Raw genomic sequence first — 57,671 nt, 5'->3', positions numbered from 1 at the left:
GTTCCTGAAATCGGCGTGCAGGCCCGCTATTACACTCACGCGGAAATCACGGCAGCACTCGCCGGCATCAAAGGCACTGCGCCGGCGCTAGTGGACGACCGCCCCATCCGAGTATTAATGTTCGCCGGCAACGAAGCTCATGCCTGGCACAACTGGAAAAAAACAACGCCGGTCATCAAAGAGCTGCTGGAAAAAGATCCGCGTATCAAAGTCGACGTGTCGAATGAAATTGAAGATCTCTCGAAAAAAACACTCAGTGATTATCAGGTCATCGTGCAGAACTATACCAACTGGCACGACGGCACCCCTTTGAGTCAAGCGTCCCGTACCGCCTTTATGAATTATCTCCAGAACGGCGGTGGTCTGGTTCTGATTCACTTCGCCAATGGGGCATTTCATTTTTCACTTCCCAAAGCGGGGGAGTCCGACTGGCCCGAATATCGTAAAATTGTGCGCCGCGTCTGGAACCATCACGGCAAAGGGGACGCCAAAAGTGGCCACGATGCTTTCGGAAATTTTGAAGTCCAGGTCACCGATGACACACATCCATTGACTCACAACCTGAAAACGTTTCCCGTCACCGATGAACTCTATTTTCGTCAGGACGGGACAGAGCCCGTGGAACCTTTGATTTCTGCAAACTCGAAAGTGACCCAAAAAAATGAGCCGCTGGCCTGGACGTATCACTACGGGAAAGGGCGAATCTTTCAGACTTTACTGGGGCACAGCGAAAAAACGTACGACACGTTTGAAGCCTGCGAAATCTTACGCCGCGCCACCGCCTGGGCGGCCCAGCGTCCCATTCACGAATTTGAACGCCCTCAACCCGCGCCCGGCAGCAAAAAACAAACGGCCATTCTTGTCCCCGGAAGATGGGGCCAGGCACTGAATACGAATGCAGGCACTGTCTTGATCGCATCCAAACCGGAATCACAGCCGCTCCCGCTCAGTGCCGACTGCTGGGTCAAGCTGAATCAAAAAAACAGCTTTAATGTGTTTCTGGCATCGGAAGAAAAATCGTCACCCGCGCACTGGGAAATGTATTCTTATGCGCGCAGCGGTTACTTCAGCGTTTATCTGCCAGGGCAGGGGGGCGAATATAAAACCAAAATCGATATTTGCGATCAGAAATGGCATTATGTCGGCATGATCCTGGAACCGAATCGCCTGCGTCTGTTTGTCGATGGAAAACAGGAACTCGATTCCGCACTTCCCTCAAGAAAATCAACCGGCGCCCTTTCGGGAACGATCCGCATTGGAGGCTTAGTCGAGAATCGGATCGGCTCCGACGGGCTGATTGACGACGTGCGTCTTTCCAAGGGTCCGCGCGACTTTACCATCGTGCCGACAGACCCCATGAAAACCGATGGCCAGTCCCTGCAACTCTTTCCCTTTGATGAATTGACAAAAACGAACCAGACACAGAACCAGGTCTCCGGCAAACCGGTTCCCGTTGTGACCAAAACCCCTGTCTCTCAGAAACCCGCCGCCGATACTAAAAAAAAAGATCATTGGGGTAAGGAGTCGGTCGGTTTTTCTCAGCCGGTCAGCGCCACCGACGATAATCGCTGGCAACAAACCGATATCGGCAAGTGGCTCGCCTGCACGGTACCGCTTCCCACCGGGCCGGTAAAAAAAGGGCTCTCGATTCGCGTCGGCGAGCATGAAGAAGGCACAATCTGCTACGACACACAGCACTGCAAAGTACGCGGCTTCTGGACGGACGGCTTCCTGAAACCCTCCCCCGAACGCTTCGGTCTGATCAAAGCGCCTTCTCCCATCGGAAACATGCTTTTTTCAACACAGGAAGGCCCCGGCTGGGATCAAAGACAGCCCTGCCAGTTCCTCGGATCGCACGTGCAGCAAAATCGCGTCACTCTGGAATATCGCATCGGTGAGACGACCGTGTATGAATTTCCCTGGTTCCTCAAATCTAAGGACCATGCTTATTTCACGCGTACGTTTGAAATCGGCCCGGGTGATCAGGCGCTGAAATTGCATATTGCCGATGCGAAGCAGGTGCAACCATTGACTGACCATCCCCATGTGTTTACTGCAACCGATAAAAACAAGTCTTTTTTCATCGGCACCACCGGCTGGGATGCGATTCGCACGACCATCGACCACAGCAATAAAAAAAAGCCAACAGCGGCCTTTGTCATCCCCCCTCGAAACGTCACCCGTGTATTTACGATTTATTATCAAACCGGTCCTGCAAAAGATACAAAGCCGGTCGCTCCCGATCAGCCTGCGTTTACCAAATCTCTACAACCGCTGCTGATTCCCGGCCCGCCGCATTGGAAAGAAACGCTCACCACAAAAGGGACACTGGGAAAAGATTCCTCGGCGTATGTCGTTGATACCATCACCATTCCCCACCAAAACCCGTTTAAAGCTCTGTTTTTTATCAGTGGGCATGACTTTCTCGAAAACGGCGATCTGGCTGTCTCCACAGTGCACGGCGATGTCTGGCTGGTCTCCGGAGTCGACGATGACCTGCAGCAACTGAAATGGAAACGGTTTGCCACAGGACTGTTTCAACCATTGGGACTCAAAGTGGTTGACAATCAGATCTATGTCCTGGGGCGAGACCAGATCACGATTCTACACGATCAAAACCAGGATGGAGAAGCCGATTTCTATGAATGCTTCAACAACATGATCCCGACTTCGGTCGGCGGACATGATTACGTGACGTGCCTCGAAACCGATTCCTTTGGCAATTTCTATCTCATGCACGCCCAAAAAGGGGTCGTGCAGATTACTCGCGATGGGAAAAAACTCAACACCATTGCCTCTGGTTTCCGTAACCCAAACGGCATGGGCATGGGCCCGGGAAATATTATCACAGCCTCCCCTCAAGAGGGAACCTGGACTCCCGCTTCTAACATTGCGGAAGTCAAACCGGGCGGATATTACGGCTATGGCGGACCCAAAATCACTACAAACCGTCCGCTGGGCTACGATCCCCCGCTGTGTTGGATTCCTCGACTGCAGGACAATTCCAGCGGCGGACAGGTCTGGGCGACCAGCGAAAACTGGGGGCCGCTCAAAGGGCAGCTCTTACACCTTTCTTACGGCCAGAGCAAGATTCTACTCACACTGCGCGAAGTCCTTCACGGCCAATCACAGGGCGGCACACTCACACTGCCGCTGGAATTTGAATCAGGAATCATGCGGGGACGATTCAGTCCCGCAGATGGTCAGCTTTATGTCAGCGGCCTGAAAGGCTGGGTCACCAACGCGGTCCAGGATGGCTGCCTGCAGCGCGTCCGTTATACGGGTAAACCGATTGACTTACCCATTGCCGTCAAAACCATGCAGAACGGAATCGCGCTTACATTCACCAACCCACTGGAACGAACCGCGGCAGAAAATCCCGATCACTACGCGATTGAACAATGGAATTATCTCTGGTCTGAAAAATACGGTTCGCCAGAATTCAAAGTTTCGTCCCCCCAGACCGAGGGACGCGACGAAGTAGAAGTTCTGTCTGCCACGTTGTTGCCAGATCAGCGGACCGTATTCCTGGAACTTGCCAGTGTCAAACCGGTCATGCAGATGGGCATCACATACCATCTGACTTCCCAGACAGGCATGGAGGTCAAACAGACCTATTACCACACAATCAACTCGGTCTCATCGCAAAAGATGGACTCCGATAGCTTAGCCCGCCATCAGACCAAAGAGTTACTCACAACCGCGCAACAGCAGCATTTGAAGCCGGGTGTCCTCTGGACATTCAGCCAAAACAATCCGTCGAATCCTCCCACCACCGACGCCCGAGCCGGCAGAATGATCGCCCTGTCCGTATCTGATTCTGAGGCACCAACTCCGTTTTTAAAGCCGGGCCCCTTTTCCGCAACCGCAGAAAGCTATCTTCGCGTACCCCTGACAGGACGTTACCAGTTCAGCCTGGAAGGATTCGGAACCGCCCGTGTAAAAATCAATCAGCAACCGATTTTGAATATTGACAGTGATGATTTCTCGAAACAAGCTCCGATGGCCGTCACTTTAAACAAGGGCTTCAATCAGATCCAATTAGCCTACCAGAGCAAAGCAGACGGAAATGCGAAACTGCGTTTGCTCTGGAGCGGTGATAACTTTGCCGCCGAACCCGTTCTTCCCAGCGTCTTAAGTCATATGAGCAATCATTCACAGCTTGTCAGTATGCAGCAACTCCGCCAGGGACGGGAATTAATCGCGCACAATAAGTGTCTTGCCTGTCACTCACTACCCAATGAAATCGCCCCATTTATCGTTTCTGACTCTCAGGGAACAATGCACCGCTTCCCGACAACTGCGATGCCGGATTTGAATCAATCCGCTCCGGACCTCGTGAATATTGGCAACCGGGTCAGCAAGCGCTGGCTGTTTCACTGGTTATTGAATCCACACAGTTTGCGCGAACACTCAAACATGCCGGCTCTGCTCGGCGACCCCAATTCCAAACTGGCTAAACAACAGGCGGCTGATCTGACCGCCTGGTTCGTTTCGCAAGCACGAAAACCAGCGTTCTCAGATTCAGTCAATCCTGAGAGCTCGCTTGCATCAGACATCGACTCCCTGATTGAATCCGGGGCACAAAAGTATGAACTGCTGGGATGCATTAACTGTCATCATCAGTTTGTTTCTCCCGAAGAGGACGAATACCAGCGGCACTCTTTAGCACGCGTCAAGCGCAAATTTAGCCCTTCACAGTTAACCCGGTTTCTACGGTCACCACACCAGCACAATCAGTGGAGTCGGATGCCCGACTTCAAATTAACGCAGCAGGAAGCCCTTGCGCTGTCTCTTTATCTCATCGACAGTTCTAAGGGCAAGATCCAAAACGCCATGTTGCTGCCAGCCGGATCAGCCAGACGGGGACACCAGCTCTATTACGAAACGCTGGGTTGTGTTAACTGTCACGGTACACTGTCAGACACATCACCAGCGACAGTTTCCCCCAGGCGTATTCCTCTTTTAGTAAGCTCACTTTCAAAGGGCTGCCTGTCAGAGCAGCGGAATCCCAACTCTCAAAGCCCTTATTATCCGTTTTCCCATCAACAGCGAACGGCGCTCCAGGCCATTCTGAAAACACATTCTCATTCCCTGACGCGTCACAGCCCTGCGGAGGTTTCTGAACGCTGGATGCGTCAATTAAATTGTGCCGCCTGTCATAGTCGAGATGCCGCAAAAAGCCCGCGCGGGATAATCATGGTCGAAGAAGGGGATTCCGGATTGCTCCCCGATGCGCTCCCCAGTTTGACCTGGGCGGGCGAAAAATTGAAATCGAACTGGTCAAAATCATTTATCGCAGGAGAGGTCTCCTGGAGGCCGCGTCCCTGGCTCAAATCGAGAATGCCGCACTTCCCGGCGCATGCCTCTTTCCTGGCATCAGGAATGGCCGCCGAACATGGAATCGCGGCAACCCCTGTTCGAAAAGTTTCTGAAGAAAAAGACGCTGTTTCGCCACAGATGATTACACTGGGAAATCAGCTCACCAGAAAAAATGCACTCGATTGCCGTCAATGCCACGGCGTCGGCGACGAACTTCCCTTAGGCGATGACAAAACTAAAATTGCCCTGGGAATCAATTTCGTGCATATCAAAGAACGACTGCGCGACGATTACTATCACCGGTTCGTGCTTGATCCGCCAAGATTTGATATCTCAACCAAAATGCCCAAGCTGGCTACCGATGGGAAAACCACAAAAATCTCTGCCATTCTGGAAGGAGATGCCCATCAGCAGTTCCATGCGATCTGGAAGTTTATTCAAAGCCTGAATGAACAACCACGCACCTTCAGTCGAAATTGAAATAACGGAGTTTTCAATTCCTGAAAAATGCCAGGTGTCTTCCAGAAATAAGTTGCTATGATTTCTGATAAATCACGGTCTATTTAGTTTTCCCGGAATTTGTTTATCATGCCGCGCTATATTCGGACAACTCACGGATCACGAAATTCCTCCTTCAAAATGCGTCTGGTCATCGCGGCTGGAATTGCGCTGTTTTCGTTCATTTCCTATCTGATGAAAGCCGACGTCAATGAAATCACGGGCGAGACTCAGCAGGTCGCTCTGACTGAACAGCAGGAAATCGCCTTAGGGCTAAAGGCAATGCCTACGATTCTCAAACGGCATCATGGAGAACATCCGGACCAGCAAGCCCAGGCATACGTTGATCGTGTTGGGAACCGTTTGCTAGAAAGTTTAAATAACGCTTTAAGAAAACAAGGCCGACAGAACCCTTATCGTTTTGATTTTCATCTGCTCAATGACGATCAGGTCGTCAACGCGTTTGCCTTACCGGGGGGGCAGATTTTCATCACCGCTGCACTCTATGATCAACTTGAAACAGAAGGGCAACTGGCGGGAGTACTGGGGCATGAAATCGGCCATGTCCTTTCCCGGCACGGGGCACAACAAATAGCAAAGCGACAGTTAACCCAGGGGTTAGTCGGGGCGGCTGGTGTCGCGGGCGGAGATGTCAGCAGTGCGAAAATGGCGCAAATAATCGGTTCGATGGTGAATATGAAATATGGCAGAAACGATGAACTGGAATCCGATCGTTGGGGAGTCGAAATCATGGTCCTGGCTGGCTACGACCCTTATGCCATGATCGGAGTGATGAAGATCCTCAAACGATCTGCAGGAGCAGGTAGACAGCCGGAACTATTCAGCACTCATCCCGATCCCGGAAACCGGATCGAGCGTATCAAAGAGATGATTCAACGGTCCTATCCTCCCAACACTCTGTCTAATCTGGAACCATAGATTTCAGGGAGTTTTCATCCCATTAAATAAAGCCCATAAATGAAAAACAGCCCCATTTTTATGATTCTCGCCATTTCGATTCAGAAAGAATCGTCCCCCTGAACAAAACATCCGATAGTTTTATGATAGTCAATTGACTTTGTTCAGAGATAAGCTATTATGTGAGTAGAACGTGCTCGTAATACGATTAGTATTGACGCTCTGAGATGGTTTTGATAAACACTAGAAACTAAACAATCTCTAGCAAGCCGTTTTTCAATTGAGGATCTCTCCCGCTTTTTGAGATCGTTTTTCCTGAGACCAGTCATTGAATTTCACTGGGTCACCAAAGTTGGCTTTAAAGTAAGTTGAGTCGTTTCCAGCGGGATGTTAGTTCCTCAACCGCGTTACTCCTGAATTCCGTCAGGGGTCGCTTATTGCTTGAAAGTTTTTCTCTTTCATGCGTGCACTGAAGGGTATTCCAATATCTGAACCAGTTGCGAATAACCAAGCCGGCTCCTGGTTTTTAACTTCGTTTATCAGCAGACTTCTTGCTTGAAAATTTTTATTTTAATGAAAATAACGTGAGTTTGTTTTTGGGCTTAGCTTCTTTTTTATCTCAAACCAATGTTCGGAATTGGATTCAAAAAATTAAGCCTTTGTACTCACGAAAACATTTAAAAGTTCCTTATTAGCAACCATTTATCGGTTGACGGAACTCACTCGAAACGATTGAATTTCTAGTATCAGTTTTTGACCACACAATTTTTGCCTGAAAGGATCTCGGCAAGGCGATCACTCAACAAGAGGCATTCGTCAACAAGCTTTTTGATTTGCATTGTTCTCGATGCCAGGACTCACTCTCTTTAATTTTTCAAAAGCGATAGTCCTATTCCCTGGAATAAGCAGGCCACGAAGGTCGAGTCCAAGATCGGGCGCATTATTCCACTGTGTAAATCTTTCTTCATGAGATTAAGGCTGCCTGCGTGTATTCGCAGGCGTTTGCCAGATTTCCGCTGAATTAAGAATCGGCACGTTCAGATGTATGCCAGCAGCATTCAAGCATCATTGCAGGCTCCGTGTTGACAATGATCCCTGCTTGAATCATTTGGTCGGTCACTTCGTGACTCGTTCATGCCGTAGTTATTTCTCAAATTTTTTCGTTACTATTTTAAATCATCTGGTGCTTCTGTATGGCTGCAAAAAGTTCTGAAACTTCTGACAAACCCAAACCCACACGTCGAAGAACAACCAAACCTCGAAAAAAAGTGGCCCCCCCAACAGAAGATACTTTTGAAAAAAGCGAATCAGATGCGCTGCAAGACGAATACCACCGTAAAGCAGAAGAAAATCTCGAACTATTCGAAAACTCTCATTCATCTCAGAGTGAAGCAGAACCTGAAAGAGAACCTGTAAGTATGTCAGATAATCCTGCTGAATCCGTAGGCGAAAATAACTCAGAACAAACTGATGGCGACCGATCTGAAAAAACAGGTGGCAATCGACGCAGAAGACGTCGCAGAAGAAAATCTGACGGCTCTAATAATGCACAAGGACAAAACCAGGGACGCCAGGGTGGCGGCGGAAATCGAGGCCGCTCAAATAACAGAGGTGGAGGCGGCCGTTCTCGTTCTGGTTCTGGTGGACGCACACAAGCCCGACGGCCGCGTTCGGCTTCAACCGCAGCCAATGAAAATATCTCCGGAACCATTGAAGGCGTCTTGGAACTTCACCCCAAAGCATACGGCTTTATTCGAGATCCCAAATCCAATTACAAAGCACAGGACTCAGACGCGTTTGTTTCCAGCTCCCTGATCGAAAAACACAATCTCCGCGAAGGTATTTTAATTCGAGGAGAAGTCGGCCCCGGAACCAGAGGACAGGGACCACGACTCAAGAGCATTGAAACCATTGATGGTCGTACCGTCGAAGAATACATGGAAATTAAATCCTTCGACGAACTGACTCCCATCAATCCCTTCGAACAGATCAAACTCGAAACAGGTCCCATGCCCATCACAATGCGCATCATGGATCTGCTCACTCCGATCGGGAAAGGGCAAAGAGCACTTGTTGTCGCGCCTCCTCGAACCGGAAAAACCATGCTCTTACAGGATATTGCGGAAGCAGTCAGTAAGAACCATCCCGAAGTTCGCCTGATGGTGTTGTTGATCGATGAACGCCCCGAAGAAGTCACGGAAATGGAACGCTCAATCAAAGGCGAAGTCATCTCCTCATCAATGGACCGGGACGTCGAAAGTCATGTTCGCACCAGCCAGCTCATTTTTGAACGTGGCAAACGTCTGGCCGAAGCGGGAGAAGATGCCTTCATCCTCTTGGACAGTATCACGCGAACCGCACGTGCCTTCAATAAATGGGTTGGCAACACCGGACGCACCATGAGTGGCGGTCTGGATGTCAAAGCGATGGATATTCCCAAAAAGATGTTTGGAACCGCGCGTCGCTTTGATGAAGGGGGCTCCCTGACCGTACTGGGAACAGCACTGATTGACACTGGCAGCCGCATGGACGAAGTCATTTTCCAGGAATTCAAAGGGACCGGTAATATGGAAATGGTTCTCAGTCGGGAACTATCCGACCGACGCATCTTTCCTGCGATTGATATCACGCTTTCCGGAACCCGTCGTGAAGAAAAGATTCTGGATCCCGAAGTTCTCGAAGGTGTCACTATGCTCCGCAGAAGTCTGATTTCGCTCAGCCCTGTTGAAGCAATGGAACAACTCAGCAGTACACTCAAGAAATTTCCAACGAACAAAGAATTTCTGGAAAAAATCCGGGCGATTCTTTAGTCCCATGTAAGCTGCTTCACATAACTGGTTCGAAAAGAAGATAGACTTTAGGTTGCCAATGACTCTCGCTTTAAAATAGCGCATTCAAACTGTTGCTCCCTTCGAGAAAAGGATTTCTTAAGTGACCAGCGCTGACCCAGAGACAGAACTGCCTGAGCAAACGGAATCACAAAACGCGGAACACACTTCTGCCAAAGCAAGCCACGTCTCGCGAACAGGTACCTGGATCCGATTGGCGGTTTTCGTACTCCTGGCGGGTATCATCAGTCTGGCTTATTATAATTTCCGAGATGTGCTGACTCTCAAATACCTAGCAACTCAGGAAACAAACTGGAGAGATTTCGCAAGTCAACATCCGGTGGCCATCTACCTGATTGCCTTCCTGATCTACACCAGCATCACGGGGCTGTCGCTCCCGGGCGCCGTACCGCTGACTTTAACCTATGGCTGGTTTTTTGGTTTCTGGAAAGCCTTGCTGCTCGTCAGTTTTTCTTCGACGGCAGGTGCCACTCTCGCTTTTTTAACCAGTCGGTATCTGTTTCGATCGGCGATTCAATCCCGCTATGGAGAACGCTTCGCGGTCATCAATCAGCAGTTTGAAAAAGAGGGCGCGTTTTATCTGTTCATCTTGCGACTTGTGCCCGCATTTCCTTTTTTTCTGATCAACGTCTTAATGGGACTGACCACCATCCGGGCCTGGACCTTCTGGTGGGTCAGCCAGATCGGCATGCTTGCCGGAACCGCTGTTTTTGTCTATGCCGGCACGAGTGTCCCGACATTACAAGAGTTATCAGAGCAGGGCGCCAAAGGGATATTAACCCCGCAATTGATCATCGCCTTTATTCTCCTGGGCACTTTTCCGCTGCTGATAAAAAAAATCGTCAATCGTATTCAAAGCCGTTCCTGATCGACCATCGACTCCCATCGTGAGAAACTGTTATGTCCAATTCCATCCAGGTTGCTCCATCAGATGAATTTAACCAGCGGTTAGTCGAACACGTCCACCCGCCCGACTGGGTCAATCCCCAACCGGCAGGACGCTACAATCTGGTTGTGATCGGTGCGGGGACAGCGGGCCTTGTGACGGCAGCCGGTGCTGCAGGACTGGGCGCCAAAGTTGCATTAATTGAACGACACCTGATGGGGGGAGACTGCCTGAATACAGGTTGTGTCCCTTCCAAAGCCCTCATTCGCTCGGCCAAGGCAGCGCACGCGGTTGTGAAAGCAAAGCAGTTCGGCATCGAAGTCAATCCAGCAGACGTCTCAACTCATTTCGATCAAGCCATGGAACGCATGCGCAAACTTCGTTCTGAAATCAGCGTGCATGACTCCGCACAACGGTTCAAAGATCTGGGTGTGGATGTATTTATTGGCGACGGAAAATTTCTCAACGAAAATACCATCGAAGTCAACGATCAAAAACTCCATTTCAAAAGAGCCGTCATCACGACAGGTGCCCGCGCTGCAGTCCCCAACATTGAAGGAATTAAAGAAGCAGGCTATCTCACCAATGAAACGGTTTTCTCACTGACAGAGCGTCCCAGACGTCTGGCTGTGATCGGCGCCGGACCCATCGGTTGTGAACTCGCCCAGACTTTCGCTCGCTTAGGTACGGAAGTGACCTTGCTGCAATCGCACGCCCAGATCTTACCGCGTGAGGACCGTGATGCAGCGACGATTATTCACCGACAACTGGAAGCTGATGGGGTGAAACTGATTCTGAACGCCAAAACCACCCGCGTCAGCAGAACGGATCAAACCAGGCAACTCAGCATTCAATCGGGAAACGAACACATTCAACTGGATGTTGATGAAATTCTCGTCGCTGCCGGGCGCGCCCCCAATGTCGAGGGACTGAATCTGGAAAACGCCGGCGTGTCCTACGATGAACGGCACGGAGTTTCCGTTAACGATTACCTGCAGACATCCAACCCGGCGATCTATAGTGCGGGAGATATCTGCTCTCGTTTTCAGTTCACACACAGTGCCGATTTCCAGGCACGCATTGTAATCGGAAATGCACTCTTCAAAGGCTGGAGTAAAACCAGTCAGCTCTTAATTCCCTGGTGTACTTACACCGATCCGGAAATTGCCCACGTCGGTCTGTATGAGCATGAAGCACACGAACAGAACATCGCCATTCAAACTTTCATCCAGGAATTCAGCGGCGTGGACCGGGCGATTCTGGATGGCGAAACCGACGGCTTTGTCAAAATCCATACGAAGCAGGGCACAGATCGAATTTTAGGTGCCACCATCGTGGCTGCTCACGCGGGCGATCTCATCTCTGAAATTTCTGTGGCGATGAAGTCCGGGATGGGGCTCAAAAAACTGGCCAGTGTCATTCATCCCTATCCCACACAGGCGGACGCCATCCGGAAAATTGGCGATCAGTTCAACCGCACGCGTCTCAGTCCGTTCATCAAACGTCTGTTCTCAAAGTGGCTCGAGTGGACTCGCTAACAGCCGTCGACGTTTCTGAAATTTGCCAGATCACATTCTTCAAACCGAATTCGCCTGGTCGCTTGTATTTCTGCCGACCACGGTTTCTGATAAACTACTGGCAGTTCTTTTGATGTAAAACCGTCACATAAATTCAGAATTGCAGAACTCAAATGACATCAGGCTTGAACAACTACTTTGGCGACCTGCACAATCACAATCAGGTGGGCTATGCGCAGGGATCTCTGGACCGCTCCTTCGAGATCGCCCGCAATCACCTCGACTTTTATGCCTTCACGCCTCACTCCTATTGGCCTGATGTGGAAGACTACGACGGAAAAATCACGCATAAATGGAAAAACGGATTCCATATCGCACGGTCTCGCTGGCCGGAAGTCGTCGAACTGGCCAAACAGTTTGAGCAACCGGGAGAGTTCGTCACCATTCTGGGATACGAACGCCATGGCACACAGGAAGGGGACTACCACATTCTCTTCCCGGACTTGAAGGGAGACTATGAACTCATCGAAGATCTGTCTGAACTTCAGGCATTCGCCCGACAACGAGGCTGCCTGCTGATTCCCCATCATCCCGCCAATCGCCTCGGGCACCGTGGTTTTGATGCCAGCAAAATGGATCCCGCTGTTTCCCCCGTTCTGGAAATACACTCGGAATGGGGTTGCGCCGAACATGATCGTGCACCGTTTCCCTACAAACGCCACACGGAAGGGGGACGTTGGACCAAACATACGCTGCAATCGTACTTAAACCAGGGCTACCGACTCGGAGTCGTCGCCAGTACCGACGATCACCTGGGACATCCCGGCGGCTACCGCGAAGGACTCGCCGCCATCAAAGCTGCCGAGCTGACCCGCGAAGCCCTGTTTGATGCGATCCGCAACCGGCGGACCTACGCCGTGACCGGAGATCGGATTGAACTCGACTTTTTCCTGAACGACCAGATGATGGGACAGGAATTAGAGTTCACTTCAGAGCGTCGGCTCAAAGTCCATGTCCGGGGCTGGGATGAAATTGATCGCGTCGAAGTCCTGAAGAATGGACGTGTGATTCACCGGGATTTCCCCGTCGATCGAGAACCGGATCAGAGTGCCTGGGACAAACCGGTTGTCCTGCGATTCGAATACGGCTGGGGTCCCTGGCCGGCTTTAGGCTGGGGTGGAACAGCTGACTGGAATTTTACCGTCGATATCGCAGGGGGACAGCTCCAGCAAATGCACCCCTGTTTTACCACAGGTCCGCTCGACGAGTTTCGCCGCGATCGCATTCTGGAGCAAACGCCGAACCAGCTCAAGGTTCAATCCTTCACCGCCCTCAAACAGCAGGTGGATGACTGGTCCCAGAAAGCAATCGTGATGCGGATTCAGGGAGACGCCAATACAAAGGTCTCGATTTCCTGCAATCAGCCCAGCGAATGTCAGCTTACCCAGACATTTGCTGAGCTTGCCACCAGTAATGAAATGCTGTTTACCCGACCGTTTCCCTGGGAATCGGCTATGTTGCATCGACTCGTGTTCCAGGACAACTGGGAAACCGAATTTGAATTTGAAGATCACAGCGACGGAAACAAGGACGACTGGTACTATGTCCGTGTGATTCAAGCCAACGGGGAAATGGCCTGGTCCAGCCCTATCTGGGTCAATAAAAAGTGATTCGAGCCCTTTGCAACCCATAATCCTTCGCCTGTCTCGCCAGAGTCTCATTTTAAACGATCCGAATTGAACGAAGCAGCGATCAGAGAATTGATTCCTGGACCGGATTTGCTTTAAAATACAGCTTAAAGTCTAAACTATTTTTCTTTCAGTCTCATTGAAAGCATCCCACAACAATGGTTGATTCCACCAACCAGACGATCACTCAAGAAGCCCCCCCGTTAGATGAACTGAAATCGGGGAGCCCGCCTTTTACATCATTGGTGCAACAGTTAACACAAGTTGTTGGCCAAGCCAACATCCTGTATAACGCCGACGAATTACTGGTCTACGAATGCGATGGTTACATCGTTGATAAATCCGCTCCCGATATCGTGATTTTCCCGACATCGACCGAGCAGGTCTCGAAAATCGTCAAGCTCTGCAATCAGTTCAATGTTCCGTTTCTGGCCCGTGGTGCAGGTACCAGTCTTTCCGGCGGTTGCCTTCCCATTGGCGGCGGGGTCATGATTGTTCTGACCAAGATGAAACAGATTTTGGAAATCAACCTGCGAGACCGCTATGCCATCGTGGAACCAGGCATGGTAAATCTGCATCTGACGAATGCCCTCAAAGGGACCGGATATCACTATGCTCCCGATCCTTCCAGCCAGGGCTCCTGTACCATTGGGGGAAATATTGCGACGAATTCGGGTGGCCCCCATACCCTGAAATATGGAGTGACAACCAACCATGTCCTCGGACTGGAAGCAGTCTTGCCCGATGGTTCGATCATCGAACTGGGTGGCCCCACGGCAGAAACGCCCGGTTATGATCTGCATGGTCTGTACGTCGGCAACGAAGGCACATTCGGAATTTGTACCAAAGCCATCGTCAGGATCACCCGCGATCCGGAATCGCACCGCACCATGCTGGCGGTATTTCAAACGATCGCCGATGCCACTCGCGCCATCTCTGCCATCATCGCTGCAGGTATCATTCCGTCTGCACTGGAAATGATGGATCATGGAATTATCCAGGCCGTCGAAGAAGCATTTCACTTCGGCTTCCCCCTGGATGCTGGTGCCGTCTTGCTGATTGAAGTCGATGGACTGGAAATCGCCCTCGACGAAGAGGTCCGTCAGATCCTGGAGATCTGTGAAAGCTGTAATGTCCGGGAAATTCAAAGAGCCGATACCCCGGAAGAACGACAACTCATCTGGAAAAGCCGCAAACAGGCGTTTGGCGCCATCGGCCGACTCAGCCCGAGCTATTGCACTCAGGACGGCGTAGTCCCGCGAACGCGTCTCCCGGAAATCCTCGAATTCATCGAAGCCACCAGTAAAAAGTACAACATGCGGATCGTGAATGTATTCCATGCCGGCGATGGCAACGTGCATCCGATCCTGTTGTTCGATGAGCGCGATCAGGAACAAATCCAGAAAGTTCTGGAAGCCAGTGAAGAGATCCTCGAAAAGTGCCTGGAGTTGGGAGGCAGTGTAACAGGGGAACATGGAATTGGTGTAGAAAAAATCAACTTTATGAGTCGGATCTTCAATGAAACGGATCTGGACACAATGGAAACGGTGCGCGATATTTTTAATCCCCGTCAAATCTGCAGCCGGGACAAAGTTCTGCCTCAGCATCAATCTGATGAGAAAGCAGGGGTGGTCCAGTCGCATCCCGCACGTCGTGCACCACATTGATGTTTGAAAATCTCCGTCTCGTTCATCCGCTTCCCAATCGTTTTTTATTAAGGCCACTGAAAGAAGACCTATGTCGCCTACGCATTCCGGTTCTCAGGAAGAATTCGTTCCCGCATCGCAGACTGAGCTGAGCCGCTTCATGACTGACAATACGGCGGCAGCTCAAAAGCAGATTTTCCCTGTGGGCGGTCGAACGTCTTTGTCGGTCTGTTGCCCTGCGAGTCAATCCGGCACCCTGATTTGTACGTCCCAGTTGAATCGGGTGATCGACTATCCCGTCCGCGATATGACGATCACCGTCGAAGCGGGCATGCGGCTCGATCAACTCAATGAAATCGTGTCTGCGGAAGGACAGCGTCTGCCGATCGATGTGCCCCAGTCGAACCGTGCCACCGTGGGAGGTGTGATCGCCACCAATACCTGTGGCCCCAGACGGTTTTCCTATGGCACCATTCGCGACTACGTCATTGGAATTTCCGCCATTGATGGCAAGGGAAACCTGTTCAAATCCGGGGGACGCGTGGTCAAAAATGTCGCCGGTTATGATCTGAGCAAAATGCTGGTCGGCTCGCTGGGAACCCTGGCCGTCATCAGTCAGGTCTCACTGAATCTGCGTCCCAAACCGGAAACGATGAGCATGGTCTGGTTCGCGTTTGACTCCTTTCAAAATGCAGATCGTGCCCTGGAAGCAATTGTCACCTCCGGGACCCGGCCAACCGCCGTTGAATACTGTAACAGCAAAGCGGCGCGGCAAATCGCGGCGGAATCGCGTTCGGAACTTCCCTCAGAACATCAGGTTGTCTGCGTCTGTTTCGAAGGTCCCGCCAATGTCGTTAACTGGCAAGCAGACCAAATCCGGGAAGAATGGAAAACATTCTCACCTCTGAGTTCCCAAATCGTGGGAGCAGAAAAAGCCACTAAACTGTATAACGCATTCACAGAATACCAGACATCCTCAGATGATCCTGTCACACTGAAAGCCGTTTTGCTCCCGTCGCAAATGATGAAATTTGTGGAAGCGGCATCACAACTGAATATTGCCGTTCAGGCACATGCCGCAGATGGAATTGTCTTCGGTCACTTACCCGATTCCGCGAGTTCTCTGGAAGATGTCCAACAAATACTGCAGCAATTACAGAAAGCGATTTCTCCCCAGACCGGACATTTAACCATTTATCAATGTGAATCAGAGTGGGCTGAGTCACTCCCGCTGTTTTGTTCTGCTCCATCCGGGTGGGCTTTAATGCAACAACTTAAAAATGCATTAGATCCCGACCAACTTTTGAATGCACAACGATTTTCAGAACTGGTAGAAGCATAACCCGATAGCATTGTCATCGTCATTTAATCGAACGCATCATCTCATACGAGTGAATATATGAAACCCGGTAGTTCCCCCTCCAATTCGTCTGTCTTCTCCAAAGATCCAGAACAGGTCCCCGGTTCGCAGATCCCCTATGAGAACTTTCTGGACTGCATCCACTGCGGTCTCTGTACCGCCGCCTGTCCGACGTATCTGGAAACGGGTAACGAAAATGACAGCCCCCGTGGACGCATCTATCTGATGCGGGCCATCGTGGATCAGCGTATCGAGCTCTCCGACGCCGTCCGGGGGCACCTTGATCTCTGTCTGGACTGTCGCAGTTGCGAGTCGGCCTGCCCATCGGGTGTCGATTACGGGCGTTTAATCGAGCCCTTTCGTGTCGATGTCCACAAAATGGAATCCGCAGACGGAGCTGGGCCCCAGAACGACTGGTTCCACCGCTGGATCCTCTATCGCCTCTTTCCCTATCCAAACCGCATTCGCTGGACGCTCTTGCCGGCACGTCTCATGCAGTTTTTAAAGCTCGACAAAGTGATCAATGCCTTAGGGCTGCCTTACCTGCTGCCTGCCAAATTAAGACGCATGAATGATTTGCTGCCGCGCCTTCAGCCTGCGGAACCGGCGTTGCCCGAAATCCTACCCGCCAAAGGAACGCAACGGGCCCGCGTCGCACTCTTCACCGGCTGTGTTTCTGAAGCCATGTACAGCCATGTGAATCATGCGACGGCCCGTGTGTTACAAGCCAACGGCTGTGAAGTAATTGTCCCGCGCACTCAAGGCTGTTGTGGCGCCATTCATTATCACAGCGGCGCTGATGAGCAGGCCATCGCGTTCGCGCTACAGAATCTGACAGCCTTTGACCTGGATAACATCGATGCGATTATTGTCAATGTCGCGGGCTGTGGTGCCATGCTCAAAGATTACGGCCACATCGCAGAAGAAACCCAAGGGGTCCCGGCAGAACAGGTCGAAAAGCTGAAACAACTGGCGACGAAATTTCGCGATGTCTCTGAATTCCTGTTTGAACTGGGCCCGATTGCGCCGGAAGGCGAAATTCCGATCCGGGCGACCTACCACGATGCCTGTCATCTGGTGCATGCACAAAGAATCCAGAACCAGCCCCGCAAGCTGCTCGAACTGGTTCCGGGACTGGAACTGATTCCACTGAATGAGTCCACCATCTGCTGTGGTGCAGCGGGCAGCTATAATCTGACCCAGCCCGAGATGGCAGATCAGCTGGGCCAACGGAAATTGAAAAATATTCTCGACACCGGAGCCGATGTCGTCATCAGTGGTAATGTCGGCTGTACTTTACAGATCGATTCAAAATTACGTCAGGCACACAAGCCGCTCTGGGTGGCGCATCCGATGGAAATTCTGGATCTCAGCTATCGAAATCAAAAACCGACACTGTAAACACGCTAAGTTGATCCGCGCTCCCCAAAGTACTATTCTTCACCTGAAGCGTTTCTTCTCTCCAACAGTTTTTAAAGAATGGCACTATGTCAGATAAACCCCACATCCAGGCTGTGGCCTTTGATCTGGACGGACTCATGTTTAATACTGAGCACGTTTTTTTTCTTTCAGGCGATGCATTGCTGCAGCGTCGGGGTAAAGAAATGACTGAAGAGATCCTGAAAGGCATGATGGGCCGCCGTGCGCTGGAAGGATTTGCACACCTTTCCAGTCATCTGCACGAACCGGAAGATCCGCATGAGCTTTGGGTGGAAAGCCAGGAAATCTTTCACTCATTGCTGCATCAGCACTTAAAGCCGATGCACGGGTTGTTTGAACTCCTGGATTATCTGGACGAACTGGAGATCCCCAAATGTGTTGCGACCTCTTCACCGCGACCTTATCTGGAAATGTTACTGAAAGAATTTGACCTGGCGCATCGTTTTCCGATCACTTTAACGGCGGAAGATGTAACGCACGGCAAACCCCATCCCGAAATTTATCTGACTGCCGCTGAGAGACTCAAAGTCGATCCGAAACAGATGCTGGTTCTGGAAGACAGCGAAGCGGGCACCAAGTCCGGAGCCGCCTCAGGTGCTTATGTCGTTTCCATTCCTCATGAATACAGCGACTACGGCGATTTCAGCGCCGCGAATCTGGTTGCGAACACACTGGCCGATCCGGTGCTGCTCGCACTATTCACAGACGGCCATGCATAATCGCCGGCAAAGACTCACTCTGCCTGCTTCGCGTATCACGATTCCGATTCAATCGCGTCGCTCCAATCGCTGCGCTTAAAATAGCGGGGCGCTCAGATGCCATTTCAAACTGCCTTGTCCGATTCCAATCAGCGAATCAAACTGAATGCAGGCCGCATTTCCGGGTTTAAATGTAATCGAGCCGCCGCCGATCAGGTCGGCAGTACAGCGTGCCACATCCGGCATATGTGCAACAATCGCAATACGTTCACAGGCCGTTGATCGAACATGAGAGATGAGTGCATCCAGATTCAGTCCAAATCCCAGCCAATTCTGGGGACAGCACAGGTCTTCGCTCAATTCCACAACATCCCGTAAAATCTGAGCTGTCTGCGTCGTTCGAACCAGTGGACTATGCAAGATGAGATCGGGCGCACTTTGATGCTTACCGATCCATTTCGCCACTTTGCGAAACTGGTGACTGCCGTGCTCGGTCAAAGGGCGAGCAGAATCACCGCCGGAAACCACACCTGCATTTTCCGCTTTTCCATGCCTGATTACGATTAGCTCCATCTAATTCCTCTTTTCGACTGATGTGTCAGGGTGACCAATAAAAAACTCGAATTGTGATATATGAGGCTTATGGAACCACAAGCTTTGTTTTCGTCGCTGAGGCAGGCTTTAAATGGGTATCCATCCAGCCATACATCAATTCTCGTGATTCATGTGCGACCGAATGCCCTTTGCCATGTACGAAGAAAGCAAAGTTCTGGGGAGCCTTCTCCAGTTCATACACATCCATGACCTTCAGCAACATCAGTATCCGCTGTCGTTGCGTCAGAGGATCTCCATCATTGAGTCCCGATAAGTCAAGAAAGGCACGCGGTGCAACCAGTGCCATGATTTCATGAAAATCGATGGGAGGCAACTCTCCCTTTAATAATCCCGGGCGAATATGCTTAAAATAAACATACCAATGGTCGCGAGACCAGGCTTCGACTTTCGAATTCTGCCGGAAAAACGACGCACTGCAGTTTCCCGCAGCGGCTTTGACCCGTTCATCGTAGGCGGCCAGAAACAGGGAGCCGTGACCTCCCAGAGAATGTCCGAGGACTCCAATTCGTTCCGGGTTCACCTCTCTCAATGTTTCAAGTACATCAATGGCAATCGAATGCTCATAGGTAAATTTTCCGACTGCAGTCCACTCCGGATGTTTTTTGTAGAACTCCTCGGTGTCATAAGGGCCCGCATCCGGTATCCGATGACCTGCGACAAAATGGTCGGGCGCAATCACGACATATCCCCGGCGACATAAATGATCCAGATACGCTTTATCCGGATTATCAACTAACCCCGCCGCACGCTGCTTGCCTTTGGCATAGGTTCCATGCAAAGCGACGACGGCTGGCGCAGGTCCTTTGAGAGTCAGGGGAACGCCTAGAAACGCATGTGCCCGTTCTCCCTCTTCGACCTGATAACTAATCAATTGTCTTCGATAGACACCGTCGACAATCACCGTGTCATGAAACTGGATTTCCAACGCCGGCTTTTTGGGTTTAAACTGATCACGAATCAGTTCCAGATAACGTTGCCGGAGGATTTTTTTACGTGCAACCCACTCTTCAGGCGTTTCGACTCCTTCAAGTAGATCGTCCCAACTGGAACTGATTTTGACAGGCTCAGAACGTTTTCTGACAGCGGGCTCGTCTGCCTCAATCCTACTTTGAAATGAAATGCTGCAGAACAAACACATAAGTAGACATAGATATAACAATCGCATAGCATACCAATCAAATAAATAGAAATACGAATGCATTATCATCAATCTCTGATATCATTCACAACAACTTAATTCTACTTTCTGAGGTTTTTCCTGCTGACGAAAACAAGAGTTCATTATGAAGAAACAACTACTACTATTCTTTCAGTTCTTTCCAACACTCTTGTTCGTTTCAAACGGTCAGTTGGCAGTTGTGTACTCTGATCAATCTCAGCAGACTGAAAACAGCCAGCGAGACACGCTTCAGCCGGCAATCCAGTCAACGGTCAAAGCGGAAACGATTCGCGAGTTGATTACTCCTGATGCGATGTCACACGAACAAGGCTCCTGTTATGTTGCGCGACTGGTCATTCCGCGGAACGCAGACCGCAAATCGAAATCAAACTGCGTTTTGCTGGAAGACGGCAAACCACTTTCACATCCCCACGCGCGCCACCAACTGATCCGCGAACAGGGCAGGGGACACTATAGCCACTGGACCCCGACTACGCTTTATTTTTCATCCAGTGATGCTTCCAACCCCAAAACAAACGGCAAAAAATATGAACTGGTTAATCAGGAATCCTATACGGAGCAACAAAGTTCCTTTGTCTTGTCTGCAGCGCAGTCTTCAATCCAATTTCCAACAGTCCCCGATCGACAGATTCAGCCCCTTAAACTGATCTGGCAAAACCTTGATCCCCAAAACAAAATTGCGCTCCACTGGAAACGAAAAGGCACTCCTGACCTGACCAGCCAGAAAGCGATGCTGGCCAGTATTTTAACACCGGGAATGAAAGAAGAAGAAAAAGCCCTCGCCATCTGGAAGTTTCTGGTTGACTGGCGGTATCACTTTACCCCGGCAGAGCAGGGGGATGAACTACATGACCCGGTCAAGTTCCTCAATGTCTATGGTTACGGATTCTGTGATGACTGCGCCACCAACTTCGTAGTGCTCGCCCGGAAAGCAGGGTTGCGGAGTCGTGTCTGGGGACTATCGGGGCACGTCGTGGCCGAAGCGTTTTATGATGGGAAATGGCACATGTTTGATCCCGATCATCAAGTCGTTTATCGCAATTCAAGGGGAATCATCGCAGGCGTAGAAGAGCTGGCGCAACACCCGGAACTGATTACCAAAACGCCCCGGGATCCGATTGGCAGCCCCTCCCAATTGATTGCCGACCTCTACACTTCAACAAACAATAACCGGGCGTCAGAACGACAACCGAAAATCAAAGACTCCACTCTGACTCCCATGCTGGAACCGCTGGACCGAGTGGAGTTTCGCTTCACCGCTCCAGAGTATGTGCATCAGAAAAATGCGACAGATCAATCCCGACCTCCCATCGTGGGCAACGGAACGTTAAATCGAACGGTCCGCCAGCTGCAGACGCTTAAACAAACAGCCCCGAACCAGCGACAATGGCATCTCAGTTGGCCTTATGTTCTGCTCAAAGGCAAATTTGAGTTGGAACTGAAGTCGAACGCTCCCACTCCCTCTGTTTTTGTGTCCCCTGATGCAAAGTCATGGCACAAACTGGAGGGCGTTCTAACAAACCAGACACTCGCCATTTCACTCGATCAATGGATTCAAAGCCAACCCACGGCCGTTTATGACTGCTTTATTCGAATCGAAAATTCCAACGGCGGCGACCCGGCAGAGTCCATCAGTCAATTGAATTCAGAATGGATCTTCCAGTTTGCTCCGCGGGCTCTGGCGCATCTGCAAAAGACCAACAATCAGTTCGAGATGAAATTGACTCCGCCTCCCCAAAAGAAAGGGAAAGGGCTTGAAGTGCAACTGGTCTGGAAAGAGACGGAATAGAAAAGGAAGCTTAATTCCGATACGCTTTGTGACAGCGCTTACACTGTGACTTGAACTGTTTCAATCGGGCACTCACCTGTTTCTGATTTCCCTGCTTGAGTTCCGCTTCCAGTTGCTTGATTTCCATTTCTGATTCACGCATCCATTTCTTAAACGTGTCATCGTAATCATCAGAATGTTTTCGCAAGGACTCGTGAAACTCTTCGCGCAACAGCACAGAGATCCGCATTGCGTTCTTCTCATCTCGAGGCGTACCCTCCGCCTTTTTAAGCAATTCCTCGTAATAATGGCTGATCTGAGCCATCGCAGTCACCATTGGTTCGACAGGGGCTGACTCAACCAACTCGGGCAACGGAGTCCCCTCAGCGGGAACTTGAAACTGCCTGATATCTTTCCAGAGACCTGAATAATCCTTACTGGTCCCGGCCTGACCCAAAAACAGCAAGGCACGTTGTTTATCGAGACTCCCCCGACACAGGCCGACCATCGCTGCGGCCGCTGGTCCCCGATGCCGACCATGATGACAATGAATATAAACGGGGCCTTTTACTTCTTTCGCCGCACGCAGAAACGACAGACTTGCGTCTTCAGAAATTCCATCATAGCCGATCGGGATATGGATGTATTTCATCCCGGCTGCTTTCGCCAGCTTCAAATTCGGCTGGGTGCCATCCACACTGATGATGGTTTTGATCCCCATTTTCTTCAGAGCGTCAAAACTCTGTTTCCCTTCAGGACCACTGCCCGAATAAACCTGATCGTCTATTTGAAACACATTGTGCAAACCCGGGCGGCTCAGTGAATGAAATCGCGCATGATTGTTGACTTTTTCAGAGGTATCCACTGTCCGAGCATCAATATTCTGAGACTGACAACAGGCAGGCTCGATGGATGTACCCCAAACACATAAACCAATGAAGATCAGAATTCTAAACGACATATCTTAAACTTCTCTCGTTTTCAATTTTCACATATAGAGACTCTCATTATTCAGAATAACAAACAATCGATTTTTGTTCATATATTTTATAAAAAAAGTGGAATAGAAAAATAAGATCGTTTCTTCACATCGAAACACATCGGAAAACCGTATCTTCTATTTGCCCATGAATCTTTCTCTGCACCACAGCCAGCCTGTCGATGCTGAGCGGGTTGAATAATACGGAAAACGCAATACAATTTCACCGACCTCGATCTAACACTTTGAATGGGGAAAAGGTCGCCTTAATCCGTTTGACTGAAATAGTGTCTTTTCCTGTTCTGGAAAAATCATGGCTTACAACGAACATCTGGCAGAACGCGTCCACCAGTTATTGAAACGCCGCAAGGGGTTTTCACAGCGAAAAATGTTCGGCGGCATCTGCTTTATGCTGCACGGGAACATGTGCTGTGGCGTGACGCAGAATGAGCTGATGCTGCGACTGGGAGAGAAAAACGCCCGCAAGGCATTAGAAGAACCGTTCACACGTGAAATGGATTTCACCGGCAAGCCACTCAAAAGCATGATCTATGTAGACCAACCCGGATTTGAGGATGAAGCAGATCTGAAAGACTGGGTCAATCGGGCGGTGAAGTTTGCCCAATCACTTCCACCCAAAGCGTAAACGTGCCTGGTCGTTTGACGGCATCATTTGAGCAAGTGCAACGCGATCAATTTCGGAGACGCTTAGGGAACTGGTTCATAGATGGGGCCATACCAGTAACCACTACTGAAGGGACTCAATGTGAAATAAGTCATCTCTTGCATGATTTGTGCGTTCGTTGGGATCATGCTGGGATTGAAATCGATCGTGGGCCGCCCGGGTGTAATCCCCATGGCTTTTCGTGCGCTAATTCGATTCATTCTTTGTTTGGCTCGCAAAAATGCCCGTTGCTGGATCAGCCTTTGACTGACGGACATTCGCTGATACGCGGGACCTGAATCCTTAGAAGCGCTTCGCGTGATATTCAACGTGCTCTTTCCGCTGGTCGTTCCCTTCGAATCAGAACTGATCTGAAGAGGCTTTTGTTCCTGGCCAAAAGCAGCAGACAGGAAGACTTGAGATACAATCAGCAGAGCAAAAACAGAAGAGCGCATAGAGAGTCTCTCTTCACAGGGGGATTTTTTAAAGTCAATGACAATTCACAGCGACAAAGCACTGCCTCACTCTTATTCCAGAAATCGGTTAAACTGGTTTCTGGTTCGTTGTCGTGAATGGGAATCGAATCACCCCCATCATATTCAGAACAGAGACTGCTAAGATGTCATCAAAAGCGCTCTGGTTACTGGAGGTTCATCGACTTTAAAAAACGATGATCTGAACGATTTTCTTCAAAACCGCTGATCAGCCCCGATATTGCTCAAGAAAATACGGACTAGGGGAACTTTACGATTTCGACCCATGAGGGCGACTTTCCGACTTCGTATGTCGCAAGCCGTTTCAGTTTACCAGTTTGGGGCGAAATCCGGTAAGCCGCCAGTTTGCCGTTTCTTTGCCCCGCCGCATAGAGATAAGTCCCGGTAGGATCAATATTAAACGAACGGGGAGTATCTTCGGTTGGCTCCTGTTCCAGCGCAGTTAACCGTCCTGTTTTCTGATCCACACTAAAGCAGGCAATGCTGTTATGGCCGCGATTTGAGGCATACAAATTCTTACCGGAGGGGGAAAGTTCGATGTCCGCACACGTATTCTTTCCCTCAAACCCTGCTGGCAGTGTTGAGATCGTCTGGAACGGAGTCAACGTCCCCGATTTTGGATCCAGCTTGCAGGCGGTGACGGAGCTCCCTTTTTCATTATCAAAATAAATGAAGCGATTGTCCTTCGCAATTGCCAAATGTCGCGGCTCTAAACCGGCTGCCGCTTCAAAGATTGGCTTCTCGTTTGCCTTCAATTGCCCGTTTTGTACATCCCACAAAAACTGATAAACGGCATTCGGCCCCGTATGAGGGACAAAGACGAATTGGTTTGTCTGATCGGGTAAAATCGCGTGTGCATTCTTGTCGGTGGGAATTGTCTGCACAATCTCGGCAGAGATTTCTCCCTGTTTTCCAAGGCGATGAACGGCAACTTTCCCTTCACCATAGTAAGCAGAGAAAAGATACTTCCCGTTCTTATCAGTGGCGATATAGGCCGCATTCCCGCCGGCGGGAACCGCGGAAATCTGCTTCAGTTTTCCGTTTTCGGGATCAATGGCAAAGCTCATGAATTGCTTGGCGGAGCGAACGGAAGCAAACAGGTATTTCTTTTCGGGATCGACTTCCAGACAGCCCGGAGCACCGGCCAGTGGCACATCCTCGACATGGGTTAACGCCCCATCCTGTTCGTTGAGCCGATAAATGGCGATTTTCTTTTCTCCCCCCAGAGAGAGATACATAAAACTCGCCGCACGACAGGGGATTTCAGACACGAAAAACAACCCCACAACCAGCAGACAAAAACGAAGTGAAATCCCCATAGCAGCCCCTCTCAGAATGAACCGGTCCAAATGCGTAAATCGTACTCTCTATAAGTAGAGCCGGTTCAGGAGCTAATTTCAAGCAGTAGAGGATTGCAAAGCCCTTCCCAGAGCTTCCAGTTCCCGGGGGCCTCCAAAGACAATACAGATATAAACCCGATCATCTTCGATCCACTTGACGGTCGCGTAGTTCCCCTTTTTGAGTTGTGCATATTCAACGCTTCCCGTGTCAAAACGGGTCTGCGAAGGCAGTGGTTCAACCCGATATGCCGGTATCTGCACCAGCGCTACAAAAACAGGCGAGGTATTCCCCATGCGCAATCTGAAAAAACCGACGGCAGCATCATGGGTAGAGGATTGACTGGGAGAAAGGCCAAAAAACTTATCACCAATTAAGCTCAAACGATCTTTGGCATGCCAGGCCCCCTGAAGAGGCAATTTTGCTGAAAAGTTGTCATCAAAATCAGGCAGCAGCCGACTATCCAGATTGAATTCAGGATTTTGTTCCGGACTGAATTCTGACAGGGCAATGACTGGTTGCTGCGCAGCCCAGAAATAGGTCAACAATGCTGCAAACAGCAAACAGGCTGAGAGTCCTGCAATCGTGCCTGGTCTTTTGTGAAAACGCGTTCGGCTTGATTCTTGTGAATGATCTCGTACGGAAATATCGTCAGCATCATGCTGTTGCAGCGAATCAAGTACCGACTCTTTCAATCCATCGGGAACTTCAACATCAAACAGCACATTCTTGAGCTGTTGATGAAATGCCATTTCATCGGAGAACGATCCTGGATCAGTATGATCTGAATCAGAAAAACCGGATGATGAAGATGGTTCAGCAGGACTCATTATAAATTCACTTAACTGTTTCAGGATTCGACCTGAGCATTAGGTAGGAATTGTTGTTTCTTTTGTTGACAGCTCTGAAAACCGCTCCTGCAAAAACGACTTGGCTCTTGCCAGACGACTCATCACAGTACCCAGCGGAATAGATAGTTCGGTGGAAATTTCCTTGTAGGACCGCTCTTCAAAATAAAACATTAACAATGGAATTCGAAAGTCTTCGGGTAATTCATTCAAAGCATGCTGCAACTCTTGAGATGTCAGTTCAGGTAGGACTGATTCCTCAGCGGCCAAATCGAATGACTGCCCCAGAGAGACAGGCTTGTTCTTCTGAGATACTTTTTTCAAAAACAGATTGCGTAATATTGTACAAAGCCATGAACGCGCAAGACGCGGATCACGTAGTTGCGACAGTTTTTTCTGAGCGATCAAATATGTCTGTTGCGTCAGATCTTCAGCATCAGTCCGATCGCCTGACAAACGGTAGGCATAGCGAAACAACAGCTGATAATGCTGCTCAACTAACAAGGTAAGTTCTTCAGAATTGTGTTGATTCTGTGATGACATAACCTGATTCTCTATGTAGGAAGATGCTGAAACACATCTTGTTATTCCCCAATAAAGCTAATTTATTGAAATTTTTATTAGCTTTCTGCTTCAGCAATACCTCACGCCATATACATTCGCTACCATCCTCTTGTTTCAAAAGCAACTTCAGGACCCAATGATTTTCTTTTGAATGGTTAATGCCTCCAGACGCTTCATGTCCGGATCGGGCAGTTCTTCAAACGCCTTCACTCCGGGGATTCCCCCGCCGACATCCACCAGATCCAGGGGAACCTGCGCCATATCCTCGTGATAATATTTCTCGCTCGGAAAAATGTCAGCCGGATAAGTGAAATTATCGAGCATCGCAAGCGCGGTACAATGAGAGGCACCGGTGGCACTTTCCAACATGCCGCCCACCCAGCAGGGAATTCCTGCGTCCTGGCACAGATCATGAATTTTCACCGCATTCGTAAGGCCTCCAACCCGGCCCGGCTTCACATTCACATAACGGGCACTTTTCAATTTCAGTGCCTGCTGAACGCGATACGGATGTGTAATACTTTCATCCAGACAAACCGGCGTTCGAATCAATTCCTGCAACTTCGCATGGTCGGTCAGATCATCGTGCTGGAGCGGCTGTTCGATCATGGCCAGATCAAATTCATCAATCGCCTGAAACAGGGGGACATCTTGAATGCGGTAGCCACTATTACAATCGATGTGAAATGTCTCTTTGGGAAACGAGGAACGAATCGCTTTCAGCATGGGAATGTCCCACCCCGGACGAAACTTGAGTTTGATGCGGGGAAAATTTTCCGCGACGGCCGATCCCACCGCTTCGATGAGCTCATCCACATGATCCATGACCCCGAAATCCGCGCCGACCGGCACTTCATTTCTCGTTGCCCCCAGCGCAATATGCAAAGGCGTGTTGCTAATTCTGCTGTGTAAGCTCCACCAGGCATTATCCAGCGCGGCTTTGGCAAAGGGATTTCCTTTATAGACTGACAGGCTCTCCTGTAACGCATCACCACTCTCGATATCCTGCCCCAGTAATGCGGGTGCCAGCCATTCAGAAACCGTTTGGAAAACACCGCCGGCCCATTCAGGACTATAGCAGGGTGCTGCCAGCGGAGTACTTTCCCCCCAGCCTTCGACCGAGACACTCGTCATGCGGCACAAGACGGAATGAATGGCAGCATCTTCTCCATATGCGGTTCGCCAGGGATAGATCAGGGGCATTGCTACATGAAACAATTCAATCCGTTCAATTTTCATCCGTTGTCTCAAATCCTGGTTAAATGTAGTTAAGGGATTAATGACTCATTCGGGAAGACAGCCAGCCTATGCGTCTTCCAGTAGATCCCAGAATTCACTCTCTGCAGCATCTAATTGACTCGTAGGCTTCGCTTGAGGCCTGGCCTTTTTTTGCCCCTGACGCTTCCCCTGATTCGAAGCCGACCGCCGCGATGTTGACTGCCGTTTGCGGGCTGACTCTGCGGAAGCCTGGGGGCCTTTCTTCTGGACCGGCTTACGTTTGCCACTCTTCTTTTGAGGGGCCGATTTTCGGGTCGACAATGCCCCTTTTGTATGCTGTTCCGGAGTCGAACAATCAGCCCCCGCTGGCCCGAGTTGAGGCTCACCACATTGATTACACAATGCAATCGGGCGTTCAGAGCTATCCAGACCACGTGCCACCGGGTTGGGTTGTGCAGAAAAAGACTGCTTTGCAGGAGGAGCCTTCTTTTGCTCAGGCGGATTGGCAGGTTCTGCCTGATCCAGAATTTCTTTCAACATGATCGGATCGGAATGCCCGGCGGGCTCCTGAGGTTCCGTTTTCACTTCTGCCTCTTCCAGAGTCCCCTGAACCAGATTCTGTTCGCGTGTGATCTCGATCCGTGCTTCTTTGCCACTCGTACAATCCCGCGCGGAAACATGCACGCGGGCTTCCGAATCGTACTCCATTAAGACTTCGATTTTGGAATCGACGGGCAAATCAGCCGGCAATCCCTCAATGACACAATTTCCCAGAACCACAAAGGGTTCGTCCTTAGAAGCACCACTTTCAATCAATTTGAGATGCACACGACGCTGGTTGGGTGAAACCGTACCATAGGTGTGTTTGATTGAGGCCGGTAACTGGGTATTCGCAGGTAGAAGATAATGCGGCATGCGTTGCTGCCCGGTCTGATCTCTCACGAGAAATCCAAGTGAACGGGCATTGACGCTGTGTTGTTTGATTTTTGCAAGACGGCTGGCTGCTTCCGTCGTCAGAATCGACTCGGCATACTCTCGATTGCTTAACAGCATCCCGGCATAATAAGCGGCACCATGGGCAATCGACTGGTCCGGAGGGAGTGACAGGTTGCGCGTCGTACCACTTGACTGTTTTAACGCATCACGCACCATCGGCATCCGTGAGGAACCACCGGTCGTCAATACCACATCCACATGGGCCCAGCCCATCTTATTGTCGCTCAACAATGCTTTCGTGATTTTGGTCGTCTGTTCAACCAGATCCTTAGTTAGTTGCTCAAACTGAGACTGTGTAATCTGATAGGTCTTTCGCGTAGAACCGACCTGACAGGCAAGGGTCGTCTTAGGTCGAACGGTCAGACTTCGTTTCGCCTGTTCTACTTCATTTGCCAGATACTGAAGACTCTCAGGATCATTACACGGGTTAGTACCGAACTCGGTGAAAAACTGCTCGGCAATGGCGGCCTGCAATTTACTGTTCCAGTCAATGCCGCCCAGTTTCAAATCACCGCCACTGGCAATCACATTGACTTCATCTTTCTGATATTTGACCAGAGACAGATCGAAGGTACCGCCCCCCAGATCATAGACCAGAATCCGCTGTTCCTCAGCCAGTTCAGCAAACCACATTCCCTCGGTTCCCAAGACGTAGCAGAGCGACGCAGCCACGGGTTCATTAATCAGGTCAACCTGTTTTAATCCGGCCTGTTTCCCGGCAGCGATCGTTTCCTGTCGCTGAACATCACTGAATTGAGCAGGAACGGTAATGACCGCGGATTCAATGGGGCCGATGCGTTCTTCGGCGGCAGAAAGCAGCTTTTTCAAAATAAACGCCGAGATATCTTTCGGCGAGAAATAGCGTCCGTCAATCTCCCAGCGAAAGTCCTGTTTACCCAGGAAACGCTTCGCATGTTGAATGACATTGCGGGGATTCACAATCGCATGACGTAAGGCTTCTGTTCCCACAATCACCTCGGCGCCATCAAACATGGCGACTGAAGGTGTGGACAGCTCTCCTTCCTGATTAGGAATCGTAACCGGTTCTCCATGCTCGTTCAGATGAGCGATACAGGAATAAGTCGTTCCCAAATCGATTCCAACGGCCTGTATTTTCTGCATAAAGCATTGACTCTCAAAAGATAAGGATTATCACATACTTGATGATGAAGTATGACAGGAAAGGGTACTGTTACTATGTTATCATGGCGCAAGGCAACACTCCAGCACTTGATTCCTGTTTTTCATGCTAAAGGCGCCGGATAAATCACCCTTCATTTGAAAGACCCGTTTTGTGAAAATTTCGCGTAACAGCCTGAACTGGTGGATTCCGCTCTTTCTGCTCCTGATGACAGGCGGGAATGAAAGCCGTCTCGCACGAGCCGCCAACCAAAACTCTGATCACCAGTTAGCTGTTCTGGATCGAGATCCCCCTAAGTATCTGACTGATCGAAACTTTCGCCGCGTTCTCGTTCAGCCTTTTTCGGCTTCCTGGTCGAATGTGGGGATTCGCGCGATTCTGCAACGCATTCAAAGTACGCAAAATATATCGATTATTCTCGATCGGAGAATTGATCCCTCTCTGAAACTGACCATCGACACCCAAAATCTGTCTCTCGAAGCAGGGCTGGAAAAGATCGCTTCAGAAGCGCATGCCCAAATAGGGATTGTGGGCAGCAATATTTACATCGGTCCCGCTCAGGCTGTCGCTAACCTGATGACCTTGCTGGAATTGAAACAGGAAGAATTGCAGAATCTGTCAGCCTCACGGGCCAGTTTGAAATCGCGTGTTCTATTTCTCTCTCGGAAGAAGACGTTTCATTACCAGGATCTGGAGACACCCGCTGAGATTTTGAAACAAATCACAGACGCCTATCAGCTCACGCTGACAGATCCAAAACAAATTCCTCACGATCTCTGGGCAAATGGCAGCCTGACCGCAGTCAATGCCAACCAGGCACTCTCTCTGGTTTTGATCCAATTAGGTTTTACATTTCAGTGGGAGCAACAGGGCAGGCAAATCCAACTGGAACCAGTCCCAGAGATCGTCACCATCAAAAAAACGTATCAGCCACGCAAGGGTTCTGTTTCCGCATTGATCACACAGCTGAAACAGGCGTTTCCAGATCTGACCGTGGTTCCCTCCGGGAAATCGATCACCATTCAGGCCTCAATCGAAGTGCATGAAAAAATTGAGCAACTATTGAATCCAACAAAGACACTTCGAAGTCCAAAACCAGTCAATGCTGATGCCGTTCCCATTCAAAGACGGAAATTTACACTCCGGGTGAAACAGGTTCCCTTACTTGCCATCATGAACAAACTGGAACAGTCGGGGATCGAATTCGACTATAATGCAAGTCAGTTAAAATCCGCAGGCATTGATCTCAATAAATTGATCGATGTCACCGTCAAAGATGCGAAACCGCCGGAGTTTTTTGACGCTCTGTTCAGCCCTCTGAATCTGGACTATCAAATTCAAGGAACCAAAGTCATTTTGACACCCAAATGAAATCATTTTGTTCCGAAAGTTCATAAAAACGGATTCCCAAACTTTCCCGGAACTTTCTGTTTTGGTGATACGGCGATACTTTGAATTAGAACCCTAAATCGGGTAATATCCCGACTGTGTGAGTTAAAACAAGTCTTTGTGAGTCTATTAACTTTATCACCCACACTGGACAGAGGCTATTTTCTGCCCGCTCAGGCAAAGAATATGATATTCATAAACTATTTGTGAATAACACTTTATCAAAGAAGCCTTCTGAGAATCGTCCTAGATCTTGTGGGAAGCGTTCGTAAACGCCCTAATTGATTCGTGAGGAACCGGTCATCCTTCTGCCGACAGAATTTAGGAATAAATTCGGGAATCGATGACGAAAGCCTGAATGACGGTTGAGATCAAGTCAGTTTCGGGGGCGCAAAGTAACAGTCGGAAATGTTGTTGCCATCATGACGGCAATCACATCTCAAATATACAACAGTTGAGTGAGGAGAAAACGTGGCAAGTCCAAAGAACATGATTGTGGCCCAATCGGGTGGTCCTTCACCTGTCATCAATAACAGCCTGCGGGGACTGGTGGAAACCGCCAGAGATCTGCCAGAGATTGGAACCATCTATGCTGGCTGGCATGGAATTGAAGGGGTCCTCAAAGAAGAACTACTGAATCTCAGTGGACAGTCACCCGAAGAAATTGCGTTACTCCGCGTCACTCCGGCCGCTGGTTCAGTCGGAACCTGTCGCTATAAACTGAAAGAGCATCAAAACGAAGACTTTGACCGCATTGTGGAAGTCTTCAAAGCCCATAATATTGGCTACTTTTGCTACATCGGCGGCAACGACTCGATGGACACTGCCAACAAAGTGGCCCAGATGGCGACAGAACGCGGCGTTGATATTGTTGGTATCGGCGTTCCCAAAACCATCGACAACGATGTGGGAGACAGTGAATTCAAACTGATTGACCATACGCCCGGTTACGGTAGTACTGCCCGCTACTGGATGAGCATGGTTCAGATGGCAAATGAAGAGAACCGCGGAAGCTGTCCGGCTGACCCCGTTCTGGTTCTACAGGCCATGGGACGGAAAATCGGCTTCATTCCCGCTGCCGCTCGTCTGGCAGATCCACAACGAAAAATCCCAATGCAGATTTATCTGGCAGAGAACCCGATCAGCATTGATCAGATTCATGCCCAGGTCAACGAACAGCTGAAAAAAGATGGTCGTCTGATTGTTGTGGTCAGCGAAGGACTGTCTCTGGGAGACATCGGCGAAACCAAGGACTCATTCGGCCATACCCAGTTCAGTTCCAGTCAGCTGACGGTGGCTCAGTTGCTGGTCAACGAGCTGAATCAGAGAGGCCTGGCAGTCAAGGGGGCCGCTCGGGCCAACATTCCTGGAACCGACCAGCGTCATAATATCGCGTATGCTTCGACCGTTGACCTTGATGAAGCCTATGGGGCAGGCCAGAAAGCCGCATTGCTGGCAGCCGCCGGTGAGTCCGGATTCATGTCCACAATTCTCCGGGCAGAAGGCCCGGGATACAATGTCCGTTACGACAAAGTTCCATTGCCGGAAGTCGCAAACAGCGAGCGTACCTTCCCGAAAAACTGGATCAGCGCGGATGGAATGGACGTCACGGACGATTTTATCAAGTACTGTAAACCTCTGGTTGGCAATGACTGGCCCAGCATCCCCATGATCAACGGCCGTATTCGATTTGCCCAATTACAACCACTGTTTTCTGATCAGAAACTGCCGAAGTATGTTCCTCAGGCAGACAGATAACACAAACCACCAGAACACATAAAAATATTTCATAAAGAGAAACGGGAGAAGATTGTGTCGGATAATCCATTGGATACCAACTTCCAGAAGAAAAACGAGTTTTTGATCGGCATCGACTCAGACGGCTGTGCCTTTGACTCAATGGAAATTAAACACAAAGAGTGTTTTATTCCTAATTTCATCAACTACTTTGGTCTGCAACCCATCTCAAAATACGCACGGGAAGCGGCTGAATTTACCAACCTGTATTCGAAGTGGCGCGGGGCAAATCGCTTCATTTCTTATACACTGGCACTCGATCTGCTTGAAGAACGCCCGGAAGTACAATCACGTAAAGTAAGCGTTCCTAAGCTGCAAGGCGTCAGAGACTGGATTGAACGCGAAACCAAGCTGGGCAACCCGACATTGACCGCGGAAGTCGAAAAAACCAAGGATGCCGATCTGGAACTGGCATTGAAATGGTCACTGGCAGTCAATGAAATGATCGCTGACATGGTCCATGACGTTCCCCCTTATCCGAACGTCAGAGAGAGCCTGATGAAGCTCGATCCGGTCGCCGACATGATTGTCTGTTCCGCGACACCCAATGAAGCATTGAATAAAGAATGGGAAGAACACGACATCGCACAATTTGTCGATGCAATCTGCGGTCAGGAAGCGGGCAGCAAAAAGGAAACCCTGGGACAAGCCAAAGCTTGTGGCTACGAAGCAGACAAAGTGCTTATGATCGGCGATGCGCCCGGCGATATGAAAGCGGCGGAAGCGGTCGGCGCACTCTTCTATCCCATCAATCCCGGTGCGGAAGAAGCCAGTTGGGAACGCTTCATCGGCGAAGCTTGTGACAAGTTCCTCAAAGGCGAGTACGCTGGTGAATATCAGGCAAAAGTCATTGCGGAATTTGACAGTTATCTTCCAGAGCTACCGCCCTGGAAACGATAATCCCGTGAACTGAGTTCGTCTCAGCACGATCGAAATAAATCGCCCTCAACCTTATTTTAAATCACATCAGAAGTAAACGAGAATTGATCAATGTCAAAAAACGATATCGGCCTGGTAGGCCTGGCTGTCATGGGACAAAACCTGGTACTGAATATGGCCAATCATGGCTATGCAGTGGGTGTTTTCAACCGCACCACCAGCACCACAGACGAATTCGTCAGCAGCAAAACGGACGAGCAGAAGATCACAGGCTACCACAGCCTCAAAGATCTTGTGGACAGTCTGGCCGCTCCTCGTAAAGTCATGCTGATGGTCAAAGCGGGACCTGCCGTCGACGCCATCATTGATGATCTCAAAGGTTTACTCAGCCCTGGTGATATCATCATCGACGGCGGTAACACCCATTTCGACGACACCAATCGTCGGACTAAAGAAGTCGAAGAGGCCGGTCTGCTCTTCATTGGAACCGGTGTTTCCGGTGGTGAAGAGGGCGCCCTCAAAGGCCCCAGCATCATGCCCGGCGGATCTCCAGCTGGTTGGCCGCATGTCAAATCGATCCTGCAGGACATCTCTGCAAAGGTCGGCGATAATCACGACATTCCCTGCTGCGAATGGGTCGGCGAAGCCGGAGCAGGGCACTATGTCAAAATGGTGCATAACGGCATCGAATACGGGGACATGCAGCTGATCTGTGAATCGTACTACATCCTCAAACATGCCCTGGGACTCACCAACGAAGAACTTTACAAGGTCTTCGATGAATGGAACAAAGGCGAACTGGAAAGTTACCTGATTGAGATCACCCGTGACATCTTCACCGTCATTGATGAAGAAACCGGCGATTATCTGGTTGATAAAATCCTGGATACCGCCAAACAAAAGGGAACCGGAAAATGGATGAGCCAGCATGCTCTGGATCTGGGTGTTCCCACAACGCTGATCACCGAAGCCGTTTATGCCCGTTGCCTGTCTGCTCAGAAAGACGCACGTGTGCGTGCTTCTAAAATCCTGGGTGGGCCTGATAAAAAGTTTGAAGGTGATCGCGATCAGTTCATCGAAGATGTCCGTCAGGCCTTGTATGCGTCCAAATTATGCAGCTATGCTCAAGGATACGTTCAGCTGAATTCTGCCGCCGAGCACTTTGGCTGGAAGCTGAATAACGGCGATATTGCTCTGCTTTGGCGCGGCGGATGCATTATTCGCTCGACCTTCCTGCAGGACATTAAAGCAGCCTTCGACAAGAACCCGGAACTGGAAAACCTGCTGCTGGACGATTTCTTCCGCAATGCCGTTGAAAACGCGCAACCCAGCTGGCGTCGCGTTGTCGCGACCGCCGTTGAACTGGGACTGCCGGTTCCCAGTTTCACTGCCGCTTTGAGCTACTACGATGGCTATCGCCAGGCGCGCTTGCCAGCCAACCTGCTGCAGGCACAACGTGACTACTTTGGCGCTCATACCTATCAACGAATTGATAAAGAGGGAACGTTCCATACTGACTGGATTCGTGAGCGCCGTCTGGACTCATAAGCAGATCCCGGCAGGTTCATACAAATGAACCTGCCGTTTTTTTTGCTGTAGCCAGCCTGATGATTCGCCCGTTAATATAGGGAATAACTTGATAGACGGGCTACATGGTGATTAGCGGGGAGTGGAGCAATGCGAATCGTGCTGTTGGGGACAGGTGGTTATCACCCTAATGAGCGTCGGCATACCGCCTGCTTAATGCTCCCCGAGTTGGGAATCATTTTTGATGCGGGAACCAGTTTTTTTCGCGTTCCCGATTTCCTGCAAACGCGCGATTTACAGATTTTCCTGACGCACGCCCACCTGGACCATATTGCAGGGCTCTCTTTTTTCCTGGTTCCCATGCTGACCGATCAAGTCGATTCCGTCAAAGTGTATGGGGAAGCAGCCAAGCTGACCGCGATTCAGACACACCTGTTCTGTGAAGAAATCTTTCCCGTCCTGCCTGATTACGAATACATTCCCTTGCCGAAAACAGTCAACGTTCCCGGTGAGGGAATTCTGAGGCACTTAAAGCTGGAACATCCGGGCGGATCTGTGGGATATCGCATTGATTGGCCCGAACATTCGCTGGCTTACATCACCGATACCGCCAATCCGGAACAGCATCTCGACTTTGTTCAAGGTGTCGATCTCTTGATCCATGAGTGCTACTTTCCCGATGATATGGCAGAGTGGGCCGAAAAAACCGGGCACAGCCACACAACGCCCGTCGCGGAACTGGCCAGAGATTCGCAAGTCGGAAAATTAGTGCTGACACACATCGACCCGCAACGTTCAGGCGATGATCCCATCGGAATCCAAGTTGCCCAGAAAATCTTTCCGAATACCACACTCGGCGAAGATCTGATGGAACTCGAATTTTAAACCCGGAACATGAAATCCAAGTCGTCCACTCTCTTAAGACCAGGCAAGCATTCCCCATGACGAAAGAAACAGCAGGCAACACATTTCTTTCTCAAGAACTGCTTGAACTGTTGAGAAACCCGGAAAATGGAAATCATCTGGAATGGGATGCGGAACAAAGTGTACTCATCGACCGGGAAACCAAAGGTTCTTTTCCTGTCAAAATGAATATCCCCCGGTTTGTCGAATCCGAACATCTTACCAGCTTCGGATTGCAGTGGAATAAATACGAGGTAGCGCATGATGATGAAGACCGCGCCACCTTTGCTGCCAAAACCGGCTTAGAACTCAGTGAATTACAGGGACTCAAAATCCTGGACGCCGGCTGTGGAGGCGGCCGTTACTGTAAAGTCGCCGCTGAAGCAGGGGGCAATGTATTCGGTGCCGATCACACGACTGCAGTCGAGAAAGCACAAACGCTCTGCAGTCACCTGAAGAATGTTCAACTGGTCCAGGCCGATCTGAAACATCTCCCGTTTGAACCCGCATCATTTGATTTCGTCTTCTCGATTGGCGTGATGCATCACGACAAAGATACACGGGCCGTCTTCGATGCCGTAGCCCGCATGGTCAAACCGGGGGGCCGCTATTCGGTCTGGCTCTATCGCAAAAACCAGTGGTGGCAGGAAAGAATCAATTCCGGACTTCGTAAAATTACCACCCGCATGACTCCCAAAAAACTGGAACCATGGTGCCGTTTGGGGGCGTGGCTGGGCGGTATCCCCGTGATCAACAAAGTGCTGAATAAAATCGTTAATTTCAGTAACCACCCCAATTGGGAAAATCGAGTCTGTGATACCTTTGACTGGTTCGCCCCCGCCTATCAATACCATCATACCACCGACGAACTCAAAAGCTGGTTCGAGCAGGCCGGGTTTGAAGACTTGAAGATTCTCCCGCCGGAAAAATCAGGTGCCTTCTACCTCTGGTGCTACCACCATAACCTCTTAATAGGCAGCGGCGTGAACATCCAGGGTACGAAAACCGCTTAGCCAAACAGATACCCCAATCAAAACCTCCGACCTAATTGTTAAGTCATGCCTGAATTAGCCTGGCGAAATCGAGCATCCGCAGCCCCTTCCAAATCTGATATCTACACCGAATGCGGTTCGAAATGAAACAGACTGTTATTAAACCGTCCATCAGACTTGACAATCTGGCCTGAAAAAGTGATAGAGGAAAGAACTTGATTTAGAGATACGCATAAAATTATCCATTTGTCACCCATTTTGATAATTCAATCTACGAGGGTACAAATGAAAAAAAACGTTTGTTTTTAACCTGAAGAACAATCAATTCCACATTCCAATATAAAACTGCCACTGTTTTTTGTGGCAGTCAAGCGCGACAGGGAGTGTCATGAATCCATCGAACCCTCCGCCCGGGCCATCGACTCCTCAAATTGAAGAACTAGTCAACAAGCATTACAACGCAACGATTCAAGAATTGCGCAAGCCACACGATCATTTGATGATCGTGCGAGTCAAACCTGATGCAGAGGTTCCCAGCTTCTCAGGTGGTCAATATACGACGCTCGGTTTAGGTTCCTGGGAATCGCGGGTTGATGGAGGTCCGCTGGCGGAACTACCAAAGCCTAAACTCATCCGCCGCGCTTATTCCATCTCCTGCCCCATGCTCGATGCGCAGGGGAATCTGCTTGCCAATGATCAGATCGACTATCTGGAATTTTATATCACGCTCGTATTACGTCCCGATTCAGACGATCCACCACTGACGCCCCGCCTGTTTTCTCTGAAAGAAGGAGACCGGTTGCATCTGGGCAAGAAACCTGTGGGAACTTACACACTCAAGCCGATTCAATCCGATGACAATGTCATTTTTGCCGGAACAGGCACGGGTGAGGCTCCTCACAACTCGATGAGCGTGGAGTTACTCAAACGGGGGCACACCGGAAAAATCGTCTCCATGACCTGTGTACGCTACAAAGGAGACCTCGGTTATCTGGATCAACAGGACCAGTTACAGAAACAATTCTCTAATTATCGGTACGCTGCCTTCACGACACGCGAGCCTGAAAATATAGACCAGAACCACCCCCAGTATGTCGGCAAACAGTATTTGCAGGACATCATTCATCCTGAAAAATTTCAGGAACAGTTTGGCTGGACTCCGAATCCGGAACAGACGCATGTCTTCCTGTGTGGCAATCCTTCCATGATCGGACTTCCGGAGAAAGACGAGCAGGGAACGCTGGTCTTTCCTCAGCCCAAGGGCATGGTCGAACTGCTTTCCGAACAGGGATATCAACTTACCACGGCCAAAAATCCGGGAAATATCCACTTCGAGAAATACTGGTAAGACCGCCGTTTTCAAGCATGCAGATCACAACCGACGAAGCAATCGGGGCTTTTATAAAGCCCCTTGTTGGACGCTGACTTGAACTGCGCAATGAGTTTCTGAAATACTCAGAAGCGGGTGAGAACGCGAGACAATAGATCCAATCAAAGAGATCTGAAGCCGCAATAAAGCGGGCGACCTGTCTGAGATCGCGTTCTCAATAAGCATGTAAAGGCTCAAGATCAAAGCGACCTGATTGAAGTCGCTTTGAACAACCCTCAAATGGGCTTAGCCTTTACGGTGTCTGATTTTAGCTCGTGCACGTCGTTTTTTACGACCAATTTTTCGACGACCTTTACCTGTCTTCTTGGTACCCATTCGAAGAAATGCCTTTCGTTTCTGCTTCTAATTTAAGTGATTTTCAATATATTCGGCTCTGTTAACCCATCGACCGATTTCGGGTTAACGTCCCATTTCAAGTAGATTCTCACGGTTTTTATTCGGAAACCGTGGTGCAAACCGTTACTTTAACAGGCTTTGGCAGAATCTTCAACCACGCCTGTTCAAGGAATTTCAGGTCCCTTGAGAAATCTGTCTGAAAACCGGAAGATAGAACCACAGCCTTAGAAGCTCAAACTGACTCAACTCTTCACCAGGAACAGCTAAAATGGATTACCGCAACTTAGGAAAAGCTGGCGTACGCGTCTCTCCCGTTTGTCTGGGAACAATGATGTTCGGCGGACCCACTAACGAATCAGACTCGATCGCCATTATGCATAAAGCCATCGATCTTGGCATCAACTTCTTCGACACCGCAAACATGTACAGCACCGGTGGATCAGAAATCGTTGTGGGAAAAGCCCTGGCGGATCGACGTGAAAAAGTCATTCTGGCAACCAAAGGACGCGCCCCGATGGGAGACGGCCCCAATGATGCCGGCGCCAGCCGCGTGCACCTGATGCGAGAATTAGACAACAGCCTCAAACGAATGGGAACCGATTACGTCGATCTCTACTATGTCCATACCCCCGATTATCAGACACCGATTGAAGAAACACTTCGCGCCCTGGACGACATGGTCCGGTCCGGAAAAGTCCGCTATATCGCCTGTTCCAACTTTCGTGCCTGGCGATTGGCGGAAGCACTCTGGACCAGCGATGTACGCAACCTCTATTCGTTCAGCTGTGTGCAACCCCTGTATAACATCATGAACCGGGACATTGAGGTCGAATTGATGCCCCTCTGTCAGGAAAAGGGAATCGGCGTCGTCAGTTACAGCCCGCTTGCCCGGGGAATCCTGACCGGAAAATACCGCAAAGACCAACCCTTCCCCGAAGGGAGTCGCGCTTCCCGTAATGACAAACGCATGAACGAAGCGGAACTCCGTGATGTCAGCATTGAACTCTCGCAGGAAATTGCCGACTACTGTGACAAAAAAGGCGTTTCCATGACGAATTTTGCCTTGGCCTGGTGTCTGGCAAATCCGATTCTCACCTCAATTATTATCGGCCCCCGCACAATGGAACAATTCGACGACAACATGGGTTGCCTGGATGTGGAAATCACCGCCGAAGACGAAGCCTTTATCGATTCGCTCGTTCCCCCGGGAGAACACAGCGGCAAAGGATTCCAGGATCCTCAATATCCGGTCACAGGACGAGGGAAATAATTCCCGTCAGGGGAGTCCCCCAAACTGTCGCACCGCTTCGTACATCACGGCGGTCGCGGTGCTCGCTAAATTCAGGCTGCGAACCTGCTCATACATCGGCAGTTTCAGATTGGAATCGGGGGACTCTTCCAGAATGCGGGGGGGCAGGCCGTTGCTTTCACTGCCAAACAAGAAGACCTGTCCCGGTTCCAACTCCGCCTCCCAGACGAAGCGGGTTGCGAACTTGGTCAGCTTCCACCATGTCCTGTCAGAGAGCTGTTCCTGCACTTCCGCCAGACTGTCGACTGCTTCCCAGTTCAAATGCTGCCAGTAGTCCATGCCGGCACGTCGTAAATGCTTTTCATCGAGCTTAAAGCCCAGAGGTCTGACCAGCCACAATTTGGCACCGACGGCCACGCAGGTGCGGCCGATATTGCCGGTATTCTGCGGGATATCCGGCTGGTAAAGGACAACGTGCATTGAAGGCTCAGACGATGATGACATTTCCACTCTCAAATTGGTAAAATTCTCGTAAAACAGGGATAAATACGAATTTATAGCACTCGTAACAAAGCACGATCTATGTAATACTTAACGCGTTCCCGTTATGATACTTCTGCTCAAAATCAGCTCTTGGGCAGGGTACTCGAACAGGCAAGAGAATGGTACGGACAGCCGTTCCCGCTGTCGAACATTTTTCTAATTCTAGAGCGCATCACATTTAACTATAGCGTCACTCAATCTAATATACTCGGTCCAAATGGCCTTGGAGACGCTACAGTAAAACTGGACACAGTCTACAAACTCAAATTCAAACTAGTACAACTCAATAAGATTTTCCCATGTTTCAAAAAGTCAGCGATGCCAGCTTCATTCAAGGTGAACACGAAATCCTCAAATTCTGGGAAGACAACCAGACTTTTGATCAGCTTCGCAAAAAAAACAAAGGCAAACCCAAGTGGAGCTTCATTGACGGCCCCATGACGGCCAATAACCCCATGGGCGTTCACCATGCCTGGGGGCGCGCCTACAAAGACGCCTACCAGCGTTATTACGCCATGACGGGACACGAACTGCGATTCCAGAATGGTTTCGACTGCCAGGGGCTCTGGGTCGAAGTCGAAGTGGAAAAAGAGCTGGGCTATGGAACCAAACAGGAAGTCGTCGCACACGGCATCGATAAATTCGTCAACGAATGCAAAAAACGCGTCCTGCGTTTCGCTGCCCGTCAAACAGAACAGTCGGTGCGACTGGGTTACTGGATGGACTGGGATAATCCCGACGAACTGCGCAATCTTGCAGAGTACGTCGGCAAAGATACCGAAGTCACGCTCACAGCCCCCAGTGGAAAGCAGATCACCGACAAAGCAGACATGCTGGTTTCAAAATTGGGGAATGCCGAATGGGGGGGCAGCTATTTCACCTTCTCCACCGAAAATAACGAAACCATCTGGACCTTCCTCAAAAAGTGTTTTGAACGCGGCAAAGTCTATCGCGGCCATGATGTCATGCCCTGGTCAGGTCGGGGAGGCAGTGCCTACAGTCAGATGGAAGTCGCAGACGGACGAAAGCTCTCTGTGCATCGTTCCGTCTTCGTCCGGTTCCCCCTTAAGGACCGTGAAAATGAATATCTGCTGATCTGGACGACGACTCCCTGGACACTCACCAGTAACGTCGCGGCGGCCATCAACCCCGATCTGGATTATGTCAAATTGCAGTCCAAAAAAGATGACGCCATCTACTACTTCGCCAAAGACAACCTGGAATACCAGCGACTGAGCCGGGAGTTTAAAGAAGGCTTCGGCAAACCCGAGTGGTCCTGGCCGAAAGAGGTTCCCAAACTGAAAACGCTGGCCCAGATCTTTAAAGAGCAGGGGGGCTATGAAATTCTCGACACCATCAAAGGAGCCGCCATGGTGGACTGGGAATACGAGGGTCCCTTCGATGATCTTCCCGCCCAACAATCACCGGGCGGCTATCCCAGTGATGAATCGTTACTCGATCAAACCGGAGTCTCTTGTCATAAAGTGGTTGACGGCGGTCGCGATTTCAAAGGCAATCCGCACGTCGTCGCTGGCGAAGGGACCGGTATCGTGCATACCGCTCCCGGCTGTGGTGATGTTGACCATCAACTGGGCAAGCAGTTAGGACTGGTGGCAATCGCCCCGCTTGGCGAGGATGGCCGCTTCGAAGACGGATTCGGTGAATTCACCGGCAAAGAAGCCATTGATCCTGCCACACCCGAGCTGGTGTTCGAACGGCTGAAAGAAAAAGGGCTGCTGGTCTACGTCGAACAGTACCCGCACATCTACCCGCACTGCTGGCGTACCGGCGATGAACTGATTTTCCGTCTGGTCGATGAATGGTTCATCAACATGGACTGGCGCGAAGAGATCAAAGATGTCACCCGTCAAATCGACTGGGTTCCTTCCAGCATTGATGGTGAGCAGCATGAGCTGGAATGGCTTACCAACATGCGGGACTGGATGGTCTCCAAGAAACGCTTCTGGGGCCTGGCGCTGCCGATCTGGGTCGATGAAGAAACGGGTGATTTTGAAGTCATTGGCTCCCTGGACGAACTGAAAGAACGTGCGGTTGAAGGCTGGGACGCTCTGAAAGGACACACGCCGCACCGTCCCTGGATCGATCAGGTCAAGCTGCAAAACCCCAAAACGGGCAATCTGATGTCGCGCATCCCCGATGTCGGAAACCCCTGGCTGGATGCAGGAATCGTGCCGTTTTCGACAATGCAATACAATACGAATCAGGAAGAATGGAAGAAGTGGTATCCAGCGGATCTCGTCACCGAGTGTTTCCCCGGTCAGTTCCGTAACTGGTTCTACGCGTTACTCTCGATGGCCACGATGATGGACGGCACGCCGCCGTTCAAGACCCTGCTCGGCTATCGACTGGTGTTGAATGAAGAAGGCAAGCCGATGCACAAATCGGATGGAACCGCCATCTGGTTTGAAGAAGCCGCCGAGCAGTTGGGCGTCGATACGATGCGCTGGATGTATCTGGCACACAACCCGGCATCTGACCTGCGATTCGGCATGCGGAACCCGGAACAACAGGTGACGCTGAATACGCCGGAAGGCCCGATCAGCGAAACGAAAGAGGGCGCTCCCACCTGTCTGGTGGAAAGTAAACCGGCCGATGAAATTCGCCGTCAGGTTCTGATTCCGCTTTGGAATTCGTATGCCTTCTTTGTGAACTATGCGCGCCTGGATGAATTTGATCCTGCTCAGGAACGTGTCCCCGTGGCAAATCGTCCCGAAATCGATCGTTGGATCTTATCCAATCTGCAAGCTTTACTCGCATCTGCCAAAACGGAAATCGAAGCCTTTAACATCGCCGGTTTCCTCAAGAATGCGGCCGCCTTCATCGATGACCTGTCGAATTGGTACATCAGACGAAACCGACGTCGATTCTGGCGTTCTCAAGATGCGAATGACACGGATAAACTGGCCGCGTACCAGACTCTGTTCGAAGTGCTGGTCACCCTGTCCAAAGCACTCGCTCCCAGCATCCCGTTTCTCAGTGAGCGAATCTACCAGAATCTGGTCACCAGCTGGGATGACAGTGCTCCAAACAGTGTGCATCTTTGTGACTATCCCCTGTGTGACGACTCGCTGCTGGATGAAGAACTCAACTTCCGTGCTCTACAGGCCCAGATCGTCGTCAAACTGGGGCATAAGTTACGCGATGAATCCAACCAGCGCGTGCGTCAGCCTCTGGCGGAACTCCGATTCGCCTGTCAGACAGCGCAACAGTCTGAGGCCATCGAAAGTCTGGCCAATACCATTGAAGAAGAGTTGAATATCAAACAGGTCACGCGCTGCGAAAACCTGGACGATCTGGTCAGCTACACGTACAAACCGAATTTGAAAACACTGGGCCCCAAATACGGCAAGCTGCTCGGCATGCTCCGAAAGGATCTGCCCGAAGTCGGAGACGCGGTACTCGGCCCGCTCAGACGTGGTGAATCGGTCTCGCTCGAAATTTCCGGTAACCAGATTGATCTGGAACCCGAAGATGTGTTAGTCGGAACCGAACAAGCGGCCGACTGGGTTTGCTCCGATGATCAAGGAATCCAGATTGCGATTTCCACCAAGCTCACGCCTGAACTGGAAAAAGAAGGCATGGCCCGCGATTTTGTGCGGCAGGTTCAACAACTTCGCAAAGAAGCCGACCTGGAAATTGAAGACCGGATCAAAGTCTACTTCAACTCTAATGGCGCAACCGAAGTCGAACAGGCCGTCTCGACCTGGTCTGATTACATCCTGGGAGAAACACTGGGAGATCAACTGAAACCGTCAGACAGTGCAGCGGACACCAAAGAAGTCACGATTGGAAATTCCAAAGTCGGAATTCGCATCGAGAAATCATAAGTCAAATCTGATCTTCAAGTCGTAGTCGCTGATTCGGTTTCGCGACTACGACCATTGATCCCTCGATTATTTCTGGGACTGTTTTTCTTCAATTCGTTCTACCAGTCGCGTCACGTAGGATTGCAAACGTCGATCCAGCTTGGGATTCTTGAGAGGCAATTGCGCAATTTCGTCTTTGACCGGCGCCACTTTTTCATTGCTCAATTTATCAAGTCCGTTCAGCGCCAGCATCGCGACATACACTCCGTCCTGATTCTGGTTCGAAAGTGAAACCAGCGTCCGGACCGCCTCTTTGGACTCCTGCGCGTTACCATATTTGCCAAGTGCTTCTGCGGTGATACAGCGTACCGATTTGGAAGAATCCTTTAACGATTTTTGTAATGCACTGTGAGCCTGTTTGACGGCGTTTTCGCCCCGCATTAAGAGTCCCATTGCCGCCCAATAGCGGACCGCCGAATTTTGAGCATTCAATCCGGCAACGAGTTCTGCCTGACCATCCTGCGTACCGGAGGACGCCACTTCTGCCATCGCCAGAATTTTCTTTAAGGGATAGAGTTCATTATTTTGCCCAACGAGGTAGGGGGCACCGCCATCAGACAGACTGTGGATTTCCGCTTCCGGCATAAATCCAAGATCCCTGATCTCAAGAATTTTCTGCTGTTGGGCCTGCCGCAGCTCTTTGAGAATGTCCTGATGTTCGTCGGAGTTCATCAGATTATTGACTTCGTCCAGATCTGCCTCAAGGTCATACAACTCTTCGGCCGGCTTGGTTTCCCAGAAATAGGTCTGTGGCGGAGTCAACTTGCCGGCATCATACAGTTTTTTCCAGACCTGAGTCGTCGGGGTCTGGAACATATAATTCAGGTACTGACCATACTCCTTGTGAGGCATAAAGTTTTTGATATACAGATAACGCTTGTTTCTGACTGATCGAACCAGGTCATAGCGTTCATCCATCCGACCACGAAAACCGTATTGATACTCTTGGGGCGCCGTCTCATATTGTCCCATAAACGCATTTCCCTGCATGTGGGCGGGCGGCTTGATACCAGCCAGGCTGAGCGCCGTGGGTGCGAAATCGACAAAGCCAACCAGTCGATCCGACTTGCCATCCGTTTGATAATCAGGGGGAGCCAGCTTGCGGAACTTCGGGGGAACATAGATCACCAGAGGAACCTGCAAACCCGAGTTATAAGGCCAACGTTTGCTGCGTGGCATTCCCGAACCATGATCGCCGTAATAGAAAATAATCGTGTCTTCCGTTAGCCCTGCGTCGGCGAGTTCCTTGAGATTCTTCCCGACCAATGCATCCATTTCCGTAATGCGATCATAGTATTGTGCCCAGTCATGACGAACTTCGGGAGTATCCGGATGGTAAGCAGGCACACGCACTTTCGCAGGATCATGCACCAGTGTATGCGGACGGTTGCGAATTTTACTTTCGTGGCTGATCGTATGGTTAAAGACGGCAAAGAAAGGTTGCCCGGATTTCCGATTCTTCCAATGCGCTTTTCTGTTGGATTCATCCCAGACCTTGCCTGGCTTGGCGACGTTGTAATCTTCTTTGCTGTTATTCGTGCAGTAGTAGCCGGCTTCTCTGAGGTACTGTGGATACATCAGAAAGTTTTTGGGTAACTTGACCATGCTCCGCATATGTTCGGCCCCCAGGCAGGTCGGGTACATGCCTGTAATCAATGTCGTTCGCGCGGGAGCACAAACCGGCGCCGTCGACCAGCAGTTGAGATAGATCATCCCCTCTGAAGCCAGCTTGTCGATGTGTGGCGTATCGGCGTATTTGTCTCCATAGCAACCCAGGTGGGGACCGTTGTCTTCACTGGTAATCCACAAAATATTCGGGCGGCTGCCTTCTGACTCCGCTGCGAAAAGGGAAAGATCAGAGCCACATACGGCTACGATCATTAAAGAAAGCAACATCCATCCGAGATTGTTTCGCAGAGCACTTTTAAACTGCATTTTTCTTCTTTCAAATCTAAGCTGAAGCTGAAAGCCATCTCACAAATAAAATGGCATATCCTTTTAATACATGTCTGATCCAGCGGGCGTTCAGAACAAAATCTGATCAGTTTGCTTTGACATCATAACACAACAATAAATCCTGATCTCTTAAAAAGAGCTTTCCATCCGCAACAACCGGGTGTGGCCAGGCGGGCCTGCCGCTCCGCTCGGGTTGGTCGAACTGTCCCTTTTCCACATAGGCCTTGGGATTCACTTCCACCAGTGCGATGGGCCCTTTCTCACTCCGCATGTAAATATGACCGTCGGCACAAGTCAGGGCGCCTTTACCGACAGATCGATTCTGCCAGACCGTCTGACCATCTCTCAGGTTAATGCAGGTCAGCTTGCCAGGATCACTGGAGCCATAGAGGAACCCATCAACTTGAACCATGCCTCCATGATGATTTTTCATATCCTGCGTAAAGAAACCCAACTGAGCAGACACCCGATTTTGAGCCGCCGTTAAACGGAGCAGGGCACCCCCCGTACCATAACCGGATGCATAAAAAATCGAGTTATTCCCTGGAAAAAAGATCGGTGCAGAGCAGTTAGCCGTTTTATTCGCCGCCCGATTATTTCCCCAGAGTGGTGTCCCGGTTTGTGCTTCGACTCCCATAATGCCGTCATGCGTAAAATTCACATACTGCTGCACGCCCCCCACTGTCACCTTAATGGGCGAGGAGTAAGCGGCTTTGGGATTCCCAGGCACAGCCGCCTTCCAGATCGGACTGCCATCCTGCTTATTGAGAGCCACCATCGTGGCACCTTGCCCACCGGGAGAACAAATCAGTTTATCCCCATCGATCAGGGGAGATTCGCTGATTCCCCAGACAATATTACTGGCGCCAAAATCTTGCAAAATATTTTTGGTCCATTCCACATTTCCATTCCTGGTTGACATTCGTGAAAGGTCTCCACTCGCCCCCAATACATACAATGCATCGCCATCAATTGTAGGAGTAGAGCGGGGGCCATTTCCCTGTCCATCTTTGAATACTGAACCATTAGGCTGAGTCCAGACAATTTCCCCGGTATTGACATCAATGGCGATCACGACCTCTTCATTCGCTTTGGTCCCCATCGTAAACACCAGATTGCCACTGAGCGAGACCGAAGAATAGCCCTCGCCTAAACCGCGGGCGGTCCAGAGTAATTTCGGCGGGCTTTGATTCCAGTCTTTGATCAAGCCGGTCTCGGTCGAAATATTAGTACGCCCGGGACCACGAAATTGCGTCCATCCCTGAGCAACGGGAGACGGATTTCCTATATCCGTTCTTTTTTTGGCTTTCATTTCTTTCTTGGGCCGACTCACCGTGCTGCTGGATTTGGAAGCCACGACATCACGAACGGAAAACCGTGTGATCTTTCCTGATGCGGTTGTAAAAACAGTTGCCCTTTGACCTATCTTGAACTGGTCAAATTGAGATTTTTTTCCGTTAAATGTAGAAGGTGCTGAGTCGGGAATCGTGAAACTTTTTTCTTTCCCCAGAGTCGATTTAATCGTGACCTGTTTTTGCGACTCGGAAAGTGAGGTGATGATGCCACTAAAAATTGCTGCTTCCGCCTGCACCACACAAGATGTGAAGAACAGGCAGACCATCAGACTTAGAAGCCGCTTTAATCGCATGAGAAGCCCTCTTGTTTTTCAGAAACCAGTCAGTTACTCCCTTATTGCTGCTACCCGCAGACATAGTTTTGAAGCTCGATTATAGCCGGTTCAGAACAGCGGATGAAGCAGGAAATTCGAATTGCAGGATTTTGAGGACCTTTTCTGATCTCATCGGATTCAGATGAATAGGAATCCCCAGCGGCCCTCAGTCGGTGGGGAGAGAACTGAACTCGACCAGGGTCACGACGGGACGATGATCCGACACCCAGGTCCACCGGTTCTCTGCAGAAAGAACCTTTATCAATTGATTGGCCCAAATTCCATCCAGATCCAGTACAGGCAAGGGTAAAGGCCAGGTTGCCATGTAACCATTGCCCGCCGATTCTAACGAATTTTTAAGCTGGGCTCGGACAGGATCAAAGTGAACCGAATCACTGGGAGTATTAAAGTCTCCCAAGACCAAAATCGGACGATCGCTCTTTGCTGAGACGAGATTCGCGAGTTCTTGCAGAGCAAATTTTCTGGATCGTAAAATATCGCTTCTGATATCGACGAGATAGACCGACACGATGCCTTGAGGCGCTTGACTTATCGTCAAATCGACAGACTCATATTTCCCCATCTTGGCAAGGGCCCCCGAATTCTGATTCGATATGGGAAACCGCGACAGAATGACCAACCCCTCCTTCACAAACTGGTAAGGATGTTCTGGAAATGACTCTTTCCAGAACAATTTCATTTTGTCTGAGTCAGCACCCGCTTCCACCAAACCAATCAGATCCGCATCGACGGCTCTCAGTTCGTCCAGAACTCGTTCCATCCCCCAGATTCGATCACCTATGTTCCAGAAAAGAACACGGATGACTGGCGGCGTTTGTTCTGGAGTGTTTGACGGGGTATCGTGTCTTTGAAATTGAGAGTTCCAACACCAGCTCCCTACTAACAAAGTCAGAAAGAGCCAAACCAGAGAAATCCGATGCCAACGCACATACCAGGACAAAATAAAAACAGACGCTGCCCCCAGACTCAACAGGATGAGGGGAGACAAATAAAACACCAATCTCGGCACAAGTCCCCCTGCATCGCGCACTGTTAACCGAATGATGATCGCCAAAACCCAGCTGGCCGAGAGGATCAATATCAAGAGCTTCAGCAGCCATATTCGCAGCCTGCCTGAAGCAGCCGGCACAGTTTGGGTTGCTGAATCCGAATGTTTTTTCGTCCGATTATCTGACGGTCCTGCGTTCATATTAATTCATTTCTCTGAAACCACTTATTCCAGTCTGCCTGATTTTCATCGGAATCCATTGATCTATTTATAGAAAAGTGAGTCTCGGTTATATTATGATCCAGTGACATTGGGATTCTCACAGATTCGAAACACTCTGAATTCTTTACTTACGACAAGGGAAATAAACTCAACATGAGCCAGACACCGGAAGAACGCATACAGGAACTCGGACATACACTGCCATCTCCCCCCGCCGCTGTGGGATCATACATTCCAGTGACGCAGTTTGGAAATACAATTGTCACAAGCGGCCAACTCCCGTTTATTGGGACCGAATTGATGTTCAAAGGAAAAATTGGTGAACATCTTCATGAAGATGATGGCTCCAATGCAGCCTGTCTCTGCATTCTGAATGCACTGGCCCAAATCAAGTCCATCACAGGTGAGCTCTCCAAGATCAACAAAATCATTCGCCTGGAAGGATACGTCCATTCTGCTCCGGGATTTGATCGACAGCCTTACGTCCTGAATGCAGCATCACAGCTCTTAACCGACGTTTTAGGCGATAAAGGAAAACATACGCGCGTCGCGCTGGGAATATCGGAAATGCCTCTCAACGCTGCTGTTCAAATCGCGCTCTGGGTTGAAGTCTCGCCGTAAGACTTAACTTGAAATCAGGAGCATCTGCCTGGGCACTACCTGAAACTGGAATGGCCTCTATGAACTGGCGTGAAATACAACTTGATTGGAGTTCCTTGATTTGCTCCGGTTCAACCCAGAGAAAAGTAGCAAGTCTTCTGCTTGCTATGCTGATCAACACCAGTCTCGCCACAGCTCAGTTACCTCAGATTTCCCCGCGCGGTTCAAAATCAGCCCCCAGCTCTTCCGTGACAGTTGAGCCTGGAACGCAGAAAACGAATCAGAACGGTACCTGGACTTCTTTCCTGGGAAATCAACGTAACGGAATTTCAGAGGAAACCGGCCTGAATTTAAACTGGAACGTCCATCGCCCCTCTGTGCTTTGGCGTGTTCCCTTGGGCAGCGGTTATTCTTCCATTGTGGTGGCTGACGGCCGGATCTGGACAATGGCCACTCATCTGACGAATGATTTTGTCGTCTGCTTTGACGCGGACACTGGTAAGAAACTCTGGGCCACAATCGCCGCACCGACTTACCTGGATAGCCAGAGACAAGCACGTGGCCCCCGTTCCACTCCCACCTATCATGACGGAAAATTGTACTGCCTCTTACCAGCCGGGGATCTACTCTGCCTGGAAGCCAATTCCGGAAAAATCATCTGGAAAAAGAATATTTTCCGGCTGAGTGGTGCTGCACAACAGGAACAGAAGACCATTTATTACTGGGGCATGTCTGCGTCTCCCCTGATCGAAGGAGACCTTGTCATTCTTCAACCGGGGGGATCCAACAATAACTCGGTCATTGCTGTGAATAAAGAGACCGGAAAACTGGTCTGGTCTGCTGGAAACGATCCACCCGGTTATGGCTCTCCCATTGTCATCGAAGCAGAAGATCAGCGGCAAATTATTGTCCCGACAGGACAATCGATTCTCTCACTCAACCCGAAACAGGGAGGTCTGCTCTGGCGCGTGGTCTGGGGTAACAAATACAACTGCAATTGCGCCACTCCTGTCTGGAATGAGGATTCCCTGTTTATCTCTTCTGCGTATGGAACAGGCGCAATGCGTTTTGCCTTGATTCGTCAGAATGAGAGCCTGCGTCCGATCTCTCGCTGGAAAACTCTGACAATGCAGAACCAGTTTGCCACCAGCATCATCAAAGATGGTTATATCTACGGCCCGCACGGCGATCTGGCTGCGGTCACTTACCGCTGCCTGGATTTGCAGCGGGGGCAGGTCCAATGGATGTCCAGACGTGTTGGCAAATGTACTCAAATCGCCGTGGAAAATCACATTATCTGCCTGACGGAGCAGGGGACACTGATCTTAATTGAAGCCAACCCAGCCGAATATCGCGAAAAAGGCAAGCTGACCGGCTTGTTGGGATTTAAAGCCTGGGCCCATCCTGCTCTGGCAAACGGACGGCTCTATCTTCGCGATGAAAAACGGCTCGTCTGCCTCGATCTCAAACAAAAATAGCCGCGAAGGAATCATTGATTCCCGCACGGCTATGATTTTCAGATACGATACTTCATTTTATTTTGCAGGAGCTGTTTCCAGCTCTTTTTTGAGACTCGCCAGTTTCTGCTCTTGACGTTTGAGCAGTTTTTCCTGTGCCTCAATTTTTTGCTTTAGCACCTGCTTTTTCGATACTGCTGCCTTAGGAGGCTGTTTTTGTCCCGGCAGAATTCGGCGGGGAGGATTTCGCAATTTCACAAGGGCTTTTTTATTTTCTGCTTTGACCCGTGCAAGAATCCGATCTGCCTGGAGAATGGTCCTCCGCGCTTCGTCGAAGGCGGTATGATTCTTTCCATCAGGGCCTTTATACTCTCCCAAGTCATTGTCGCCTTCGTTGTCTTCAATGTCATTCTTGGCGTTCATAAGTGCATCATAGTAGGCACGGGCCAAACCAGTTTTCAAATCATCGCGATCATAGTTTGAATACTCGTCCGACTTCTTCTGACCTGAGTTTACCGATTTGAGCTCAGCTGCTTTTTGGTGTGCAGAACTAAAGCTGGCCATAGTGACGTAAAACAGGCCCATTGCAACAGCCAATGTCAGTAATCGTTTCATCAGTTCGCCTCATCTCTTTCTTAAATGCGAAATAACCACAGGTTATTTATTCATCGAACTCATTATATTCAAACCATTCCATTTATTCCAATCTTTTTAACGCAAAAAGGAAAATACTCACCACACCAAACGAAAAAAAGGCCTGTGCCCTTAGCACAGACCTTTGATTGTATTCATAAGTTGTCTCAATGGATTTTCAATTCATGAATTGATGGCGTTAATCGCATTCGCTAAATCCATCAGTTCATTGATCAAAGCACTTCTGAGTGTCGTCAGACCAGCAATAGCCCCAATCCCAATGATTGTCAGTAGCAGTAAATATTCAACAAAGACAGCACCACGGACTTTTTTCTTCCATCGCCGAGATTGTGTCCGGATTTTATTTAACACAGGGTCGCCCTTTCATGTAGTCCAGATAGAAAATCCTCTCAGGAAATAGTATGCATAACCTGTACCAATCATTCGGATTTTCTGGATTCGGCACGCTTGGAGAATTCGATTTAAAGAAACCCAACAGGTGAAGTGGAAATACCGCTCCCAGCACCACAAAATTGCTCAGCCAGGGTCCTGTGGAATGCGTAAAAAACGTAACAAAATCGATCAGCGACCACCCAAAGTGTTAACAATCAGATACACTTTGCACTACAAGGAATCCAAGAGGATACAAGCTATCGCAAGGGAAGCAGGGGAGAAAGCTGCCTCTGTAAGACTGGTATCAAGAGTCACTTAAGAATTAAGAGCTCGAACCGCTTCTTCTCGAGTCGCAAATGTTTCCCAAAGCTGATCAAGATGGGTCACTTCCAGCACTTCTGTACAATATTCGCTGAGCCCGCAAATACAGAATTTGCCACCTTCCCGATGATTCAGGCGATTCCACATCCGGAAAATCACTTCAATAAAAGCAGAACCAAAGAATGAAGTGTGGGAGAGGTCGAGTAAGACAATGGGGGGGGATGCCGTTTCCGCAACCTGTAATAGAACATCCGTCAACGCATCGAGTCGGGGTTCATCCAGATTTTCGTACTCTGGCCCCAAAGACACGATAGTGACTTGACCCTCTTTGACTATTTCTGGTGGATAATCGGCAGGCATAATGGAACTGTCAACAAGATCGTCGTTTGTAAAAACCCTGCAAGTCATAACTCGAGGGATATCAAAGGAACCTACACATAGTAATCCAAATCAGTAAACTGTCAACCAAGAAATCCGTTTGAGTAGTCAAGATCTATTGGCGCAAGTCCATTAAAACCGAATATTTACCAATATGATTCGCTCTTCGTATCTCACCTAAGTAGTGTTTCTTAATTCGAATGCCTCTTTGCAAATGGAAGGAACCGGGGCTAACGCCCTTCGGCTAAGAAGTCATTCCGGCTGGGAAATCACCAATAACCGGATCAGCCGCACGGCGTTAGCCGCGGTTAATGCCGATCTCAGTTAGGTTTCAACCATGAGAATCACACTCAAAACCAATCAATAATCACTACTTGGCATCTAGTTCGGTTCAGAATTGCGTTTTGAGGGAAATCTTATGGTTCGTTTTTCCACTCTTGCAATTCTGCTTTCAATTTCTTTTTTTGATTATTGCGCAAGACGATCAGGTTCACTTCATCCCCCACTTTGTGGGTCTCTAACGCATCTAATAAGTCATTCGCATTGGTAATTGGCATTTTATCCAACTGCATGATCAGGTCTCCCAGAACTACATCACCTGCCTGGTCCACCCCAATCGGCTTTATGCCGGCTTGATCAGCTGCTCCCCCCGGTATCAAGTCCTGAACCATGACTCCCTTGACATCCTGAGGCAAAAGTCGGTTGCTTTTCAGTTTTCGAATGACAAAGTCATCCACACCAGTAAAGTTCAAGCTGGGAATCTGAATCACACCATACCGAATTAACTGAGGGACAAATCGGCTGATCAGATCAACGGGAACGGCATAACCAATTCCGGCATAGACATGGGAAGAGCTATATATGGCGGTATTCACCCCAATTAAATGCCCTGAGCTGTCGAGTAAAGGACCTCCTGAATTTCCCGGATTGATCGAGGCATCCGTCTGAATCACATTGCGAATGGACCGGCCAGTCACGGAAATGATTTCTCTCCCCAACCCACTGATAATTCCTGTCGTCAGAGATTGATCCAGGCCAAACGGATTCCCGATCGCCAGCACGGTCTGTCCCACCTGAAGATCGGCAGAGTACCCCACTTGAATCGGTTTCAACCGCTCACGTGGCGCATTAATTTTCAGGACAGCCAAGTCCTTGGAAGGCGCAAAACCGACTAATTTTGCTTTCCAGATCGTATTATCAGCTAATGTGACGGTCGCTTCATCCGCTTTTTGGATCACATGAAAATTGGTTACGATATGCCCGTTGCGATCCCAGATAAAACCGCTTCCTGAGCCCTGTGGCGTCTTTTGCAGATTCATACTGAATTGATCTGCTTCCAGCGCAAACTCTGCCGTTCGGATATGCACAACCGATGGCGAAGATTCATGAAATAATTCAATGGTCCTCCGCTCAGATTGTGTCAGATCCGTACGCAGGGGAATTCGGGACGTCGACTGTCTCAATTTGCGACTGATGATCTCAAATGACATGAGACCTATCAGGACAATCAGAATTAGAATAAGCCATCTCTGCGTAATCGAAGATTTTCTCGCGGGAGAGTCAAACCGATGTGACTGTTGTTCTGGGGCCATAAAATGCTGATTTCTCAGAAAACGAAAAAATTGGACACTGATGTCATACAATGTTCATTTTAGGCAGGCCAACACGCTGATCGCAAGACTCTTGAGAAGACTGATGATCGCTGAACTGTCTACTGCAACTTTGCCGCCACCGAATTGAGATCACTGACCGCTTTAATAAATCGCGTTTTCAGTTTGGGTTTCAGCTCTGGAAATGCTGATTGCACTTCGGGCGTTAACATCTTATAGCTGCGTTCTACTGCAGCGCAGATCCGTTTGATCGCCTGCTCTGGAGTGATTTCTGGTTTTGCGACAACCGCTGTCTCTGCTCCAGAACCTTGTGGGGCAGGGGACGCGGCTCCTGACCGAAACGGACTATAGTCACTTCCGGAAGTTCCCATATCACGGGCATGCCCGCCAACTGTAGCAGCAGCATCTGCCTGGTCTCGTCCACCAGATTCAAAACCGTCTCGATCAGACTGTCCATATTCAGATGGATCTTTGACCGAAATCGGTTCATCAGAAATAAAAGCGACTTCAGAATCGACAGGATATTCTTCAAATGGTTCTGAGATCGAAAGGTCTTCACCATTGACGGCACGTCTCCAGGCTTTCAGTTCTGCAACTGTCGCCTCATTTTCTTCTGCCCACTGTAAACATTCAGGGGCATCATCCCAGGTGAGGGCAATATAATAATGCGACCATTTTAGTTTGGCATATTGCTCCCGAACGTCTCCAAAAGTCTCCCAAACTCTTCTGCGCTGATAGATTTGATCGCCGCTTAAACCGACCATCGCACCAAAATCAGCGTCGGTTCTCCCTTTCGCGTATTTTTTGGTCCATTGCGAGGCACACTCACCGATTACCCAACTACTCTCACTTAATGCTTCTCGCGCACAGTCGATTAATTGTTCTTCAGTCATTTTTGATGTGGAATCAGTCTGATCAGTCATAGTTTCGATGTGTCTTTTCTGGAAACGGAAAATGCTCCCCTCAAGACTTCTATCCATCTCTAGAAGGAAGGGAGAGAGATTTTTTTGAACCCTCAGAACCTTAAATGCATCCAGTTAGAAAGCAGAAAAGGAATACCTTCGATGCTACACGGATTGAGTTGAGAATTCCACCAAAGCAGAGTGGTTAGTCACAGAGAAGAGACTTTCGGCCGCTACGTCTTCCCTAAACTTTATCACTGGCCCATGGGTTAAAATGGGAAGGTTGCAAAAATATTTCGGATCATCCGTGGTTTGCTTGACCTAAGTTCGATCGGTTATTAGGATTCGGTCAAATTCAAACGAAGAAGCGTCGAATAATGACTCTATCGCTTCTGTTGATTAAATAGTTTCAACACTATAAACTCCTCTGTTGTAAGAGTTTATTTGTTCTAACAGAATTTCAGGCGCCGTAGCCAAGTGGTCTAAGGCGGCGGATTGCAAATCCGTTATTCCCCGGTTCGAATCCGGGCGGCGCCTCTTTTCGATTTTGCCTCTCTTTTGAGGCTTTTTTTATTGATGGTCAGTCAAACCAGCTTGAGGTGACCTTCAATTCTGATCGTGGCTTAGCCTTAATCATGACAGGCGGCGCTGGAAGATCCCATTTCTACTCCCTGCTGGGGTTTGAGCAAAACCTGCAAAAAAAAACCTGGCAACATCATTGCTGCCAGTCTTCGATCTCAATCAAAGGTCTTTTTTCTCTTTTTATCTCGTCTGAGCTACTTTGAATTCTTTCAACATTTCTGAATTCTTCAGACAGCGGACCAGAGAGATATCGCTGGCCATGCGCCCTCTGCGATCCCTGATCCTTTCCGCAATATTCAGCATTTGATCCAGGCCTGCTTGAATCTCCCGGTTGATCGTGCCGGAATCTCTCGATTCTAATTCAGTATACTCTGTTCCAGAAGCATTCCACATAATCCACGCTGAGGTAAGATCATGTAA

42 protein-coding genes and 1 tRNA gene (2 of these 43 only partly in view) are annotated in these 57,671 nt (G+C 49.7%); 24 read left to right on the top strand and 19 right to left on the bottom strand.

Translation table 11 applies throughout. The features are described 5' to 3' along the window. From Pan241w_RS11360 to Pan241w_RS11315, 10 genes are all read left to right on the top strand, one after another. Window positions 1-5,802: the 3' portion of a ThuA domain-containing protein gene (locus tag Pan241w_RS11360; RefSeq protein WP_198000473.1), read on the top strand. 840 nt of this gene lie to the left of the window's left edge; 5,802 of the gene's 6,642 nt are visible here — the last part of the coding sequence; the start codon falls outside the window, past its left edge; its stop codon occupies window positions 5,800-5,802. A gap of 108 nt (window positions 5,803-5,910) precedes the next feature. After that, entirely contained in the window at window positions 5,911-6,759 is an 849-nt protein-coding gene (locus Pan241w_RS11355; protein WP_145215292.1) for a M48 family metalloprotease, read from the top strand. Between the two features lie 1,172 nt (window positions 6,760-7,931). Further along, window positions 7,932-9,548 carry a transcription termination factor Rho gene (gene rho, locus Pan241w_RS11350; protein WP_145215289.1) on the top strand — a complete coding sequence of 539 codons (1,617 nt, stop codon included), beginning with the start codon at window positions 7,932-7,934 and terminating at the stop codon, window positions 9,546-9,548. Between the two features lie 121 nt (window positions 9,549-9,669). Beyond that, window positions 9,670-10,455 carry a TVP38/TMEM64 family protein gene (locus Pan241w_RS11345; protein ID WP_145215287.1) on the top strand — a complete coding sequence of 262 codons (786 nt, stop codon included), beginning with the start codon at window positions 9,670-9,672 and terminating at the stop codon, window positions 10,453-10,455. 32 nt (window positions 10,456-10,487) lie between these two features. Then, window positions 10,488-12,011: a mercuric reductase gene (locus Pan241w_RS11340; RefSeq protein ID WP_145215284.1), complete on the top strand. Its 1,524-nt coding sequence runs from the start codon at window positions 10,488-10,490 to the stop codon at window positions 12,009-12,011. A gap of 152 nt (window positions 12,012-12,163) precedes the next feature. Then, window positions 12,164-13,660, top strand: a complete 1,497-nt coding sequence (locus Pan241w_RS11335; RefSeq protein ID WP_145215281.1) for a DUF3604 domain-containing protein — start codon at window positions 12,164-12,166, stop codon at window positions 13,658-13,660. A gap of 176 nt (window positions 13,661-13,836) precedes the next feature. After that, complete coding sequence (locus Pan241w_RS11330; RefSeq protein ID WP_145215278.1) at window positions 13,837-15,345, top strand: FAD-binding oxidoreductase; 1,509 nt, start codon at window positions 13,837-13,839, stop codon at window positions 15,343-15,345. Between the two features lie 70 nt (window positions 15,346-15,415). After that, on the top strand, window positions 15,416-16,666 hold the full coding sequence (locus tag Pan241w_RS11325; protein WP_145215275.1) for an FAD-binding oxidoreductase: 1,251 nt from the start codon (window positions 15,416-15,418) through the stop codon (window positions 16,664-16,666). Window positions 16,667-16,723: 57 nt separating this feature from the next. Next, entirely contained in the window at window positions 16,724-18,085 is a 1,362-nt protein-coding gene (locus Pan241w_RS11320; RefSeq protein WP_145215272.1) for a (Fe-S)-binding protein, read from the top strand. A gap of 86 nt (window positions 18,086-18,171) precedes the next feature. Beyond that, window positions 18,172-18,843 (top strand): HAD family hydrolase, encoded by a 672-nt coding sequence (locus tag Pan241w_RS11315; RefSeq protein WP_145215270.1) that lies wholly within the window; start codon window positions 18,172-18,174, stop codon window positions 18,841-18,843. A 75-nt stretch (window positions 18,844-18,918) separates the two neighbouring features. On the opposite strand, the gene sixA is transcribed toward Pan241w_RS11315, so the two are convergent. Continuing rightward, a complete protein-coding gene (sixA, locus tag Pan241w_RS11310) occupies window positions 18,919-19,395 on the bottom strand; it encodes a phosphohistidine phosphatase SixA (protein ID WP_145215267.1) in 477 nt (158 codons plus the stop codon). A gap of 67 nt (window positions 19,396-19,462) precedes the next feature. Then, entirely contained in the window at window positions 19,463-20,602 is a 1,140-nt protein-coding gene (locus Pan241w_RS11305) for an alpha/beta fold hydrolase (protein ID WP_198000472.1), read from the bottom strand. Between the two features lie 118 nt (window positions 20,603-20,720). Here Pan241w_RS11305 and Pan241w_RS11300 point away from each other — a divergent pair, with 118 nt between their 5' ends. After that, window positions 20,721-22,406, top strand: a complete 1,686-nt coding sequence (locus Pan241w_RS11300; protein WP_145215260.1) for a transglutaminase-like domain-containing protein — start codon at window positions 20,721-20,723, stop codon at window positions 22,404-22,406. A 10-nt stretch (window positions 22,407-22,416) separates the two neighbouring features. Here the strand turns inward: Pan241w_RS11300 and Pan241w_RS11295 are convergent, their stop codons facing one another. Next, on the bottom strand, window positions 22,417-23,346 hold the full coding sequence (locus Pan241w_RS11295) for a cytochrome c (RefSeq protein WP_145215257.1): 930 nt from the start codon (window positions 23,344-23,346) through the stop codon (window positions 22,417-22,419). A gap of 331 nt (window positions 23,347-23,677) precedes the next feature. On the opposite strand from Pan241w_RS11295, the gene Pan241w_RS11290 reads away from it, so the two are divergent. Then, the gene (locus Pan241w_RS11290; RefSeq protein WP_145215254.1) at window positions 23,678-24,010 is read left to right on the top strand and encodes a TfoX/Sxy family protein; all 333 of its coding nucleotides are present in this window, start codon (window positions 23,678-23,680) and stop codon (window positions 24,008-24,010) included. A gap of 62 nt (window positions 24,011-24,072) precedes the next feature. Here Pan241w_RS11290 and Pan241w_RS11285 read toward each other — a convergent pair whose 3' ends face one another. The 6 genes from Pan241w_RS11285 to Pan241w_RS11260 all read right to left on the bottom strand — a co-directional run bounded on the left by Pan241w_RS11285 (window position 24,073) and on the right by Pan241w_RS11260 (window position 30,608). Continuing rightward, a complete protein-coding gene (locus Pan241w_RS11285) occupies window positions 24,073-24,483 on the bottom strand; it encodes a hypothetical protein (RefSeq protein ID WP_145215251.1) in 411 nt (136 codons plus the stop codon). Between the two features lie 278 nt (window positions 24,484-24,761). After that, window positions 24,762-25,841 (bottom strand): lactonase family protein, encoded by a 1,080-nt coding sequence (locus Pan241w_RS11280; RefSeq protein WP_145215248.1) that lies wholly within the window; start codon window positions 25,839-25,841, stop codon window positions 24,762-24,764. Between the two features lie 78 nt (window positions 25,842-25,919). Further along, window positions 25,920-26,612 carry a hypothetical protein gene (locus tag Pan241w_RS11275; protein WP_145215246.1) on the bottom strand — a complete coding sequence of 231 codons (693 nt, stop codon included), beginning with the start codon at window positions 26,610-26,612 and terminating at the stop codon, window positions 25,920-25,922. A gap of 117 nt (window positions 26,613-26,729) precedes the next feature. Next, a complete protein-coding gene (locus Pan241w_RS11270; protein ID WP_145215244.1) occupies window positions 26,730-27,251 on the bottom strand; it encodes an RNA polymerase sigma factor in 522 nt (173 codons plus the stop codon). A gap of 147 nt (window positions 27,252-27,398) precedes the next feature. After that, window positions 27,399-28,511, bottom strand: coding sequence for an o-succinylbenzoate synthase (gene menC, locus Pan241w_RS11265; protein ID WP_145215241.1), 1,113 nt, complete (start codon window positions 28,509-28,511; stop codon window positions 27,399-27,401). Between the two features lie 66 nt (window positions 28,512-28,577). After that, window positions 28,578-30,608 carry an Hsp70 family protein gene (locus Pan241w_RS11260; protein ID WP_145215238.1) on the bottom strand — a complete coding sequence of 677 codons (2,031 nt, stop codon included), beginning with the start codon at window positions 30,606-30,608 and terminating at the stop codon, window positions 28,578-28,580. Between the two features lie 172 nt (window positions 30,609-30,780). Here Pan241w_RS11260 and Pan241w_RS11255 point away from each other — a divergent pair, with 172 nt between their 5' ends. The 8 genes from Pan241w_RS11255 (at window position 30,781) to Pan241w_RS11220 (ending at window position 41,110) form a co-directional block, all read left to right on the top strand. Then, a complete protein-coding gene (locus Pan241w_RS11255; protein ID WP_145215235.1) occupies window positions 30,781-31,998 on the top strand; it encodes an STN domain-containing protein in 1,218 nt (405 codons plus the stop codon). Between the two features lie 489 nt (window positions 31,999-32,487). Then, the gene (locus Pan241w_RS11250) at window positions 32,488-33,774 is read left to right on the top strand and encodes a diphosphate--fructose-6-phosphate 1-phosphotransferase (protein ID WP_232107420.1); all 1,287 of its coding nucleotides are present in this window, start codon (window positions 32,488-32,490) and stop codon (window positions 33,772-33,774) included. Window positions 33,775-33,828: 54 nt separating this feature from the next. After that, window positions 33,829-34,713: an HAD family hydrolase gene (locus Pan241w_RS11245; RefSeq protein WP_145215232.1), complete on the top strand. Its 885-nt coding sequence runs from the start codon at window positions 33,829-33,831 to the stop codon at window positions 34,711-34,713. 90 nt (window positions 34,714-34,803) lie between these two features. Continuing rightward, the gene (gene gnd, locus Pan241w_RS11240) at window positions 34,804-36,240 is read left to right on the top strand and encodes a decarboxylating NADP(+)-dependent phosphogluconate dehydrogenase (RefSeq protein ID WP_145215229.1); all 1,437 of its coding nucleotides are present in this window, start codon (window positions 34,804-34,806) and stop codon (window positions 36,238-36,240) included. A 129-nt stretch (window positions 36,241-36,369) separates the two neighbouring features. After that, window positions 36,370-37,104: an MBL fold metallo-hydrolase gene (locus Pan241w_RS11235; RefSeq protein ID WP_145215226.1), complete on the top strand. Its 735-nt coding sequence runs from the start codon at window positions 36,370-36,372 to the stop codon at window positions 37,102-37,104. Window positions 37,105-37,160: 56 nt separating this feature from the next. Further along, a complete protein-coding gene (locus Pan241w_RS11230; RefSeq protein WP_145215223.1) occupies window positions 37,161-38,135 on the top strand; it encodes a class I SAM-dependent methyltransferase in 975 nt (324 codons plus the stop codon). A 367-nt stretch (window positions 38,136-38,502) separates the two neighbouring features. Further along, window positions 38,503-39,462 (top strand): ferredoxin--NADP reductase, encoded by a 960-nt coding sequence (locus Pan241w_RS11225; RefSeq protein WP_145215220.1) that lies wholly within the window; start codon window positions 38,503-38,505, stop codon window positions 39,460-39,462. A gap of 646 nt (window positions 39,463-40,108) precedes the next feature. Continuing rightward, a complete protein-coding gene (locus Pan241w_RS11220; RefSeq protein WP_145215216.1) occupies window positions 40,109-41,110 on the top strand; it encodes an aldo/keto reductase in 1,002 nt (333 codons plus the stop codon). Between the two features lie 6 nt (window positions 41,111-41,116). Here Pan241w_RS11220 and Pan241w_RS11215 read toward each other — a convergent pair whose 3' ends face one another. Further along, window positions 41,117-41,593 (bottom strand): tRNA (cytidine(34)-2'-O)-methyltransferase, encoded by a 477-nt coding sequence (locus tag Pan241w_RS11215; protein ID WP_145215214.1) that lies wholly within the window; start codon window positions 41,591-41,593, stop codon window positions 41,117-41,119. A 338-nt stretch (window positions 41,594-41,931) separates the two neighbouring features. Here Pan241w_RS11215 and Pan241w_RS11210 point away from each other — a divergent pair, with 338 nt between their 5' ends. Further along, window positions 41,932-45,480: a class I tRNA ligase family protein gene (locus tag Pan241w_RS11210; protein WP_145215211.1), complete on the top strand. Its 3,549-nt coding sequence runs from the start codon at window positions 41,932-41,934 to the stop codon at window positions 45,478-45,480. A gap of 66 nt (window positions 45,481-45,546) precedes the next feature. Here the strand turns inward: Pan241w_RS11210 and Pan241w_RS11205 are convergent, their stop codons facing one another. The 3 genes from Pan241w_RS11205 to Pan241w_RS29380 form a co-directional block, all read right to left on the bottom strand. After that, window positions 45,547-47,454 carry a sulfatase-like hydrolase/transferase gene (locus Pan241w_RS11205; protein WP_145215208.1) on the bottom strand — a complete coding sequence of 636 codons (1,908 nt, stop codon included), beginning with the start codon at window positions 47,452-47,454 and terminating at the stop codon, window positions 45,547-45,549. 106 nt (window positions 47,455-47,560) lie between these two features. Continuing rightward, window positions 47,561-49,123: a PQQ-binding-like beta-propeller repeat protein gene (locus Pan241w_RS11200; protein WP_145215205.1), complete on the bottom strand. Its 1,563-nt coding sequence runs from the start codon at window positions 49,121-49,123 to the stop codon at window positions 47,561-47,563. A gap of 187 nt (window positions 49,124-49,310) precedes the next feature. Further along, a complete protein-coding gene (locus Pan241w_RS29380) occupies window positions 49,311-49,925 on the bottom strand; it encodes an endonuclease/exonuclease/phosphatase family protein (protein ID WP_198000471.1) in 615 nt (204 codons plus the stop codon). A 603-nt stretch (window positions 49,926-50,528) separates the two neighbouring features. Here Pan241w_RS29380 and Pan241w_RS11190 point away from each other — a divergent pair. Together Pan241w_RS11190 and Pan241w_RS11185 are read left to right on the top strand one after the other, a co-directional pair. Then, window positions 50,529-50,996 (top strand): RidA family protein, encoded by a 468-nt coding sequence (locus Pan241w_RS11190; RefSeq protein ID WP_145215199.1) that lies wholly within the window; start codon window positions 50,529-50,531, stop codon window positions 50,994-50,996. A gap of 59 nt (window positions 50,997-51,055) precedes the next feature. After that, complete coding sequence (locus Pan241w_RS11185) at window positions 51,056-52,453, top strand: PQQ-binding-like beta-propeller repeat protein (protein ID WP_198000470.1); 1,398 nt, start codon at window positions 51,056-51,058, stop codon at window positions 52,451-52,453. A 57-nt stretch (window positions 52,454-52,510) separates the two neighbouring features. On the opposite strand, the gene Pan241w_RS11180 is transcribed toward Pan241w_RS11185, so the two are convergent. From Pan241w_RS11180 to Pan241w_RS11160, 5 genes are all read right to left on the bottom strand, one after another. Beyond that, a complete protein-coding gene (locus tag Pan241w_RS11180) occupies window positions 52,511-53,047 on the bottom strand; it encodes a hypothetical protein (protein WP_145215193.1) in 537 nt (178 codons plus the stop codon). 201 nt (window positions 53,048-53,248) lie between these two features. Next, window positions 53,249-53,437: a Flp family type IVb pilin gene (locus Pan241w_RS11175; RefSeq protein WP_145215190.1), complete on the bottom strand. Its 189-nt coding sequence runs from the start codon at window positions 53,435-53,437 to the stop codon at window positions 53,249-53,251. 336 nt (window positions 53,438-53,773) lie between these two features. Next, window positions 53,774-54,139, bottom strand: coding sequence for an STAS domain-containing protein (locus tag Pan241w_RS11170; protein ID WP_198000469.1), 366 nt, complete (start codon window positions 54,137-54,139; stop codon window positions 53,774-53,776). 434 nt (window positions 54,140-54,573) lie between these two features. Then, window positions 54,574-55,647 carry a S1C family serine protease gene (locus Pan241w_RS11165; RefSeq protein ID WP_232107419.1) on the bottom strand — a complete coding sequence of 358 codons (1,074 nt, stop codon included), beginning with the start codon at window positions 55,645-55,647 and terminating at the stop codon, window positions 54,574-54,576. Window positions 55,648-55,868: 221 nt separating this feature from the next. After that, complete coding sequence (locus Pan241w_RS11160) at window positions 55,869-56,690, bottom strand: hypothetical protein (RefSeq protein WP_145215181.1); 822 nt, start codon at window positions 56,688-56,690, stop codon at window positions 55,869-55,871. A gap of 442 nt (window positions 56,691-57,132) precedes the next feature. Between Pan241w_RS11160 and Pan241w_RS11155 the strand changes: the two genes are divergently transcribed. Then, window positions 57,133-57,206, top strand: a tRNA-Cys gene (locus Pan241w_RS11155). 225 nt (window positions 57,207-57,431) lie between these two features. Here the strand turns inward: Pan241w_RS11155 and Pan241w_RS11150 are convergent. Beyond that, on the bottom strand, window positions 57,432-57,671 hold the end of the coding sequence (locus Pan241w_RS11150) for a hypothetical protein (RefSeq protein ID WP_145215178.1). It continues 1,113 nt past the right edge of the window; the window shows 240 of its 1,353 coding nt (coding positions 1,114-1,353); its start codon lies beyond the right edge, outside the window — the gene reads right to left on this strand; it ends in the stop codon at window positions 57,432-57,434.

The sequence above is a fragment of the Gimesia alba genome, from assembly GCF_007744675.1.
GTDB lineage: Bacteria > Planctomycetota > Planctomycetia > Planctomycetales > Planctomycetaceae > Gimesia > Gimesia alba.
Note: the sequence above shows the minus strand (reverse complement) of the source record. Positions and strands in the feature narration are given on the sequence as shown.

Excerpts from the sequence above, each read along its gene's own strand:
- Pan241w_RS11275 (WP_145215246.1), bottom strand. The coding sequence starts at position 26,612 with ATGGCATTTCATCAACAGCTCAAGAATGTGCTGTTTGATGTTGAAGTT.
- Pan241w_RS11315 (WP_145215270.1), top strand. The coding sequence starts at position 18,172 with ATGTCAGATAAACCCCACATCCAGGCTGTGGCCTTTGATCTGGACGGA.
- Pan241w_RS11290 (WP_145215254.1), top strand. The coding sequence starts at position 23,678 with ATGGCTTACAACGAACATCTGGCAGAACGCGTCCACCAGTTATTGAAA.
- Pan241w_RS11205 (WP_145215208.1), bottom strand. The coding sequence starts at position 47,454 with ATGCAGTTTAAAAGTGCTCTGCGAAACAATCTCGGATGGATGTTGCTT.
- gnd (WP_145215229.1), top strand. The coding sequence starts at position 34,804 with ATGTCAAAAAACGATATCGGCCTGGTAGGCCTGGCTGTCATGGGACAA.
- menC (WP_145215241.1), bottom strand. The coding sequence starts at position 28,511 with ATGAAAATTGAACGGATTGAATTGTTTCATGTAGCAATGCCCCTGATC.
- sixA (WP_145215267.1), bottom strand. The coding sequence starts at position 19,395 with ATGGAGCTAATCGTAATCAGGCATGGAAAAGCGGAAAATGCAGGTGTG.
- Pan241w_RS11340 (WP_145215284.1), top strand. The coding sequence starts at position 10,488 with ATGTCCAATTCCATCCAGGTTGCTCCATCAGATGAATTTAACCAGCGG.
- Pan241w_RS11215 (WP_145215214.1), bottom strand. The coding sequence starts at position 41,593 with ATGTCATCATCGTCTGAGCCTTCAATGCACGTTGTCCTTTACCAGCCG.
- Pan241w_RS11320 (WP_145215272.1), top strand. The coding sequence starts at position 16,724 with ATGAAACCCGGTAGTTCCCCCTCCAATTCGTCTGTCTTCTCCAAAGAT.
- Pan241w_RS29380 (WP_198000471.1), bottom strand. The coding sequence starts at position 49,925 with ATGGAACGAGTTCTGGACGAACTGAGAGCCGTCGATGCGGATCTGATT.
- Pan241w_RS11230 (WP_145215223.1), top strand. The coding sequence starts at position 37,161 with ATGACGAAAGAAACAGCAGGCAACACATTTCTTTCTCAAGAACTGCTT.
- Pan241w_RS11285 (WP_145215251.1), bottom strand. The coding sequence starts at position 24,483 with ATGCGCTCTTCTGTTTTTGCTCTGCTGATTGTATCTCAAGTCTTCCTG.
- Pan241w_RS11225 (WP_145215220.1), top strand. The coding sequence starts at position 38,503 with ATGAATCCATCGAACCCTCCGCCCGGGCCATCGACTCCTCAAATTGAA.
- Pan241w_RS11190 (WP_145215199.1), top strand. The coding sequence starts at position 50,529 with ATGAGCCAGACACCGGAAGAACGCATACAGGAACTCGGACATACACTG.
- Pan241w_RS11180 (WP_145215193.1), bottom strand. The coding sequence starts at position 53,047 with ATGAAACGATTACTGACATTGGCTGTTGCAATGGGCCTGTTTTACGTC.
- Pan241w_RS11355 (WP_145215292.1), top strand. The coding sequence starts at position 5,911 with ATGCCGCGCTATATTCGGACAACTCACGGATCACGAAATTCCTCCTTC.
- Pan241w_RS11200 (WP_145215205.1), bottom strand. The coding sequence starts at position 49,123 with ATGCGATTAAAGCGGCTTCTAAGTCTGATGGTCTGCCTGTTCTTCACA.
- Pan241w_RS11165 (WP_232107419.1), bottom strand. The coding sequence starts at position 55,647 with ATGTCATTTGAGATCATCAGTCGCAAATTGAGACAGTCGACGTCCCGA.
- Pan241w_RS11185 (WP_198000470.1), top strand. The coding sequence starts at position 51,056 with ATGAACTGGCGTGAAATACAACTTGATTGGAGTTCCTTGATTTGCTCC.
- rho (WP_145215289.1), top strand. The coding sequence starts at position 7,932 with ATGGCTGCAAAAAGTTCTGAAACTTCTGACAAACCCAAACCCACACGT.
- Pan241w_RS11335 (WP_145215281.1), top strand. The coding sequence starts at position 12,164 with ATGACATCAGGCTTGAACAACTACTTTGGCGACCTGCACAATCACAAT.
- Pan241w_RS11325 (WP_145215275.1), top strand. The coding sequence starts at position 15,416 with ATGTCGCCTACGCATTCCGGTTCTCAGGAAGAATTCGTTCCCGCATCG.
- Pan241w_RS11220 (WP_145215216.1), top strand. The coding sequence starts at position 40,109 with ATGGATTACCGCAACTTAGGAAAAGCTGGCGTACGCGTCTCTCCCGTT.
- Pan241w_RS11160 (WP_145215181.1), bottom strand. The coding sequence starts at position 56,690 with ATGACTGATCAGACTGATTCCACATCAAAAATGACTGAAGAACAATTA.
- Pan241w_RS11170 (WP_198000469.1), bottom strand. The coding sequence starts at position 54,139 with ATGCCTGCCGATTATCCACCAGAAATAGTCAAAGAGGGTCAAGTCACT.
- Pan241w_RS11260 (WP_145215238.1), bottom strand. The coding sequence starts at position 30,608 with ATGCAGAAAATACAGGCCGTTGGAATCGATTTGGGAACGACTTATTCC.
- Pan241w_RS11210 (WP_145215211.1), top strand. The coding sequence starts at position 41,932 with ATGTTTCAAAAAGTCAGCGATGCCAGCTTCATTCAAGGTGAACACGAA.
- Pan241w_RS11270 (WP_145215244.1), bottom strand. The coding sequence starts at position 27,251 with ATGTCATCACAGAATCAACACAATTCTGAAGAACTTACCTTGTTAGTT.
- Pan241w_RS11280 (WP_145215248.1), bottom strand. The coding sequence starts at position 25,841 with ATGGGGATTTCACTTCGTTTTTGTCTGCTGGTTGTGGGGTTGTTTTTC.
- Pan241w_RS11305 (WP_198000472.1), bottom strand. The coding sequence starts at position 20,602 with ATGCGATTGTTATATCTATGTCTACTTATGTGTTTGTTCTGCAGCATT.
- Pan241w_RS11295 (WP_145215257.1), bottom strand. The coding sequence starts at position 23,346 with ATGTCGTTTAGAATTCTGATCTTCATTGGTTTATGTGTTTGGGGTACA.
- Pan241w_RS11300 (WP_145215260.1), top strand. The coding sequence starts at position 20,721 with ATGAAGAAACAACTACTACTATTCTTTCAGTTCTTTCCAACACTCTTG.
- Pan241w_RS11330 (WP_145215278.1), top strand. The coding sequence starts at position 13,837 with ATGGTTGATTCCACCAACCAGACGATCACTCAAGAAGCCCCCCCGTTA.
- Pan241w_RS11235 (WP_145215226.1), top strand. The coding sequence starts at position 36,370 with ATGCGAATCGTGCTGTTGGGGACAGGTGGTTATCACCCTAATGAGCGT.